Source organism: Bradyrhizobium sp. UFLA05-108 (genome assembly GCF_059803455.1).
Genome location: NZ_JBANAZ010000044.1, coordinates 1 through 56,131, shown reverse-complemented (window position 1 = coordinate 56,131; position 56,131 = coordinate 1). Strand labels below are relative to the sequence as shown.

The 56,131-nt window shown below is 64.5% G+C and carries 52 protein-coding genes (1 of these 52 cut by a window edge); 23 read left to right on the top strand and 29 right to left on the bottom strand.

The annotated features are described in order from the left end of the window. Positions 1 to 542, bottom strand: the 5' portion of a protein-coding gene (locus tag SO140_RS28490) for a 2-keto-4-pentenoate hydratase (protein ID WP_449377070.1). Its footprint begins 238 nt before the window's first position; only the first 542 of its 780 coding nucleotides appear in the window; its start codon is at positions 540 to 542; the stop codon falls past the left edge of the window. An 88-nt stretch (positions 543 to 630) separates the two neighbouring features. Next, complete coding sequence (locus tag SO140_RS28485; RefSeq protein WP_449377069.1) at positions 631 to 1,659, bottom strand: SDR family oxidoreductase; 1,029 nt, start codon at positions 1,657 to 1,659, stop codon at positions 631 to 633. 94 nt (positions 1,660 to 1,753) lie between these two features. Here SO140_RS28485 and SO140_RS28480 point away from each other — a divergent pair, with 94 nt between their 5' ends. Beyond that, positions 1,754 to 2,155: a winged helix-turn-helix transcriptional regulator gene (locus SO140_RS28480; RefSeq protein WP_449377068.1), complete on the top strand. Its 402-nt coding sequence runs from the start codon at positions 1,754 to 1,756 to the stop codon at positions 2,153 to 2,155. 280 nt (positions 2,156 to 2,435) lie between these two features. Here SO140_RS28480 and dksA read toward each other — a convergent pair whose 3' ends face one another. Together dksA and SO140_RS28470 are read right to left on the bottom strand one after the other, a co-directional pair. Next, a complete protein-coding gene (gene dksA, locus SO140_RS28475) occupies positions 2,436 to 2,801 on the bottom strand; it encodes an RNA polymerase-binding protein DksA (protein ID WP_085966600.1) in 366 nt (121 codons plus the stop codon). A gap of 214 nt (positions 2,802 to 3,015) precedes the next feature. Further along, positions 3,016 to 3,627 carry an NAD(P)-dependent oxidoreductase gene (locus tag SO140_RS28470; RefSeq protein ID WP_449377067.1) on the bottom strand — a complete coding sequence of 204 codons (612 nt, stop codon included), beginning with the start codon at positions 3,625 to 3,627 and terminating at the stop codon, positions 3,016 to 3,018. A gap of 130 nt (positions 3,628 to 3,757) precedes the next feature. Here SO140_RS28470 and SO140_RS28465 point away from each other — a divergent pair, with 130 nt between their 5' ends. Then, complete coding sequence (locus SO140_RS28465) at positions 3,758 to 4,129, top strand: winged helix-turn-helix transcriptional regulator (RefSeq protein WP_027526331.1); 372 nt, start codon at positions 3,758 to 3,760, stop codon at positions 4,127 to 4,129. Between the two features lie 185 nt (positions 4,130 to 4,314). Here the strand turns inward: SO140_RS28465 and SO140_RS28460 are convergent, their stop codons facing one another. Further along, positions 4,315 to 4,728: a flagellar assembly protein FliX gene (locus SO140_RS28460; RefSeq protein ID WP_449377066.1), complete on the bottom strand. Its 414-nt coding sequence runs from the start codon at positions 4,726 to 4,728 to the stop codon at positions 4,315 to 4,317. Positions 4,729 to 4,998: 270 nt separating this feature from the next. Between SO140_RS28460 and SO140_RS28455 the strand changes: the two genes are divergently transcribed. The 4 genes from SO140_RS28455 (at position 4,999) to SO140_RS28440 (ending at position 7,554) form a co-directional block, all read left to right on the top strand. Then, positions 4,999 to 6,123: a flagellar basal body P-ring protein FlgI gene (locus SO140_RS28455; protein WP_449377065.1), complete on the top strand. Its 1,125-nt coding sequence runs from the start codon at positions 4,999 to 5,001 to the stop codon at positions 6,121 to 6,123. Next, on the top strand, positions 6,123 to 6,488 hold the full coding sequence (gene flgJ / locus SO140_RS28450; protein WP_449377064.1) for a flagellar assembly peptidoglycan hydrolase FlgJ: 366 nt from the start codon (positions 6,123 to 6,125) through the stop codon (positions 6,486 to 6,488). Before SO140_RS28455 ends, flgJ begins: the two co-directional genes overlap by 1 nt. A gap of 12 nt (positions 6,489 to 6,500) precedes the next feature. Beyond that, a complete protein-coding gene (locus tag SO140_RS28445) occupies positions 6,501 to 7,034 on the top strand; it encodes a hypothetical protein (RefSeq protein WP_449377063.1) in 534 nt (177 codons plus the stop codon). A gap of 157 nt (positions 7,035 to 7,191) precedes the next feature. Continuing rightward, complete coding sequence (locus SO140_RS28440; protein WP_449377062.1) at positions 7,192 to 7,554, top strand: hypothetical protein; 363 nt, start codon at positions 7,192 to 7,194, stop codon at positions 7,552 to 7,554. Here the strand turns inward: SO140_RS28440 and SO140_RS28435 are convergent. The 4 genes from SO140_RS28435 to SO140_RS28420 all read right to left on the bottom strand — a co-directional run bounded on the left by SO140_RS28435 (position 7,551) and on the right by SO140_RS28420 (position 12,049). Beyond that, a complete protein-coding gene (locus tag SO140_RS28435) occupies positions 7,551 to 7,916 on the bottom strand; it encodes a hypothetical protein (protein WP_449377061.1) in 366 nt (121 codons plus the stop codon). The genes SO140_RS28440 and SO140_RS28435 overlap by 4 nt on opposite strands. A 9-nt stretch (positions 7,917 to 7,925) precedes the next feature. Continuing rightward, entirely contained in the window at positions 7,926 to 8,294 is a 369-nt protein-coding gene (gene flaF, locus SO140_RS28430; RefSeq protein ID WP_449377060.1) for a flagellar biosynthesis regulator FlaF, read from the bottom strand. Positions 8,295 to 8,584: 290 nt separating this feature from the next. Then, positions 8,585 to 10,195 (bottom strand): flagellin N-terminal helical domain-containing protein, encoded by a 1,611-nt coding sequence (locus SO140_RS28425; protein WP_449377059.1) that lies wholly within the window; start codon positions 10,193 to 10,195, stop codon positions 8,585 to 8,587. Between the two features lie 246 nt (positions 10,196 to 10,441). After that, the gene (locus tag SO140_RS28420; protein ID WP_449377058.1) at positions 10,442 to 12,049 is read right to left on the bottom strand and encodes a DUF1522 domain-containing protein; all 1,608 of its coding nucleotides are present in this window, start codon (positions 12,047 to 12,049) and stop codon (positions 10,442 to 10,444) included. A 327-nt stretch (positions 12,050 to 12,376) separates the two neighbouring features. On the opposite strand from SO140_RS28420, the gene flbT reads away from it, so the two are divergent. Next, a complete protein-coding gene (gene flbT / locus SO140_RS28415) occupies positions 12,377 to 12,802 on the top strand; it encodes a flagellar biosynthesis repressor FlbT (protein WP_449377057.1) in 426 nt (141 codons plus the stop codon). 75 nt (positions 12,803 to 12,877) lie between these two features. Here flbT and SO140_RS28410 read toward each other — a convergent pair whose 3' ends face one another. From SO140_RS28410 to SO140_RS28370, 9 genes are all read right to left on the bottom strand, one after another. Further along, positions 12,878 to 14,380 carry a pyridoxal phosphate-dependent decarboxylase family protein gene (locus SO140_RS28410; RefSeq protein ID WP_449377056.1) on the bottom strand — a complete coding sequence of 501 codons (1,503 nt, stop codon included), beginning with the start codon at positions 14,378 to 14,380 and terminating at the stop codon, positions 12,878 to 12,880. Beyond that, positions 14,377 to 15,627, bottom strand: coding sequence for an ATP-grasp domain-containing protein (locus SO140_RS28405; RefSeq protein WP_449377055.1), 1,251 nt, complete (start codon positions 15,625 to 15,627; stop codon positions 14,377 to 14,379). Before SO140_RS28405 ends, SO140_RS28410 begins: the two co-directional genes overlap by 4 nt. 1 nt (position 15,628) lies before the next feature. Further along, entirely contained in the window at positions 15,629 to 17,209 is a 1,581-nt protein-coding gene (locus SO140_RS28400) for a hypothetical protein (RefSeq protein WP_449377054.1), read from the bottom strand. Positions 17,210 to 17,218: 9 nt separating this feature from the next. Further along, positions 17,219 to 17,998 carry a hypothetical protein gene (locus SO140_RS28395; RefSeq protein WP_449377053.1) on the bottom strand — a complete coding sequence of 260 codons (780 nt, stop codon included), beginning with the start codon at positions 17,996 to 17,998 and terminating at the stop codon, positions 17,219 to 17,221. A 71-nt stretch (positions 17,999 to 18,069) separates the two neighbouring features. Next, a complete protein-coding gene (locus SO140_RS28390; protein ID WP_449377052.1) occupies positions 18,070 to 19,953 on the bottom strand; it encodes a flagellin in 1,884 nt (627 codons plus the stop codon). A gap of 20 nt (positions 19,954 to 19,973) precedes the next feature. Then, positions 19,974 to 21,842 carry a flagellar hook-associated protein FlgK gene (gene flgK / locus SO140_RS28385; protein WP_449377051.1) on the bottom strand — a complete coding sequence of 623 codons (1,869 nt, stop codon included), beginning with the start codon at positions 21,840 to 21,842 and terminating at the stop codon, positions 19,974 to 19,976. 38 nt (positions 21,843 to 21,880) lie between these two features. Beyond that, a complete protein-coding gene (locus tag SO140_RS28380) occupies positions 21,881 to 23,659 on the bottom strand; it encodes a flagellar hook-basal body complex protein (RefSeq protein ID WP_449377050.1) in 1,779 nt (592 codons plus the stop codon). Positions 23,660 to 23,838: 179 nt separating this feature from the next. Beyond that, a complete protein-coding gene (msrB, locus tag SO140_RS28375; RefSeq protein ID WP_449377049.1) occupies positions 23,839 to 24,351 on the bottom strand; it encodes a peptide-methionine (R)-S-oxide reductase MsrB in 513 nt (170 codons plus the stop codon). A 97-nt stretch (positions 24,352 to 24,448) separates the two neighbouring features. Next, positions 24,449 to 25,906, bottom strand: a complete 1,458-nt coding sequence (locus tag SO140_RS28370) for an NAD(P)/FAD-dependent oxidoreductase (protein WP_449377048.1) — start codon at positions 25,904 to 25,906, stop codon at positions 24,449 to 24,451. A gap of 92 nt (positions 25,907 to 25,998) precedes the next feature. Between SO140_RS28370 and SO140_RS28365 the strand changes: the two genes are divergently transcribed. From SO140_RS28365 to SO140_RS28355, 3 genes are read left to right on the top strand one after another with little or no spacing between them, the layout of a single operon-like run. Next, the gene (locus SO140_RS28365) at positions 25,999 to 26,538 is read left to right on the top strand and encodes a SixA phosphatase family protein (protein ID WP_449377047.1); all 540 of its coding nucleotides are present in this window, start codon (positions 25,999 to 26,001) and stop codon (positions 26,536 to 26,538) included. A 47-nt stretch (positions 26,539 to 26,585) separates the two neighbouring features. Next, a complete protein-coding gene (locus SO140_RS28360) occupies positions 26,586 to 27,011 on the top strand; it encodes a universal stress protein (protein ID WP_027528656.1) in 426 nt (141 codons plus the stop codon). Between the two features lie 33 nt (positions 27,012 to 27,044). Next, positions 27,045 to 27,506: a hypothetical protein gene (locus SO140_RS28355; RefSeq protein WP_449377046.1), complete on the top strand. Its 462-nt coding sequence runs from the start codon at positions 27,045 to 27,047 to the stop codon at positions 27,504 to 27,506. A 12-nt stretch (positions 27,507 to 27,518) separates the two neighbouring features. Here SO140_RS28355 and SO140_RS28350 read toward each other — a convergent pair whose 3' ends face one another. Next, positions 27,519 to 27,755, bottom strand: coding sequence for a DUF1127 domain-containing protein (locus SO140_RS28350; RefSeq protein WP_449377045.1), 237 nt, complete (start codon positions 27,753 to 27,755; stop codon positions 27,519 to 27,521). Positions 27,756 to 27,940: 185 nt separating this feature from the next. Here SO140_RS28350 and SO140_RS28345 point away from each other — a divergent pair, with 185 nt between their 5' ends. Next, entirely contained in the window at positions 27,941 to 29,284 is a 1,344-nt protein-coding gene (locus SO140_RS28345) for an aminotransferase-like domain-containing protein (RefSeq protein WP_449377044.1), read from the top strand. Between the two features lie 12 nt (positions 29,285 to 29,296). On the opposite strand, the gene SO140_RS28340 is transcribed toward SO140_RS28345, so the two are convergent. Continuing rightward, entirely contained in the window at positions 29,297 to 29,869 is a 573-nt protein-coding gene (locus tag SO140_RS28340; protein ID WP_449377043.1) for a YdcF family protein, read from the bottom strand. Between the two features lie 87 nt (positions 29,870 to 29,956). Beyond that, entirely contained in the window at positions 29,957 to 30,556 is a 600-nt protein-coding gene (locus tag SO140_RS28335) for a hypothetical protein (RefSeq protein ID WP_449377042.1), read from the bottom strand. Between the two features lie 75 nt (positions 30,557 to 30,631). Here SO140_RS28335 and SO140_RS28330 point away from each other — a divergent pair, with 75 nt between their 5' ends. Next, the gene (locus SO140_RS28330; protein ID WP_449377041.1) at positions 30,632 to 31,066 is read left to right on the top strand and encodes a hypothetical protein; all 435 of its coding nucleotides are present in this window, start codon (positions 30,632 to 30,634) and stop codon (positions 31,064 to 31,066) included. A 3-nt stretch (positions 31,067 to 31,069) separates the two neighbouring features. Here the strand turns inward: SO140_RS28330 and SO140_RS28325 are convergent, their stop codons facing one another. The 3 genes from SO140_RS28325 to SO140_RS28315 all read right to left on the bottom strand — a co-directional run bounded on the left by SO140_RS28325 (position 31,070) and on the right by SO140_RS28315 (position 35,794). After that, the gene (locus SO140_RS28325) at positions 31,070 to 33,466 is read right to left on the bottom strand and encodes a putative bifunctional diguanylate cyclase/phosphodiesterase (RefSeq protein WP_449377040.1); all 2,397 of its coding nucleotides are present in this window, start codon (positions 33,464 to 33,466) and stop codon (positions 31,070 to 31,072) included. A gap of 121 nt (positions 33,467 to 33,587) precedes the next feature. Next, positions 33,588 to 34,988 (bottom strand): MFS transporter, encoded by a 1,401-nt coding sequence (locus tag SO140_RS28320; protein WP_449377039.1) that lies wholly within the window; start codon positions 34,986 to 34,988, stop codon positions 33,588 to 33,590. Between the two features lie 299 nt (positions 34,989 to 35,287). Further along, positions 35,288 to 35,794, bottom strand: a complete 507-nt coding sequence (locus SO140_RS28315; protein ID WP_449377038.1) for a YciE/YciF ferroxidase family protein — start codon at positions 35,792 to 35,794, stop codon at positions 35,288 to 35,290. 425 nt (positions 35,795 to 36,219) lie between these two features. Between SO140_RS28315 and SO140_RS28310 the strand changes: the two genes are divergently transcribed. The 9 genes from SO140_RS28310 (at position 36,220) to SO140_RS28270 (ending at position 49,003) form a co-directional block, all read left to right on the top strand. Further along, entirely contained in the window at positions 36,220 to 37,302 is a 1,083-nt protein-coding gene (locus tag SO140_RS28310) for a lysylphosphatidylglycerol synthase transmembrane domain-containing protein (RefSeq protein WP_449377037.1), read from the top strand. A gap of 112 nt (positions 37,303 to 37,414) precedes the next feature. After that, a complete protein-coding gene (locus SO140_RS28305) occupies positions 37,415 to 39,361 on the top strand; it encodes an SGNH/GDSL hydrolase family protein (RefSeq protein WP_449377036.1) in 1,947 nt (648 codons plus the stop codon). Positions 39,362 to 39,664: 303 nt separating this feature from the next. Further along, positions 39,665 to 41,017 (top strand): MFS transporter, encoded by a 1,353-nt coding sequence (locus SO140_RS28300; RefSeq protein ID WP_449377035.1) that lies wholly within the window; start codon positions 39,665 to 39,667, stop codon positions 41,015 to 41,017. A 125-nt stretch (positions 41,018 to 41,142) separates the two neighbouring features. Then, the gene (locus SO140_RS28295; protein ID WP_449377034.1) at positions 41,143 to 42,048 is read left to right on the top strand and encodes a LysR family transcriptional regulator; all 906 of its coding nucleotides are present in this window, start codon (positions 41,143 to 41,145) and stop codon (positions 42,046 to 42,048) included. A gap of 188 nt (positions 42,049 to 42,236) precedes the next feature. Then, positions 42,237 to 43,181, top strand: coding sequence for a 5-dehydro-4-deoxyglucarate dehydratase (gene kdgD, locus SO140_RS28290; protein ID WP_449377033.1), 945 nt, complete (start codon positions 42,237 to 42,239; stop codon positions 43,179 to 43,181). 26 nt (positions 43,182 to 43,207) lie between these two features. Next, positions 43,208 to 44,551 carry a glucarate dehydratase gene (gene gudD / locus SO140_RS28285; RefSeq protein WP_449377032.1) on the top strand — a complete coding sequence of 448 codons (1,344 nt, stop codon included), beginning with the start codon at positions 43,208 to 43,210 and terminating at the stop codon, positions 44,549 to 44,551. A gap of 78 nt (positions 44,552 to 44,629) precedes the next feature. Then, positions 44,630 to 46,078, top strand: coding sequence for an aldehyde dehydrogenase family protein (locus SO140_RS28280; protein WP_449377031.1), 1,449 nt, complete (start codon positions 44,630 to 44,632; stop codon positions 46,076 to 46,078). A gap of 126 nt (positions 46,079 to 46,204) precedes the next feature. Continuing rightward, on the top strand, positions 46,205 to 47,746 hold the full coding sequence (gene garD, locus SO140_RS28275) for a galactarate dehydratase (protein ID WP_449377245.1): 1,542 nt from the start codon (positions 46,205 to 46,207) through the stop codon (positions 47,744 to 47,746). A 51-nt stretch (positions 47,747 to 47,797) separates the two neighbouring features. Then, a complete protein-coding gene (locus tag SO140_RS28270; RefSeq protein ID WP_498541598.1) occupies positions 47,798 to 49,003 on the top strand; it encodes a mandelate racemase/muconate lactonizing enzyme family protein in 1,206 nt (401 codons plus the stop codon). A gap of 57 nt (positions 49,004 to 49,060) precedes the next feature. Here SO140_RS28270 and SO140_RS28265 read toward each other — a convergent pair whose 3' ends face one another. The 4 genes from SO140_RS28265 to SO140_RS28250 all read right to left on the bottom strand — a co-directional run bounded on the left by SO140_RS28265 (position 49,061) and on the right by SO140_RS28250 (position 53,443). Further along, positions 49,061 to 49,282: a hypothetical protein gene (locus SO140_RS28265; protein WP_449377029.1), complete on the bottom strand. Its 222-nt coding sequence runs from the start codon at positions 49,280 to 49,282 to the stop codon at positions 49,061 to 49,063. Further along, positions 49,279 to 50,796 (bottom strand): CYTH and CHAD domain-containing protein, encoded by a 1,518-nt coding sequence (locus tag SO140_RS28260; protein WP_449377028.1) that lies wholly within the window; start codon positions 50,794 to 50,796, stop codon positions 49,279 to 49,281. Before SO140_RS28260 ends, SO140_RS28265 begins: the two co-directional genes overlap by 4 nt. Positions 50,797 to 51,018: 222 nt before the next feature. Then, positions 51,019 to 51,732 carry an outer membrane protein gene (locus tag SO140_RS28255; protein WP_449377027.1) on the bottom strand — a complete coding sequence of 238 codons (714 nt, stop codon included), beginning with the start codon at positions 51,730 to 51,732 and terminating at the stop codon, positions 51,019 to 51,021. A gap of 22 nt (positions 51,733 to 51,754) precedes the next feature. After that, the gene (locus SO140_RS28250) at positions 51,755 to 53,443 is read right to left on the bottom strand and encodes a hypothetical protein (RefSeq protein ID WP_449377026.1); all 1,689 of its coding nucleotides are present in this window, start codon (positions 53,441 to 53,443) and stop codon (positions 51,755 to 51,757) included. 247 nt (positions 53,444 to 53,690) lie between these two features. Between SO140_RS28250 and SO140_RS28245 the strand changes: the two genes are divergently transcribed. Next, a complete protein-coding gene (locus SO140_RS28245) occupies positions 53,691 to 54,674 on the top strand; it encodes an AraC family transcriptional regulator (RefSeq protein WP_449377025.1) in 984 nt (327 codons plus the stop codon). Between the two features lie 280 nt (positions 54,675 to 54,954). After that, positions 54,955 to 55,224, top strand: coding sequence for a hypothetical protein (locus tag SO140_RS28240; RefSeq protein ID WP_449377024.1), 270 nt, complete (start codon positions 54,955 to 54,957; stop codon positions 55,222 to 55,224). A gap of 122 nt (positions 55,225 to 55,346) precedes the next feature. On the opposite strand, the gene SO140_RS28235 is transcribed toward SO140_RS28240, so the two are convergent. Continuing rightward, a complete protein-coding gene (locus SO140_RS28235; RefSeq protein WP_449377023.1) occupies positions 55,347 to 55,697 on the bottom strand; it encodes a hypothetical protein in 351 nt (116 codons plus the stop codon). Positions 55,698 to 56,131 lie beyond the last annotated feature (434 nt).

The following is a 56,131-nucleotide window of genomic DNA, read 5'->3' as shown; positions in this document are numbered from 1 at the left end:
GCGACTGCCCGCAGATCGGGTACATTGGCACGGTCGAGTGTGGCGCCAAGCACGCAGCCGGCGGCGAAGAAATCATCCGCGATCAGCGTCGGCGCGCCCATGGTCTCCCACTTCACGTAGCGGTCGTCGACGATCTCGATTGCGGGAGCGTAGGCATCGACCGCCTCTCCCACCCATTCGGCGGTGAACGGCGCCTCGCTAGGGGCAAGGTCGCGCTTGAGCCGCACGGCGATCTCGCATTCGACGCCGACGCGCACATAGTCGGAAGCGGCCAGTTTTGCGCGGCTGTCATATACGACCTTTTCGAACACGCCACCGGCGCAGGGATGGTCGATCTGCATGTAGTCCTGCATGACCTGGCTGGTGCAGCCGATCTTGTAGCCGACCAGCGCGCCGACATGGGGCAGCAGCAGGTCGTGCAGCGCGCCCTGGATCTTGTAACCCTCCGCCTCATCCCTGGGTGGAACCTCGAGCGGCGCGAGCGGAGCGTGGTTGCGGCGCGCTAGCGCGATCTCCTTCGCGGCTGCGAGAATTCTGTCCATCGGCGCCGACTCCCACGCTACGCAACTCGAGGCAGCACTTCAGCATCCCCGCCCCCGCCTGACAAGCGCTGCGGCTGCGCCCGGCCGGTCACGCCTTGACGAGGCCAAGCCGGATCAGGCTCTCGGCCGAGCTCAGGATCGCCTCGTCGTTGGAGCGCGCCTGCCAACCGAGCAGCCGCACCGCCTTGGCGCTGGTCGACCGCCGCACCTTGCCAAGCATCGGCAAGGTGTAGCGCAGCATGGGAACGCCGGTCGCCGCGAGGCGCACCAGCCAGTCCGGCGCCTGGAAACGTGGAACCCGGCGCGCCGCCGGCCCCAGCTCCCGCCTCAGCACATTGGCGATGTCCAGGAGCGACAGCGTCTCGCCAGCGACCGCGATGAAACGCTCGCCCTTGGCCTCGGGCGCGCTCATTGCCCGCAGATGCAGGTCGACCACGTCACGTACGTCGACCAGACCAAAATAGATCCGCGGCACCGCCGGCATGGCGCCGTTGAGCAGCAATTTGACGATCTCGATCGAGCCGGAGAAATCCGGCCCCAGCACCGGACCGAAAATGCCGGTGGGATTGACGACGGCGAGCTCCAGTCCGCCTCCCTCGTGGGCGACGAAATCCCAGGCCGCCCGCTCGGCCAACGTCTTGGATTTGACGTAGGGCTGGACGTCGTCGCCGTCGAGATTGGTCCAGTCGCTCTCGTCGAATGGCGTGGTGCGCGGCGGATGGCCGTAGCCGATCGCGCCCAGCGACGAGGTGATGACCACGCGCTTGACGCCCGCCTCGCGCGCGGCATGCAGCACCCGCAGCGTCCCGTCGCGGGCCGGGATGATCATCTCGTTCTCGTCCCTGGGGACCGTGGTCGAAAGCGGCGAGGCCACGTGCAGGACGTAGTCGCAGCCTACAACCGCCTCACGCCAGCCCTCGTCGCTGGTCAGGTCGGCGGTGAAGAAGGTGAGCCGCTCGGCCGGATCGACACCGCCCTCGCGCAGCATCGCCAGCACATCAGCCTGCCGGTCCGGTCGGCGGACCGTGGTCCGCACCTCGTGGCCTGCGGCCAGCAATTGCAGGACGGCATGGATGCCGACGAAACCCGATCCACCCGTGACCAGAACAGTGCTCATGTCGCAAACCCTTCGCTCGCGGGCCGGCAAATTTGTCCGACCGGACCCTGCTGCCGGCCGCATCTGGTCACTATCTGCGGAACGCACAAGTAGAATGAAATTCGAGACCGGTATGGAAAACCCGACCACCTCGCTTTGCGACGGCGATTGCGACTGCGCCCCCGATCCCATCCTGCTCGGCGACTTCAAGCGCGCGATCCATGCGGTCGGCGGCAAATGGAAGCTCGAGATCCTGTTCGCGCTGATGAACGGGAGCATGCGCTTCGGCGCCTTGCGGCGGTCGGTCGCCGGCATCACCCAGCACATGCTGACCACGCAGCTGCGCGAGCTCGAGCGAGACGGCCTCGTCTCGCGGACCGCCTTTGCCGAAAAGCCGTTGCGGGTGGAGTATGAGCTGACCGATGCGGCCTATGGCCTGCTGCCTGCCTTCAAGGAGTTGTTGAGCTGGTCCAGGCTCTATGGCGGCGCGCGCCCCGCGCTCGCGCAGGATGCGTGATGACGGCGATGTTTCGTGCCGCCGGTCGCATCTTTAGCAGTCGAGTCGATCCCGTTGCTCCGACTCGCAAAAACATCCTCACCCGAAGTGAAGGCTCTTTCGCATGCGAGCTCACGTGAGCCGGAAGGAGTTGCGTCTAGCCCCTTGATCGCGATTCATTTTTCGCGATTGTCACCGCGGGCTTCGGTGCGCGCCCTGATCGGCGCAAAAACTCAAGCACGGCGCGACGCTACGCGCCAGATGCATCGTTCATGAGGAACCGCGGATTGCGGCTCAACTCCTATTCGTCGCGATAGACCTTCTCGCGCTTCTCGTGGCGCTCCTGCGCTTCCACCGACAGCGTTGCGATCGGGCGGGCTTCCAACCGCTTCAACGAGATCGGCTCGCCGGTCTCTTCGCAATAGCCGTAGGTGTTGTCCTCGATGCGCTGGAGCGCGGCGTCGATCTTGGCGATCAACTTGCGCTGGCGGTCGCGGGCGCGGAGTTCGATGGCACGGTCGGTTTCGGACGAAGCCCGATCAGCGAGATCGGGGTGGTTCACGTTCTCCTCCTGCAGGGCTTGCAGGGTGAGCTTGGACTCTTTGAGGATCTCATCCTTCCAGGCGAGGAGCTTCAAACGGAAGTACTCCTTCTGCCGGTCGTTCATGAAAGGCTCTTTTTCGGTCGGTCGGTAATTTTTCAACTTTTCCAAGGGCGGCCTATTCTTTTTTAAGCAACGACTCGCAACGGACAGGGTCCGTTGAGCCGGGCTTATATAGCGGCCTCCTGTGACAGACAATATTTCCCTGATCTTGGCGTTACCGCCCCCAAGTCCTTGCACCGGCAGCTTTATCGGCAAGCGCCTGGGGGCGGTTATCCACTCAATAACCGACCGTGAAACGCTTCCGCAGGTGCGAAGGCCGATCGATCTCGTCGGCCAGCGCAATGGCGTAATCGGCGAATGTGATCCAGCTCTTTCCGCTCGCATCTGCGAGAAGCTGGTCGGTCCCAAGCCGGAACTTGCCGGTCCGCTCACCCTCCACGAACAGGGCCGAGGGCGAGATGAAGGTCCAGTTCAGCTCCTTGTCCTGCCGCAGCAGGTCGAGGAACGCGGAACCTTTCTCCGCTTCGGCCTTGTATTGGGCGGGAAAACCGGGGGTTGTGACCAGTTTCACGCCGGGGGCGACTTCGAGGCTGCCGGCACCGCCAACCACGAGGTAGCGGCCAACCTTCGAGTCCTTGGCGGCGCCGATCAGCTTGTGCGGGTCGCTGGCGAGAAAGTGAACGGAACTGATGGCGACGTCATGCCCGGCCCAGAGCTTGGCGAGCCCGGCTTGGTCGAGGACATCGCCCTTGGTCGGGGTGACGTTCGGCAGTTGAGCGATCTTCTCCGGGTTCCGGGCAATGGCGGTGACGGCGTAGCCGCGGCGGGACAGCTCCTTGGTGATCTCCGAACCGGCCCGGCCCGAGGCCCCAGTGACTGCGATTTTCATGGAAGGCTCCTTTGCTTCTGTGGTAACTAGTGGTGACTAGATATCGCAAAGAATGCTGGTGTTAAGAGAGCACTTTCGGCTTACCTGCTTACGCAGGAGTAACCGGAACAGATCGCGAGGAACGAAGACAATGAAGCCCGATGTCTACGCAGCCAATTGCCCTACACGCCAGATCCTCGATCGCGTCGGCGACAAATGGGCGGTGCTGATCCTGTTGCTGCTGCGTGAGGATGCGATGCGTTTCAATCAGTTGCGCCGGACGATTGAAGGCATTTCGCAGAAGATGTTGAGCCAGGTTCTCAAATCACTCGAACGCGACGGATTGATCAAGCGCCGCGCCATCGCAACCGTTCCGGTGACGGTCGAGTATTCGATCACGCAGCTCGGGCTGACGTTAGCGGCCGCCGTCGATCCCCTGCGCGACTGGGCCGAGCAGAACCTGAAGGACGTCCTCGCTGCACAGCGCCGCTACGACGCGCAGCAGAAGCAGGAGGCGGCCTAACTACCGTTCAAGGTGCGTAAGCAGCCGCCGCAAAACTCTGCTGTCATGCCCCGCGAAGGAAAGCGGGGCATCCAGTATTTTAGAGGCAGCGAGATACGTAACAAGGGCCACGGCGTACTGGGTCGCCCGGTCAAGCCGGGCGACGACGCGAGGAGAGAGTCTTCACAGCGGCTGAGAACCGCGGCTCAGCCCTGCCCGGCCTTTGCGAGCTCGACCTCGACGCGCAGCTCGATCTCGGAGAGCACGGCATCCAGGCCGGGATCGCCGGATGACGATTTGAGGTTCGCTGCCGCATCGCGCAGGCGCATCACCGTCGAGGCGTCGAGGTTGCCCGACAGCAGTCCCATCTTGAGATCGTCGAGCACGTCGAGTGCGGTCTTGCCGCGGGCGACCGAGCGCTTGCGCCGCTCGACCGGGTCCTCCTCGATGCCCTGCAGCGCAAGCAGCGCATCGATGTTGGCGGCGGCCTTCGGCGCGGACGCGGACTTGGTCTCCTGCGTCGAGGAGGTGTCGGGCAGCACAAAGCTGCCGGAGCTCGTCCGCCTGGCCTGGCTGGCGGGCGCTCCAAGCGTGGTGCCGTTCGGTCCGTAGATGCGCATCGCAGGAATCCGCGTGATCGTTGACCGCAGCTTCGCCGCATTATGGTTAATGAGGCGTAAACAGCCCGGCAAAATCTGCCGACAGGCGGCAGTTTCGCTCCGTAAGGCGAACATCGGCTGGCGCCGATGCAGTTCAATTTAATCAACCTATTCAATCAACTAGCTTCATCGCACCACGCTGGCACAGCGCTCGCATAGAGAGGTTCGGACCAGCTCGTCATGGGAGTGTCGAACAGGTCCGAGATCCAAAGGAGCCTCGGGGAGCAGAGGATGCCAGGCGTGCGTTGGGCAAGGTTATTGGGGGTGGCATGTGCCGCGCTGTCAGCGCTGGCCCTCACGGCCGCGCCTGCAAGCGCGACCTCGCGCATCAAGGACCTCGCCAATATCGAAGGCGTCCGGCAGAACCAGCTCATCGGCTATGGCCTCGTCGTCGGCCTCAACGGCACCGGCGATACGCTCAACAACATCCCCTTCACCAAGCAGTCGCTGCAGGCGATGCTGGAACGCATGGGCGTCAACATCCGCGGCGCCACCATCCGCACCGGCAACGTCGCCGCCGTCATGGTGACCGGCAATCTGCCGGCCTTCGCGACGCAGGGCACGCGCATGGACGTCACCGTGTCCGCGCTCGGCGATGCCAAGAACTTGCAGGGCGGCACACTGCTCGTCACCCCCCTGCTCGGTGCAGACGGCAACGTCTATGCGGTCGCCCAGGGCTCGCTCGCGATCTCCGGCTTCCAGGCTGAGGGCGAAGCTGCAAAAATCGTCCGCGGCGTGCCGACGGTCGGGCGCATCGCCAACGGCGCCATCATCGAGCGCGAGATCGAGTTCGCGCTGAACCGCCTGCCGAACGTCCGGCTGGCACTGCGCAACGCCGACTTCACCACGGCAAAGCGCATCGCGGCCGCCATCAACGACTATCTCGGCGTCAAGAGCGCCGAGCCGATCGATCCCTCCACCGTGCAGCTCTCGATCCCGACGGAGTTCAAGGGCAACGTCGTCGCCTTCCTCACCGAGATCGAGCAGCTTCAGGTCGATCCTGATCTCGCCGCCAAGATCATCATCGACGAACGAAGCGGCATCATCGTGATGGGCCGCGACGTCCGTGTCGCGACCGTTGCGGTGGCGCAAGGAAACCTTACCGTCACGATCTCCGAGAGCCCGCAGGTCAGCCAGCCCAATCCGCTGTCGCGCGGCCGCACCGTGGTCACCCCACGCACCGGCGTCAGCGTCACCGAGGACGGCAAGAAGTTCGCGGTCGTCAAGGACGGCGTCTCGCTCCAGCAGCTCGTCGACGGCCTCAACGGCCTCGGCATCGGCCCGCGCGACCTCATCAGCATCCTCCAGGCGATCAAGGCCGCCGGCGCGATCGAAGCCGACATCGAGGTGATGTGATGCAGACCGGCGCGATCAGCACGCCCACCATCGCCTCCTCTGCCTTCTCGGTGCAGAGCCGCAACGGCCGGCCCGACTTCGAGCTCGCGAGCGCCCTGCAAAAGGTCTCGCCACAGCAGCAGGCCAAGGCCCAGAAGACCGCGACCGACTTCGAGGGCATGTTCCTCAACGCGATGTTCTCGCAGATGACGTCGGGCCTGAAGGGTGAAGGCCCGTTCGGCGACACGGTCGGCACCGGCGTGTGGCGCTCGATGCTGACCGAGCAGTACGCGAAGAATTTCGCCAATGCCGGCGGCGTCGGCGTGGCCAGCGAAGTCTACCGCACCCTCATCCTGCAGCAGGCGAAAACCGTCCGCACGGCATAAGGTCCAAACGACATGAACCACTTCAACGCGTCACGTCAGCCGGTGCCCGCCCCTCGCGCTGCCGCTGCACCCGGCAGCGCGAGCGCACCGGGCAGCGCGAGCGCACCGGGCAGCGCCGAGGCCCGCAAGCTCGCCGAGGACCTGATGGACGCGATGAGCGCGCTGCTCGGGCTGATCGAGCGGGAGACCGAGCTGGTGCGTGCCGGCCGCCTGCGCGAAGCGCTGGCATTTGAATCGAAGAAGCAGGAATTGTCCCGCCGCTACGTCGGCGCCGTCAGCCAGCTCAAGGCGAACCAGACCCAGCTTGCGAAATCCGCGCCCGAGCTGCTCTCGACGTTGCATCGCCATCACGATGCCTTCCGCGCCATGCTTCAGGTCAACCTCACCGTGCTCGCAACCGCGCACGCAGTGTCCGAAAGCGTGATCCGCGGCGTCAACGCCGAGATCCAGAAGCGTAACGTGCCGAACACCTACACCGCCGCCGGCCGGCGCGCGGCACCGGGTCCGCGCCACATCACGCCGCTCTCGGTCAGCCGCTCGCTCTGAGAACGCGTCCCGATAGGGCCGATTTGATGAAAATCCGCGCCGCGAATCAGGCGCGCCGTTAGCCATGTTCCGTAACCGGACCTTTAATAGTAGTTCCCCATAGTTGCGCGATTGGACGGGGTGGGATTTGACTCGGGGGCAAGGCCAGGAGGCTGCCGTGAGTACAGATTTCAGTATCAGGCCGGTGGGGATACCGGCCGCTACGTTGCCTATATCGACGTCGAGCGCGGCGGCGAACGATGCCGTGCAAACTGATTTGCCGGCAAGCCAGACGGTGGCCGCAAGCGATGCGAGCGCGGCCGCGCGCAATGATTTGCAGGGCAATGAGAACGTCTCGCGCCAGGTCGTGTTCAACCAGGCCGCGGCCTCGTTCGTCTTTCAGGTCGTCAATGAAAAGACCGACGCGGTGGTAACGCAATTTCCAGACGACGCGATGCTGCGCCGTCGCGCCTATTTCCACGCCCTCGATCTGAGCAAGTCCGAGCTCTCGCGTCCGGTCTCGACCGACCGCAGCGCCTAGGTGCTCAGCGTGGCCTGGGCCGTATCCAGATAGGTCGAGTTGGTCACGGGATCGGTGACGACGTTCTTGATCTGCGCCGTGCCGGTTCCGCTCAGCGTGAACTTCGTATTGCCAAAGCGAAACGAAGAGTCCTTGATCAGGACCTGCTGATACTGCGTCGTGCCGCCGCTCTGATACTTGACCTGGGCGCGGAAGCCGCTGACCTCTGAAATGGTGAGCGAGAACTTCTTGCCGTCGGAATATGTGCCAGACCAGGTGCCCTGATAGAGTGTCGCGTCGACCGGCACATACTTGGTCTTGCTCGGAACCGACATGCCGGCCGCTTTGTACGAGCTCGACAGGATGCTCATCACGTCGGCCACCAGGACCTCCTACGGCCGGCCAGACAGACCGGCAGCGATGTTACGGTTGATCTCGATCAGCGGACGGAAGTGATCGAACTGCGGGCTGGCCTGCAGCGCAGCGGTCTGGCTCAGCACGAACACGCTGATATTGGCGATCTTCTGCCGGACCTCGAGCGGCTGCGGATTGTTGTCGCGCATCGCTTCGCTGAGGAAGATGGTCCAGAGCTTGCGGTTGAACATCAGCGCCTGCATCGTCTGCTCGCTGAGCGGATCGGCGTTATTGATCGCGTCCTGCAGCTTGTTCGCGGCCTTCAGCAGTGTCTGCGCCTCGACGTCGCGAGGAGATGCAGTGGTCGTGGCGACACGCGCGTAGGCCGAAGCAGCAGAACTCGACATTGATCACCCTGGAGGCTTCCCCGCCCGTTTAAAGGCTTAAGGATTTGTTTCCCAACCCTAGGCAGCACCGCTTAAGATTTGCTTACGTGAGAGTGTGGAAGCACTCCGGACAAGTACGGGTCGCGGGTTCTTCCTTCACGTCAAAGCTAAATGCGAGCGCATGCGCTGTAAATGACAGCACTTATCATACATCGATCTCAGCTAATCGAGTCTTAGCGATCTCATTCAAATAGAACGGCGAGGCACCAGCCTCGCCGCGAAATCTCAAACCAAGCCCGTCAGCTCCGGGACTACCTGAGCAGTTGCAGTACGCTCTGCTGCGACTGGTTGGCCAGCGACAAAGCGGAGACCGCAATCGACTGCCGCGTCGACAGCGCCTGGCTATTCGCCGCCTCCTCGTTCGTATCGGCGAGGGTCAGGCTGGAGGAACCGGTCTGCAGCACGTTGATCAGGTTCTTGCTGAAATCCTGGCGAATCTGCACGATCGACAGGTTCGAACCGAGCGTCGATGCTTCTGCACGAAGCGTCGTACTGGCCGAATTGAGCGACGTAAGGACGGCGTTCGCCGAATTGGTGTCGAGGAAATCAACACTCTGGGTCAGTGGCGCAAGGCTGAGGCCGGCATAGTTGAACGTTACGCCCTGAATGGTCAGGGTGGATCTTCCAGTTTCGTTGAACACGAGCTTCAGCGTGTCGCCATTCAGCAGGTTCACACCATTGTAGGAGGAGTCCTGCGCAGTCGTATTGATCTGTGCCAGCACGTTGTTGTACTGCGCGACGAGATTCGCACGGGTGGCCTGAGAATCCGGGTCGGCGACAGGGGCTGGCGCGGTCAGGCCGTAGAAGGGCTGACCGCTCGCCGCAGCCGTGCCGCCGATCGTGCCGATCGTCGAGGAAGCCGCATCGTTGGATGTCACGATGTTGAGGTGCCCCGTCGTGTCGATCGTTGCCTGCAGGTTGTTCGCCGCCAGCGCCGCATTGAGCTGATTGAGCGTCGAGATCTGCCCGGTGCCGGTGCCGAAGGTGATGCTCGTCGCGGTGCCGCCGCCGGTTGCACCGATCGTCAGCGTCTCGCCGCTCAGCGGGGGCGGGACGCGGGCGGTGGTGCCGGCGGCGAGGCCGAGCGCCGTGAGCACGTTGCCTGAGCCGGAGATCGTCAGATCCTGCGTCGTGCCGGTGCTCAGCACCAGCTGGCCGCTGCCGTTGACGGTCGAGGCCGTCGCGGCACCGGTGATGCTGTCGATCGCGGACAGCACGGTCTGCACCGTCAAGTTGCTGCCGGAGCCGATGCCGATGGTGACGTTGCCAAAGGAATCGGTGGTCGAGGTGGTCTGCGAGGTCGAGAAGGTGATGGTCTTGTTGTCGACGGTCAGAACCGAGCCGTTGGTGATTGCGGTTCCGAGGTCGTTGGAACCCGCGCCGGCGGTGCCGATCAGCTTGGTCGCCGCGGTGATCGGCTGCGCGCCGCTCGTGTTGTCGTTGTTGACGGCGGTGCCGGTGACCGTGTTGTTGGTATAGGCCGTGCCGAGCAGATTGTTGGGGGTCGCACCGGTAATCACGGCTGACGTGACGTTGGATTTGGGCGAATAGCCCGTCGGGCTTTGCAGCACCTGGCTCGCGATCGACTTGGCGCTGTCGACCAGCTTCTGCAGCGAGGTGATGCCGGTGTTGGCGGCCTGCAGCACCTGAACGCCATTGCTGATGCCGTCGAGGAGATTGCTGATGTCGCTGGCGCGATTGTCGAGCCCCTGGGCAGTGAAGAAGTTGGTGGGGTTGTCGAGCGCGGTATTCACCTTCTTTCCGGTCGCAAGGCGCTCCTGCGTCGTCGCGAGCAGGTCTGCCGTCGACTGAAGCGACAACAGGTTCTGGCGAACCGATGCCGAAAGAACGATGTTGGACATTGGCGGATCTTCCTGTTGAGACGCGAAACCGGGTACGAATCGGGGCTCGCCGATCTGGAGAACTGGCTTTTGTCCAGTTTTAGGGGGTGTCCTTTAAATTAAGGTTAATGGCGGCTTAAGCGGCAGGGTTAACGATTGGTTAATTCCGCGACCCGCCCCTTGCCAGGCAGTCGTATCGCGAGACGAAAAAAAGCGGCGGGGCAAATGCCCCGCCGCGATGGTTTGGCTAGCGATTTTCGCCGCGTATCAGCGCAGAAGCTGCAACACGCTCTGCTGCGACTGGTTGGCCAGCGACAGCGCGGACACTGCGATCGACTGGCGGGTCGACAGCGCCTGGCTGTTGGCCGCTTCCTCGTTGGTGTCGGCCAGCGTCAGGTTGGACGAGCCGGTCTGCAGGACGTTGATCAGGTTCTTGTTGAAGTCCTGGCGGATCTGCACGACCGACAGGTTCGAACCCAGCGTCGATGCTTCCGAGCGCAGCGTGGTGCTGGCCGCATTGAGCACGGTCAGCGCCTTGTTGGCCGAAGCGTTGTCCAGGAAGTCGGTGCCCGAGGTGAGGCTCGAGATGCCGAGACCGGCGGTGTTGAAGGTCACACCGGTGATGCTCAGCGTCGACTTGCCGGTTTCGTTGAACGTCAGCTTCAGCGTGTCGCCGTTCAGCAGGTTCACGCCGTTGAAGGACGCATCCTGCGCCGTCGTGTTGATCTGCGCGAGCACGTTGTTGTACTGCGCAACCAGGCTCGCACGCTGGGCCTGCGAGGTCGGATCGGCGACCGGAGCCGACACGGTGGCGCTGTGGAACGGACCGGCGCTGGTGATGGCCGAGCCGCCGACCGTGCCGATCGTCGAGGACGCCGCGTCGTTGGTGGTCGTGATGGAGATCACGCCCGTGGAGTCGATCGAGGCCTGCAGGTTGTTCGCCGCGAGCGCCGAATTGAGCCCGTTCAGCGTCGAGACCTGGCCGGTACCGGTGCCGAAGGTGATGCTGGTGGCAGTGCCGCCGCCGGTGGCGGCGATCGTCAGCGTCTGGCCCGAGATGGCGGGCGGGACGCGAGCGGTCGTGCCGGCGGAGAGACCGAGCGCGGCGAGCGCGTTGCCCGAACCCGAGATCGTGAGATCAGAGGTCGTGCCGGTGCTCAGAGTGACCTTGCCACTCGCGACGGTCGAAGCCGTGCCGGTCCCGGTGATGGTATCGATCGCGGAAAGCACGGTTCCCACCGTCAAGGTGCTGCCCGACTTGATGCCGATGGTGAAGTTGCCGGCGGCGTCCTGGGTCGAGGTGGTCACGGTGTTGTCGAACGTGATGGTCTTGCCGTTGACCGTCAGGACCGAACCGTTGGTGATGGCGGTGCTAAGGTCGTCGGATGACGCACCCGCGGTGCCAACCAGCTGGGTGGCTGCTGTGATATTGACCGCAGTGCCGGTGTTGTCGTTCAGCACGGCAGTGCCGGCGACCGTGTTGTTGGTGTAGGCGGTGCCCAGCAGGTTGCTGGCGGTTGCACCCGTGATCGCGGTCGAGGTCACGGTCGACTTCGTGGAGTAGCCCGTCGGGCTCTGCAGAACCTGGTTGGCGATCGACTTCGCGCTGTCGACCAGCTTCTGCAACGAGGTGATACCGGTGTTGGCGGCCTGCAGCACTTGCACGCCGTTGCCGATACCGTCGAGCAGGTTGCCGATGTCGCTGGCGCGGTTATCGAGGCCCTGGGCGGTGAAGAAGTTGGTCGGATTGTCGAGAGCCGAGTTCACCTTCCGGCCAGTCGACAGACGGGACTGGGTGGTGGCGAGGAGGTCGGCGGTGGACTGGAGGGAGAGCAGGTTCTGACGAACCGATGCGGAGAGAACGATACCGGACATACTGTTACCTTTCTGGTATTAGCTACGCGTCCTGTTTGACCGAGATTGATCAAACGACCGCCGGACGGTGCGTCCAAGCTTCTAACAATCCGTGAAATGAAACCCCCGCTTTTGTCCCCGTCGGGCCGAAACGGCCTCCCGCAACGGCCCAAGTCAGGCCCTTGTCCGTCGTCAGCCAATTGAAATCATTCGCTTTTCGGCAACGTCCGTCGGCGTTTACGGCGCGTTAACCACATTCGGCAAGGATCAGGCCCAATCAGAGCCGACAGCCGTCATTGATTGGGCGCGCCAGTCGCTCATTTACAAAAGCGTTGATGGAGAACAGGCATGGCTCTCAAAGTCGAGCTCAGACCGCACGAACGCATCATCGTCGGCAACTGCGTGATCACCAACACCGACCAGCGCGCCCGCCTTTTGATCGACGGCGAGAACGTGCCGATCCTGCGCGAGCGCGACATCCTCACGCCCGAGACCGCCAACACGCCGGCCAGGCTCGTCTATCTGGCGGTGCAGCTGATGTACATCTCGCCGGATCCGCAGAGCCAGCACGGCACCTATTTCAACCTGGTGCGCGACATCGTCACCGCCGTGCCGAGCGCCTGGCCGATCATCGAGGGCATCAACAACAACATCATGACCGGCGATCTCTACCGGGCGCTCAAGGATGCCCGCAAGCTGATCGCCTACGAGGACAAGCTGCGGGAGCAGTTCGAAGCCACGCATCCGAAGAGCGATGTCAGCTCCGCCGCCTAGACTAGGCGCTTCGCAGATCTCAAAACGAAACCGCCCCGGACCAGGTCCGGGGCGGTTTCGGGCGCTCTTGAGCGATTACTGCGCCGCAAGCGGCGGTGCGTCGATCTCGATCAAGCCGTCGCCCGATCGTCGCGCGCCGAAATCCAGCAAGGCGGCAATGAGCGCATCGATGTCCGTTAGATCCGTGCGGTGATTGACGATCGCCGCGCGGATCGCAAACTTGCCGCCCAGCGTCGTGCTCGAGGGCGCGGCAATGCCCGATACCTGGATGTCGGCAACGATCTCGCGATTGACCTCGTCGTCGGAACGATAGCGGAAGCAGACGATGTTGAGATTGACGGGCGCCAACAATTCGAGCCGAGGCTCGGCGATGATCCGAGCCTCCAGATATTTGGCAAGCGCACAGGTGCGCGCGATCATGGCGCCCAGCCGGTCGGTACCGAAAGTCTTCAGCGTGAACCAGGTCTTGAGCGCACGAAAACCTCGCGACAGATCAGGACCGAAATCACACGGCCAATGCGACCCCGCAGCCAGCCCCCTCGCCTCGCGCCGCAAGTACGCCGCAGGCTGCGCAAAGGCCTGTCGATGCTTCTCACCGTCGCGGACCATGAGGAAGCCGGCATCATAGGGCACCTGCCCCCATTTGTGGAAATCGAGCGCGATGGAATCGGCAAGCTCGATGCCGGCAAGGCGCGGCGCAAGTTCGGGTGAAAGAATTGCCAGCGCACCGAACGCACCGTCCACGTGGAACCAGATTCCCTCCTCGCGGCACAATTGGGCGAGAGCGGCGAGATCATCGATGGCGCCGATATCGACGGTGCCGGCCGAGGCAACGACGAGGAACGGCTTGAAACCGACCTCGCGATCGACGGCGATCTGCGCGCGCAGTGCCGCGACGTCGATGCGGTGCTCGGCGTCGACATCGATCTGGCGTAGCGCATCGATGCCGAGCCCCGCGATGTCCATCGCCCTGCCGATGCAGCCATGCGCGGCCTTTGACGTGTAGGCTGTGAGCAGCGCGCCGTCATTGCCGATGCCGTGCTGACGCGCAAGCGAACCCAGCGCGCTCGTGCGCGCCACCAGCACCGCCATCAGGTTGGCCATCGACGTTCCCGTGACGAAGATGCCGCTGGCACCTTGGGGAAAGCCGAACAGCTCGCGCATCCATGCGGTGATCTGGCGCTCGACCTCGATCGGCATGTGATCGCGACCACCGAGATTGGCGTTGAGCCCGGCCGCCAGCATCTCCGCGAGCATGCCGACCGCGGTGCCGCCGCCATGCACCCACCCCATGAAACCGGGATGGACGTTGCCGGTCGCGTAAGGCGCGATCACATCGGAGAACTCGCGATAGACATCGCCAAGATCGGTTGCCGCGCGCGGCACATCCGCCTTCAGTTGCGCGCGAACGCTATCCGGCGCAGGCTGCCACACCGGCCGTTCACGCACATTGGCAATGGAGTCGATCGTTTCGTCCAGCATACGGTGAGCGAGCGCGCGAAACGCATTCCAGTCCTGCGGATCGAGCGACGTGTTTCCAGATGCGCCCTGGATATCGCCCCGTATGATCTCGTTCATGCAACGCTCCCGTCCGCCTTCGCATGTCGCGACAGCATCGCCGTGAATGCGGCAAAGATCTTGCGCATCTGCGGCTGCTTGTACGGAAACACGTCCGACGAATCCATGTTGTGCACCACGGCCGTGTTGTCAGCCTCGAAGATCAGAAGCTCGCCGCGTCTGTTCTCGGCACAGTCGATGGTGAAATAGTCGAGTCCCACGCGAGCGATCATCTTGTCGAGCGCCGCGCGATGACGGCTCGCGAAGGCTGCGTCGAAGTCGCGCATGAAGACGGCTTCCTCCGCGCGCTTCTCTTCGCTGAAGGCCATGTAGGCGTTGAGGTACCAGATATCCCAGCGATCTGCGATCGCCATGTGGCAGGCGTACGGCCTGCCGTCGACGACGGCGAGGCGATATTTGCGGAACAATCCGTCAGCGCTGGAATAGTCGACGAAGCGCGCGACGAAGAACTCCTGCTCCTGCCGCGCGGCCAGATAATCCGCAAGCGCTGCGGCATCATCGACCTTCGCCAGTCCCACGCCCGCATGCGTGCCGCGCGGCCGCACGATCATCGGGAAGTGCAATTCGCTCGTGATGTCCTCGCACCGGATCCGCGCCTGCGACAGTTCCGACAATTGCGCGCGCGTCGCGCAGACCGTCGTGGGGATGTCGAGGCCCGCCGTTCCTGCGAGCAGGCGATGCAGCTTGTCGCGGTCGAGATTGGCGATGCGGTCCGGACGGTTGAGAAGCGGCCGCGGCCAGCGCGAGGCGGCATTGTCGATCGCAGCCAACGCCTCGCGACATTCCTCGGAATCGGATGCGACGACGATGGCGACGTCGTGATCCGGAAGCGGCTCCGGCAGGCCGACACCCTTGACGACGTAGAGCGTCAACAACTCGATGTCCGAGCTTTCGAGCAGGAATTCGATCGGGGTGTTGCCACCCATGTCGATCGCCGCAGCAAGCGCGAGCACGCGCAGCGCGGGCTTTGCAACGGCGCAAGGCGAGCGGAACAATTGGTGGAAGGCGAGCACCTCGGCCTGGATCGCAAGACCCGCCTCCTTGTCACCGAGAAGCTGCGCGATCAACGACAGGTCGAGCCCCTCGCCGGCCTGCGCGGTGCCGTCGGCGATCTTGCTCACGAGCTGATCGCGTAGCGGTCGCAGATCGACGCCGACGAATGCCTGGTGCGTCAACCGCGCAAAGCCGATACGATCGGCAACTTGCGGCGCGCTCACGCCGGGCGGATGCGAAACTTCGGACTGCATGTCAGGCTCCGGATGTAGATGCCGCACTGTTCGTGCGGCCGAGCAGCAGCTCGATCTTGATCAGCACCTGGGCGATGCGATCGAGAATCTGCTGAAGATTCTTTTGCGCTTGCGCTGCATCCGCCGACCAGGCGTCGGTCACGAGCTGCGCGCTGATGCAGAGCCGCAGCGGCGCGGCCTGGGTGCCGTCCGGCCGCTCCAGCCGCACTGGCTGGCCGACGAGACAACGCTGCGCCACCACCTGCCGGTCCGCGGCACTGCCGACGCCATCGTCGTTCAGGTCGCGCGCAAGCGCACGATAGACCGCGTTGGTGTCGGCGATCGATACCGGCCGGCCATCGCGCAGAAGCATGATGGGAAAAATCGTCTCGTGCACGAACTCCTCGTCGTCCACGCCACTTCGGTGCGCGGTGGACGCGATCGCGCCGAGCGAGGGCGTCAAGGCTATCATGTCGTCGATGCCGGCCTTGAACTCACCGAGCGCTTTGGCACGGAAGGCACCGGGCAGCGCGTAGTAGCGGGCGATCTCTGCCAGCGCCGCCTCCCAGCGCAGCCACTGACCGAAATTCGGCCGGCGCTCGAAACGTGATCGCAGGCCGTTCCAGCCCCTCGGCCAATCGAAGAAGCTGGCGTAATCAAGGAAGCCCGGTGCAATCTCATTCAAGCGACCGAGCGCGCGCGCAAATCCCTTGGGCACCAGGAGCGCGCCACTGAAGGCCGGCCCGCCGAAGAATTTCGAGCCGGTGACCAGCACCAGGTAGCCGCGATCGAGATAGAAGCGCAGCCGTCGCCGCCCCAGCCGCATCTGGCAGGCATCCACCGCGATCTGAACCCTGCCCGGCCAACGTTTTGCGATCTCGTCGAGACAGTCCTCGCTCGGCGCACGCCAGCCGAGCTTCGAAGAGTCCATGATCTGAAGCAGCACGGGCGCGCCTTGCGCGACCACCGTCTGGATTGCGCGAAGCACCGCGGAATCGGCGTCCGCCTCAGCCATCAGCGGCAGCGCGATACTGTCGCCGCCAAGACCTGCGATCGGACTGTCCTTGCGGACCGACACACCGCTCGCCGTCGCCGAGCTGAAATGGCGCCCGCGCGCGGTGAGCGCGGTTCCGCTTCCCGTCTGGTCGGAGCCGACGACGATGGTGACCGGCGGCGCGCCGAGCACGGCACGCGCCAGGAACAGCGCGTGAAGCTGCGCATCCGTGCCGGAAGGCGAGAACACGACATCCACCCGCGGCGACAGCTGGAGATGGCCGCGCAATTCGTCGCGCATGTCCTCGAGGCGGGCGTCGAAGGCGATCTCCACCTCGTCGAACAACGATTTGTGCACGAGCTCCTCGCGCGCGAGCGCGGCGCGGTCATAGGCCACTTGCGAGATCGAGGACGCGGTCGAGGATGCGAAATTCCAGATCTCGGGCGTCGGCTGCGGCGCGCAGGCGTAGGCGTTGAGACCGTCCCGCGGATCGAGCGCCAGGCGCTGGTCGCCACCGGAGGCCAGCAGCGTCTCCAGCGGCGTGAAGAGGTCGCGCAGCCCGTATCGCGGGCCGTCTTCAGTTCGAAGGCGGGGTACGCCGGCGCTCATCCGGAAAGCTCACGCGGCGTCTGCGGCGGCGGATGCCGGCGCGAATTGCGAGGTGATGTCGCCGTGGAACACTGACGGTCCCACGTGATCAAGCGAACTCTGGATATCGGCCCAGATCTCGCCGCCGATATCGGTCCAGCGCTTGCAGAAGGCGAAGTCCTCAGAGAGATAGGTGCCGGTCGCAGGATCGATCATGCATTCAAACAGCGCGAAGCGGTTCTGGCTCGTAGCCAGCGTGTCGTGCGAATGCTCGCGGAAGAACTGCAGGCCCGCGTAATTCGGATGCCGACACATCGCTTCCAGCGCGTGACGGCGGATCATCAGGAAGCCGGTCCCCGCGTAACGCACGCGGGTAAATCCGTTGACGACGACGATGCGGTCGGCATCCTCGATCTCGAGCACGTAGTCGAGCGAAGCCGCCGGCACGTCGGCCCTGCCGGCCTGGATCGCCCGCTTGGCCTTGTCCCAGTTGATCCGCTTGATCGGATAGCAGCCGGCGACGACGTCGGCCCCGCATTCGATCAGCCGGAACACCTGCTCGGGCGCAAAGCCGATGTCGGCGTCGACGAACAGGAAATGCGTCGCCTTGGGATCGTCGAGGAACATTGCGACCAGATTGGCCCGCGCGCGGGTGATCAGCGCGTCGCCGTCGCGCAAGAGCACCTTGAGCTCGAGATTGGACATGCCGTGCACGGCGCGCTGGAGCGCGAAGACCGAGCTCGCATAGATGCTCGACACCTGCCCGCCGAAACACGGCGTTGCCACCACAAGCTGCATCCGATCCGACATCGATGGCCCCGCGTGCCCCAAGTCCTCACCAAGAGGTAAACAGGCATGGTTAATGGAGCCTTAACGCTCCCTTACAGGAACTTGACGAGTGAGAGCTGCGCCAGGTTTGCCGTGGTCTGGTAGGACGCCTGGAGCGCGTTCTGGAGCGCCAGGATCTCGCTCGCAACCTGGTCGGGAGACGCCGACTCTGCCTGGTCGATGATGGTCTGAAGCTGCGCCTTGGCCTGGGTCTGACGCGTGGTCGCGTCCTTCATCGTGTTCTGGGCCATCGCGATATCGGTCTGGATATCCTCGATCTTCTGTTGCCCAGGTTGCGGCGTCAGCGCCTGCGTTGTGCGCAGGCTCAGGGCCGCGACCTGCGCCCCGGAATATTGGCCGGTCGGCGAAGTCGAGAACGTGCCGAACACGGCAATCGCCTGCAACTGACTGCGGATCGCATCCTCATCGGCCTGCGCGCCGTATTGCACCGTGACGGAATCGTCGACCCGCGCCACCGCGGTCGAGCGCGGCGAACCGGGCCCGTCATTGCCCTGGTACCATTTCACGGTGTTGGCGGAGCCGTTCACCAGCGTGGTGGCCGAGCTCGCGGGCGAGGAGCCGACGCGCAGCGGCGGCTGCGTGGCTGTGATCGGCGACGAGCTGAAACCCAGCGCGCCCAGTGCCGCCACCGCGCCCGGAGTCGAGCCCGATATGCTCAGGCTCGCCGCATCGTCGGTGTTGATCGTGATCGCGCCACCATGGACGGTCGACGGCTTCGAGGTCCCCGTGATCTGGTCGATCTTGGTAAGCAAGGTCTGGATGCTGTCGGTGACGTTGAGCTGGTTGCCGGTCGCGCCCGATGCAACAAAGCTGAGCGTGGTCCCGTTGACGGTCATGGTGTCGCCGGCGGTGAAGCCCGGCGAGATCGAGTCCGAGGGAGCCGTGCCGGACAATGCCGTCGTCCCGCTGATCGGTGCGGGTGGCGCCGCCTGGTTGGTCTTGGCAGCGCCGATCGCCGAGCTCGCGGTGTTGAAGAAGTTGTCGCCGGCGGCCACGGCGGATGCCGCCACCAGCGAGGTGTTGGCGAGCTTCTGGATCGCGGTGTTCAGCGCGGTGTTGAGATTCGTGGCGGTGTTGCCCGGGGTTGTCGTATCGATCGCAAAGCTGCCGGCCGGCGTCGGCGTGGCGGTCGAGGCGGTCAGGTCGATCTGCTCGGTCGAGCCGTCCGGTAGCGTGAACTGGACGCTAAGCTTGTCGCCATTGTTCGGATTGGTGCCGTTGAGGTCCACCGAAAACGACACCGGCGAGCCGCTCGGACCCGTGACTGTCGCGCCTGTCAGCGTCGAGGAGACGGCAGCGATCTTCAACCCGAACGGCGATCCCGCGACGTCCTCGGACACCTGCACAGAGCTCGGCGTCGGCTGCGTCTGCACCAGCCGACCCATGCCGTTGGCGCCGAGGTCGGCCGCCTGGCGTTCTGCCATGATGGTCTTCAGGCCCGCCTGTGTCGTGGTGCCGTTGATGATGGTGCCAGCGTCCGCGACCGACTGCGTGTTGAAGGCGGTCCCGGAGAACAGATAGCGGTTGCCCGACTGCGTGTTGAGGACGCCGACCATCGAGGCGAACTGGGCAGCGGCGGTGTTCTGCGCAATGGTCTGTCCGTTGACGTTGAGATCCTGGGCGGTGCTGGCGGAGCCCGTCTGCACCGTGTTGCGGATCGTCGTCAGCGACTGGAGCGCGGTGTTGGCGAGGTTGATGTTGACGTTGACGTTGGTGATCGTGTCGGTATAGGCGGCGATGTTCGAAAGCTGCGCGCGCGAGGCGATCGCAAAGCCTTCGTTGGTCCCCATGCCGGAATAATTCTGCGAGAGCTTGCCGGTAGAGAGCTGCGTCGACAGGTCGGTGAGCTGCTGATTGATGTTGCGGATCTGCGCGCCGAGGACCGACGAGGAATAGTTGATGCTGCTGATCGACATGTTTCAGAGCCCTGTACTAGTTACGTCTGAGCCTGGAGCAACGTGTTCATCATGCTCTGCACCACCGACATCACGTGAGCGTTGGCGGCATACGCATTCTGGAGCTGGATCAAATTCGACATCTCCGAGTCGATGTTGACGCTGGATGTCGAGTTGAACTTTGCCTGGAGCGTCGAGACCACGACGCTCTGGCCCTGCTGCAACGCTGTCGCCTGGGTCGAGGCATTGCTCTGGATGCTCAGGAACTGCTGCAGATAACTCGAGACCGTGCCGCTGAACGGTTGGCTCGACGAGCCCAGCCCCGTCGTCGGCGAGTACGAGAACACCGAGCTGGTGAGCTGCGTGTAGAGGAAGTCCGAGCGCGTGGTATCGCCGGCGGGCGTCACCGGCGTGGTGTTGTAGACCGAGAGCTTGCTCGGGTCGGTCACTACCGCCGCGTTCACGCCGATGCGTCCCGCAAGTCCGGTCATCTGCGATCCCGATGAGGTGATCGCGCCGGTGTATAGCGCGCTGCCGTCGGTGAATAACGGCAATTGCGCATTGCCCGACTGGAGCGCGGAGATCGTCTTGGTCACCGAGGCCGACTTGACCGTGCTCGAACCGGTACCGTCGTCCGTGATCTGGAGCGTCGTGCCGGAGCCTGCAAACGACAGATGTGCGCTGCCGGCGAGCGCGGTGTTGAGCGTGGACAGGATCGTGGCCATCGGCGCGGAGAAGTCGACGCCGACTTTGAGCGGATTGGCATTGGTGGCATTTTGCAACGGCAGCGCCGCCGGATCGGTCACGTTGACGATCGTGATCTGGCGCTGGGTGTTGGTCGCGGTGTCGGTGTAGGTCAGGTTGACCGAATTGCCAGGCGCCGTATTGGAAATGTCGACCGTGAAGCCGGACGGCGGGCCGGCGACGGCCGTGCCGGCCGTGGTCTTGTCGGACATGGCGCTCGCCATCGTCGCAGCGAGCTGGTCGACCTGGGTCTGCGCCTGCACCAGCGTCTGGTCGCGCAGCTTGAGATCGGCGGCGATCTGTCCCGACGACACCACGTTGTTGGCGACGACGTCGATCGACGAGCCATTCGGCAGCGAGATGTTGAACGCGCCGACGCCGGATTTGGCCGGATTGCTGTCATAGAGCGAGTTCGCCGTCAGCGCGCCCGCGGACGAGAAGGTGAACTTCGAGGCCAGCCCCGCGCCGACGAGCTGGATACCGGTGTTGGTGTAGACGTTGGCCTGGTTCGATCCGTCGGTGACGACGCGGACGTCGACATATTTCGACAGGGTGTTGATCGCCTGGTCGCGCTGATCCATCAGCGTCGCGGCCGACGGATCGCTCGAGCTCAGGCCTTGCAGCTTGGTATTGATGTCGGCGATCTGCTGCATCGCCGCGTTGGCCTGCTGCGCCGAGGTGCCGAGATCCTGCTCGGCATTGCTGCGCAGCGACTGGATGCCCTTGGTCGTGAGATTGAGCTGCTGCGCCAGCGACTGCGCGGCGGCAACCGCGACGGTCTGCGCCGACGACGCGCCTGCGCTCGTCGACAACGCCTGCAGCGAGCTCGTGAAATCGTTCAGCGCGGTCTCGAGCGTGCCGCTGCCGCCGGGGTTGCCGTAGACATTCTGAAGCTGCTTCAGGATGTTGGCCATCTGGTCGGCATAGCCGCCGCCGCCGGTCTCGGTGCGGAGCTGGCCCTGCACGTAGGCATCGAGGTCGCGGCTGACGCCGGTGGTCGTCACCGTCGAGCCGAAATTGCCGGTGGTGACCTCGATCTGATTCGGAGACTGGGCGACGTAACCCGGCGTCTGCGAATTGGCGACGTTCGAGGAGACGATCGAAAGCGCGGCCTGGTTGGCACGCAGGCCGCTCATTGCGCTGGCGAGGGATGAACTCAAACCCATGTTACTGCCCGCCTCTGGTTACGCTGCGTCAGCGCTGATCAGCGCAACACGTTCAGGAGATCCTGCACCATCGAGTTCGCCGTCGTGATGACCTTGGTGTTGGCCGAATAGGCCTGCTGGGTCACGATCAGCTTGGTGAATTCGTCGGCGATGTCGGTGTTCGATCCCTCGAGCGACGAGCCGCTGATGCTGCCGGAAGCGCCATCGATCGCCGGGCCCGACTGGTCGGTGACGGCGTAGGCGCCGCCGTCCATCGCCTTCAGGTAGTTGGTGCCGTTGAAGTGCGACAACGTCACCGCGGCGAGATCGAGGTTCTGGCCGTTGGAGAAGGTGCCGACCACGATGCCGTTGTTGTTGACGGCGACTGAGCGGAGCTGGCCGGCGGCGTAGCCGTTCTGCGTGATGGTGTTGATGGTGACGGCGCCGCTGGTGCTGGCATATTGCGTCAGTCCGCCGGAGGAGATGTTGAAGGCGACCGAGCCCAGCGACTGGCCGCCGACGGTGACGTTGGGGATGGTGATGCCCGAACCGCTCGGGGAGGTGAGCGAGCCGTCGCTGGCAAAGGTGAAATTGGTGCCGGTGTTGATCCATGCCGTCTGCGTGCCGGTCGCATTGGCGTCCGACTGATAGAACAGGTTCCAAGTGTCGGTGTGCCCGGCGCCGAGTGAGGCGCTGTCGACCTTGCCCCATCGCAATTGCAGGTTCACCGGCGTGCCGGAAGCATTGTACGCGGTCACCGCGCCGCCGCTGATGGACTCCTTGGTGAAGGTCGCAACGTCGTTGCTAGTCACGACGCTGTTGCCGGTGCCGCGGGCCTGCGATACCGAGCTGAAACCGAGCGCGGAAAGGTCGGCCGACGGCGTGCTCGTGACGGTGAGGTCCAGCATGGCGCCGGTGTGAAGCGTGATGGCGCCGCCGCTGATCGTCGGTGCCACGCCGGTGATCCCGCCGATCGCCGAGAGCAGATCACCGACGGTATCGTCCGCGCGGACGTGGGTCGAATCCTGCAGGCCAGTGCCGGCCGCGGTAATGGTGATCGTGGTGCCGTCGACCACGATAGTGTCGCCAGCGGCGAAGTCCGTCGTCAAGGAGTCGCTACCCGCGGCGCCCGACAGCTTCGTTGCGGAGGTGATGGGAGCAGCAGCCTTGTTGTTGACGGCCGTGCCGGAGATCGTCGCATCGACATAGGGCAACGGGCTCGACACGAAGTCGGACGGATTGAGGCCACCATAGGCCACGAGGGAGCCGCTCGTCGCCGTCGAGCTCGCCAAGGTGTTCGGCTGGGTTGGCAGGTTCGCTGCATATTGGATTGAGGTGGTTGCCTGCGCCGGGACGAAGTTGTTCTGGAATTGCAGCACCGTCGGCACGTTGCCGAGCGCGTTGCCGGTCTTCGGGTCGACCGCGACGCCCATCAGGTAGTAGCCGGCACCGTTGACGAGATTGCCGTTGGCATTGACCTGGAAGTCACCGCGGCGAGTATAGTAGTTGACGCCGTCGAACACCGGCACGTTGTCGACGACGCCGCTCGCCTTCTGCACCGAGAAGAAACCGTCGCCGGTGATCGCCATGTTGGTGGCGACGCTGGACGAGGAGATCGTGCCCTGCGTCGTGATGGTCGCCTGCGCGTGCGCGGTGACGCCGCCCGCGACCTGCTTGCTGGGCACCTCGGCGTCGGGAATGAGATCCTCGAAGCTGGTTCCGATGCCCTTGTAGCCAGTGGTGGATGAGTTCGCGATGTTGCCGGAAATGTTCTGAAGCGCGTAGGACTGCGCCTGCAGGCCACCCACCGAGGTGTTCATTGCATCGAAGATACCCATAACTTTGTCTCCAAAATCGATCTCGGCGGCCGGCCGACCCTTGGCCGCAATCGAATGGAGACGTCGCAAGGCCTATGCCAATGCGGGTATCTGAATAAAATCAATGCCTTAAATACACATGCCCCGGCCGTGAGACCGGGGCACAATTGCCGGGGCGGCAACAATTGCCGGCCTTACCCTTACGTCGCGGACGCTGCCGCGGGGTGGAAAACGAGCCCAAAACCGTCGATGCAGTAGCGCAATCCGGTCGGCTTTGGGCCATCGTCGAAGACGTGGCCGAGATGGCCGCCGCAGCGACGGCAATGCACCTCGGTGCGAACCATGCCGAAGGTCCGGTCCTCGGTCTTGCCGACATTGCCCTCGATCGGCTGGTAGAAGCTTGGCCAGCCGGTGCCGCTCTCGAACTTGGTGTCGGAGGCGAACAACGGCAGGTCGCAGCCGGCGCAGGCGAAGACGCCCTTGCGATGTTCCTTCAGCAGCGGGCTGGAACCGGGCCGTTCGGTGCCCTGGTTACGCAGAATCTCATATTGCTGCGGCGTGAGCTGGGCACGCCACTCGGCCTCCGTCTTCTCGATCTCGAATTTCTCCGCGGCCTTCTCTCCAGCCTTGGCCGGGGTCGCTCTCAGCCAGCGGAACGCCGTCAGGCCGAACAGGCCGGCGACGAACGTCAACAGGATGCGGCGGTCAAACATCTCTTTCTCCGTGCGAGGGAACTGTTCATCTGTCCACGCGCTGAGATACGGGCTTGAACGCGCGACGTTACACCGTCAGGCGGAGTTTTTTCTCAAATTATTGCGAGACGCCCTGCTCCTGCGGCTCGGCTTCCTCGGCATGCGGCACCGGTTCCGGCCGTGGCGAGGGCCGAACCGGGCGCACCGCGCCGGGCGGCGGGCGCCGCGGGCCCGTGCCGGCGGCCCGGTTGGCCCGAGCCAGCTTCGCCTCGCGTTCCCGCTCCTTGACCCGCCCTCGCTCGCGGTAACGGGCGAGCGAGCCGGCCGCGGCCGAGCTCGCCCTGCCCCAGAGCCCGATCAATTGGCCGGCCGCCCGCCCCGTGATCCCACCCGCCCAGACCAGATCGAAGGGCGAGAACAGGCGCCAGCGCTCGTCGCCCCGGAGGATGCTGCGGACAATGATCTGACCGGCCATGGCCGAGGTATTCATGCCTTGGCGGCCGAAGCCGCTTGCCACCCACAGGCCTTTGCGGAGCTGCCCGATCTGCGGCATGCCGTGCACGGTCTGGCCGGTTGCCCCGCCAAACATCTCGGCGATCTCGACCTCGCCGAGATCAGGAAAGATCGTGCGGATCCGGCGCTTGATGGCGCCGGCGAAGCGTTGCGGACTCGCGGCCCATGTCGTTTCCGGACTTTCCCACATCAAGCGGTCGCCATCGACGACGCGGAAATGATCGATGCCGTCGGTATCCATCACCGATCCCTTGAAGGCGAGGATTTCGGAGAGGCGCTCGCCGAGCGGTGCGGTGATTCCGGCATAGCGCCAGACCGGCAGCAGCGTGTCTGACAGGCGCTTCAGCGGCGCGCCGAGATGGATGTTGCCAGCGAGCACGATATGCGTGGCGCGCAGGCGCGCCGACGGCGTCACGATGCGCTTGCGGATGCCGGAATGATCGATGCTGACGACCGGCGTTTCCTCGAAGATGCGCGCGCCGGCCCGCCGCGCCAAGGCCGCGAGCCCGTGGACATATTTTCGACCATCGACCTGGAACGCCCTCGGATAATAGACACCGTGGAAATAGCGGTCGGTGCTGAGCACCGCGCGCACGCGGTTAGCCTGCCAGCCCTCGGCCTCGGTGTCGAAATCCTCGTTCAGCATCTGGAGCCGGCTGATCAGCCGGTCGCCGGCATCGACATTGGAGACCTCGAGCACGCCGCCGGTCACGCCGATCCCTGGCATCGCCGCTTCGGTGGCGTTGGCGCGCACGAACTCGGCGCCCTCCTTCGACAGCGCCCAGAGCTCGCGCGCGTCCTCGAAACCAACGCGCTCGATCAGGTCGGCGAGCGGCAGCGCAAAACCCGGCATCACGGTGCCGAGCTGGTTGCCGGAGGCGTTCCAGCCGACATGCCGCCCCTCCAGCACCGCCACGCTGGCCCCGAGCCGAGCCGCCTCCAGTGCGACCGTGAGCCCGGCGAGCCCCGCGCCGATGACGCAGATATCGGCGTCGAGATCGAACGTCAGCCGCTCGCGAAAGCCGGCTTCTTGCTGGGACATGCTTGTGTAAGTCTCGCTCATGTCGTTTTCTTAAGGCACCGGTCAGGCGCTTGTCACCTTGTCCTGAACCATTGCCTGTAGATTAAATAAGACCGAAATGATTCGAGAATGCCATGCGCCGTTTGATGCTGCTGCGTCACGCCAAGACCGAGACTGACGCACCGAGCGGCCGTGACCAGGACCGCCGCCTCGACGACCGCGGCCATCGGGATGCAGCCCATATGGGCGACTGGATTGCCCATCATCCGCCGTTCCCCAATACCGTGCTGGTGTCACCGGCCGTCCGGGCCAGGCAGACCTGGGACGTCGCCTGGGAGAGCATGAAAAACCGTGTCGCGGAGCCCCAGGTCGAATTGCTGCCGGAACTCTATGGCGCCGACCCTGCACAACTCCTGGAAACCATTCGCACCGCAACCATTCCCGCCTCGCCGAAAAACCTGATGCTGGTCGGTCACAATCCCGGCATGCATGAAGTTGCGTTGATGCTGATGGGCAGCGGCGGCGACGAGGCCGGCCGCAAGGCGCTCGCCCACAACCTGCCGACGGCGGGGCTTGCGGTCTTCGACTTTGACGTCAAGGATTGGGGTGACGTAGCGTACCGCCGCGGGAAGCTGGTGCTGTTCGTCAGCCCCAAGTTGCTGAAGCAGGCTTAGGGGCGACAGGGCGCCGTCCCGGGTCGTTGAAAGACAGGGAGGCGCAGATGTTCAAGTCCATTCTCGTGCCCATCGATCTCGCCGACACCGACCTCGCAAAACCTGCGATCGCGACGGCTGCCACGCTGTCGCAGACCTGGAACGGCACGGTGCGCCTACTCAACGTGCTGCCGATGACGCCGGTGATGCTGGCCGAATACGTGCCGGCCGATTTCGACGAGCAGCAGCGCCAGACCTCCGAGGAAGCACTCGCCATCGTCGCACGCGAGTCCGGCATCGACGCCCCGCGTATCTCCAGCGTGGTACGCCAGGGCGGTATCTATCACGAGATCCTGGAGGAAGCGGCGCACATGAAGGCCGACCTCATCGTCATGACTTCGCACCGTCCGGCGATGCGGACCTATTTCCTTGGCTCAAATGCCGGGCACGTCGTGCGTTACGCCAAATGCTCGGTGCTGGTGGTCCGGCACTAGCTTCTGCTCAGATAAACACCTCGGAGCAATTGCATGCGGGACTGGTGGCGCAAATGGAGTTACGAAGTCCCGCTCGCGATCGGCGATGCGCTCTGGGAGGTGCTGGTCGTGCAATTGGCCGCGGCTCTGGACAGGCTGACAGTGCGGCAGGTGATCGCCTTTATCCCCGTCGTCATTCTGGTTCTGGCCTACTACCACAGGATCCCGATCCCGCCCGAGCTGATGCTGGTCGGCGATCTCCTCGCTTATCTCGACGTCTTCTCGGTGCTGTTCCTGCTTGGCGTGCTGAGCCGAGTCACGACGATCCTGTTCGTCGTCAAGCAGGCGTCAGCACGGATCGCGGCACTCGTCGACAAGGTCGCCACGCACATGCGACGTCTCGACCGTCGACACCGGCGCGCACACGGCGCCTCAACGAGGCCACGCCGCAAGCCCGACCGTTCCGAGGACGATCGAGCTTTTGGCGGAGCATGGGGACGGGCCGCAGTCGCCTGACCCCGCAGTTGGTTACAGGTAGCGCGCCAGCTCGGCTTTCACCTGCCCGTAAACCGCATCCTCGATCTGCGAGCGCGTGATCCCGATGTCGCGCAACGCGCGGTCGTCGAGTTCGTTCAGCGTCTTGACGGCGGCGCGACGCTCCAGGAAGTCGAGCAGCGCAGCGGCGCCGTTGACGAGGGAGCGGAAGAATCCGCGTGACGAGGGTGGGCTCAGAGGCTGCCCGGCAGTTTGCGAGATGGTGGTCATGTTTCTTCTCCGGCAATCGTCCCGTGCGGCGAAAGCGATGCCGCTGGCACAGACGCCGGTCGGCGCCTGCTCCTTCATTGCCCTCGGATTGCTCGCGCAGCCGGGGTTCAATCGCGGGACTTGATGGAACCAAAATGCTCCAGTACAATTCTCGGTGCAAGTGAAACATTGCTCTCGGTGCAATAATGTCGAAGTTCGAGTACGTGAAGCTGGCCGATGCCGTTGCCGCCGACATCACTAACGGGACGTTAAAGCCGGGCGACCGCCTGCCGCCGCAGCGCAATTTCGCCTATGAGCGTGGCATTGCGGTCTCGACCGCTAGCCGTGTTTATACGGAGCTGCTGCGTCGCGGGCTCGTCGTCGGCGAGGTCGGCCGCGGCACGTTCATCTCCGGCGAGGCGCGGCGCGGCGTCGCAGCTCCCGCCGAGCCGCGCGGCGCGCGGATCGACTTCGAGTTCAACTATCCGTTGCTGCCGCAGCAATCGGCGATGATCGCAAAGAGCCTCGCCGGTCTCGAGCGCCCCGAGGCGCTCGAGGTCGCGCTGCGGCCTGCGACCAGCACCGGCACGCAGGCAGCTCGGAGCATTTCCGCATCATACCTCGCACGCAAGGGCTGGGCGCCGAACGCCGACCATCTCGTCTTCACCTCGAACGGACGGCAATGCATTGCCGCCGCGCTTGCCGCACTCGTGCCTGCGGGCGGACGCTGCGGCGTCGAGGCGCTGACCTATCCCTTCATCAAGGGCATCGCCGCACGCCTCGGCATCACGCTGGTGCCGCTCGCGATGGACGAGCACGGCGTGCGTCCGGACGCGATCCAGAAAGCGCATCGCGAGGCGAATCTTGCCGCGCTCTATCTGCAGCCGACGATGCAGAACCCGCTCGGCATCACCATGCCGCTCGGCCGCCGCAACGACGTGCTGCGCGCCGCCGAGAAGCTCGACCTGCCAATCATCGAGGACACCGTCTACAGCTTCCTCGCCGACGAGGTGCCGCTCGCCGCGCTCGCGCCGGACCGTTGCCTCGTGCTCGACAGCCTGTCGAAGAAGGTCGCGCCGGGGCTAGCGCTCGGCTTCATCGTCGCCCCCCCGCATTTGCGTGAAAGCGTGCTGGCCTCGGTGCGCTCGGGCGGCTGGACCGCATCCGGCTATGCCTTCGCGGCCGGGCAGCGGCTGATGGCCGACGGCACCGCGGCCGAATTGTCGCGCCTCAAACGCATCGATGCGGGCAAACGCCAGCACCTGGCGGCGCAGCGCCTCGCCGGCTTCGATATCCAGGCCGATCCGAAGGCCTATCATCTGTGGCTGTCGCTGCCGTCGCATTGGCGCTCGCAGACGCTGGTCGCCGCGGCCGGCCGCCGCGACATCGCGCTGACGCCGTCCACAACGTTCGCGATCGCCAACGGGCATGCCCCCAACGCTGTCCGCCTGGCGCTTGGCGCACCAAGTTTCGAGCAGCTCGACGCGGGCCTGCGCACGCTCTCGGCGATGCTGCGCTCGAAGGAAGAGGACTTTGATTCGACGGAGTAGCGCGCCGGCCTCTCACGTCACCGGCCACTCCGCAATGAACCCCTTCGCCTTGTACGGTTCGATCTTGTCCCATTCATGCAGGACGCGGCGGCGCAACTCGGCATCGGTGTGCCAGAGCCCGCGCGGCGTCGCAAAACTATCGACCGTCAGAAGCATCTTCGTCACCTCCGGCCAGTGCCGATGCAGCGTCATGGGATAGCGACGCGCCGTCCAGGTGTTGCCGAGGCAGATCACGCTGCGAATATTTTGCAGCCCGAGCGCAGCATCGATGACCGGCAGCGAGAAGACGACGTTCTCCCCCGTATTCATCGCCCGGTGCTCTTCGAGGATGCGGCCCGCCGGAATGCCGGCTTCGACCATCGCGGCCTTGATGAGCTTGCACTCGGATTGCTCCGAGCCCGGCGTCACTCCTCCGCTGACGATCGACCAGCGGAAATAGCCGTCGCGCCAAAGCCGGGCCGCGGTGCCGGCGCGCAGCGCGACGTCCTCGCGGGTGCCGAACAGGAACAGCAGGTCGGCTGGCCGAAGCGGCGTCTCGATCAGATGCGTGGCATTGATTGCGGCGATCTCGTCCGCTGTCGGCATTCGGCTGCTGCGGTCCATGACGATGAGAATGCGACATGGGCCCGATTCCGCGAAGTCACGTTTGATGACCGGCGATTGCAGCCGCCGCTACGGCAGCAGCGCCTCCGGCAACCGGTCAAAGCCGTAGCTGCGCGGCTGGTTGCGGCGGATGAAGCCGCCGATCTGCCAGGTGAACAGCGCGGCGAAGCCGACGATGAACAGCGCGCCCGTCCATTCGCCGGTCGCGATCGCGCGGATGAGAAGCCCGGCCATCGCCACCGCCAGCATCGCCAGAAGCGCGAGCGCCGCCGTGTAGGCGGTGCGCCCGAGGCCCGCGGTCAGCTTGGCGCGGCTACCCGCTTTTGCCATGTGCGCGTGCAGCGCGACGATGAAATCGCGAAAGCCGTGATCCTGCGCCGCCATCAGCGCCGCGGTCTGCCAGGTCGTCGACAGGATCGCGATGCGGCCGCCATCTGCATGGCGGAGATCGGCGCGAAACCGGTGCTGCTGCATCGAGACGGGTCGGTACGACAGCCGGATCGCCGAGATCTCGCCATAGCGCCACAGGCCGGAGCGGCCGGCGATCTGCCACGACAGGCCCTCATCCGTCAGCTCGAAGCGGTGCGCCGAGCCGATCAGCGACGCCTTGTAGGCGTAGCTCGTGACTTGCTCGCTCACGACTTGCGCGACGGCCTGTAGCTCGGACATCTCGTCGACCTTTATCAACTCTGCGCTCGGCCTGATCGGCTTGCACGCCCCCCTCGCCCATTCTACAAACCAGGCATGGCTGAGACGATCTTTTTTCCCCGTCACCTGATTCTCGGCGGCGCGATGATCTCGGGCGTGCTGCTCGCGCTCGCGGTGCATATGCTGGGCGCGCGCTACGGGCTCGACCTCGGCGGGCTCTGGCGCTCGGACACGCATGAGTTCATGCCCGCGGGTGCGGCGATCGCGTGGTGGCTGATCGCCACCGTCGGCTTTTCGGGCGGCTACTTCACCGCGACACTGATGCAGAGCGCCGTTTCGGGCCAGATCCCGCAAAGGATGCGGCAGTTCCTGATCGCGGTCGGCGTGCTCTTGCTCGCCGGCGCCGGACAGGCGGCCTCCGCACCCAGCCCGATCCCGACCATCTCCGGCGTGCTTGCAGGCCTTGCCGCACTGTGCCTCGGCGCAGTGATGGCGTTCTGCGGCGCGCATTTCGCGCTCCGCAAGGCCTGACGTTCAGGCTGAGGCACGCAGGCGGGGCTTCGCCAGCATCATCGCAACCTCGGACGCCGGCCGCGGCGCGCTGAACAGATAGCCTTGCGCCTGGGTACAGCCCTCGCGCCGCAGGAGCTCGAGCTGCGCATCGTTCTCGACGCCCTCCGCCGTGGTCGCGATCCCGAGGCTGCGCCCGAGGCCGGTGACGGCACGGACGATTGCCATGGAATCCTCGCGCGTCGAGAGCTCGGACACGAAGGAGCGGTCGATCTTGATCTTGTCGAAAGGGAAGCTGCGCAAGTAGCTGAGCGAGGAATAGCCGGTGCCGAAATCGTCGAGCGAGATCCGCACGCCCTGCGCGCGTAGTTCATGCAGGATCGCAAGCGTTGCCTCGCTGTTCTGGAGCAGCACGGATTCAGTGATCTCGAGCTCGAGGCGCCCGGCAGCAAGCCCCGAGGCGGTCAGCGCCTCGGTCACCGAAGCGACCAGGTTCGGGTTCTTGAACTGCACCGGCGACAGGTTGACGGCGACGCAGATTTCCTCGGGCCAGGTGGCCGCATCGGCGCAGGCGTTGCGCAGCACCTGCTCGCCGAGTTGCACGATCAGGCCGGTCTCTTCCGCGAGCGGAATGAAGGCGGCCGGCGAGATCAGGCCGCGCTGCGGGTGATTCCATCGGCTCAGTGCCTCGAAGGCCACGACGCGGTCCCTGGCAACGTCGCGGATCGGCTGGTAGTGGACCTCGAACTCGTTCCTGCTTAGCGCCGCCCGCAAATCCATTTCGAGCAGCCGCCGCGCCTGCGCGCGGGCATCCATGCCGGTCTCGAAGAAGCGATAGGTACCGCGGCCATCGGCCTTGGCGCGGTACAGCGCGAGGTCGGCGTTCTTCAACAGCTCGTCCGGATTGCTGCCGTCCTGTGGCGACAGCGAGATGCCGATCGACACGCCGATGATGATCTGATGGTCGGCGATCTCATAGGGCGCGGAAATCACCTCGACCAGGCGTCCGGCGAGCGCGGTCGCCGCCGCCTCCTCCTTACCGAGCTGGACCACGGCGAACTCGTCACCGCCGAGCCGCGCCACGGTGTCTCTCTCGCCGGCGCAGGCAGCTAACCTGCGGCCGACCTCCTTGAGCAGCGCGTCACCGATCGGATGCCCGAGTGAATCGTTGATGTCCTTGAAGTGATCGAGGTCGAGACAAAGCACCGCGAGCTGGTCGCCGGGCCTGGCGAGGCGCAGGCCCTGCTCGAGCTGCTCGTGGAACAGCACGCGGTTCGGCAGATTGGTCAGCGCGTCGTGGCGCGCCATGTGGGAGATCTTCTCCTGCGCCGCCAGCCATTCGGTGATATCCTCGAAGGTCGCGACCCAGCCGCCGCCCTGCATCGGCTGGTTGACGACGCGGATCGAGCGGCCAAAGCGATTGACGATCATGGTGGTGCCGCGGCTTTCGCGGGCGTCGGCGACCAGCCGGCCGAAAAACTCCTCCGGGTTGCCCTCCCACTTGCCCATCGCCCTCTGTTCCACGAGGACCTCGAGCAGCGTACGCCCGATCAACGTCATGCCGGTCCGGCCCATCATCGAGGCATAATGCTCGTTGAATAGCAGGATCCTGCCGTCCCCGTCGAACATGCACAGCCCCTGCGACATGTTCTCGAGCGCGGTGTCGAGCACGACCTGCTGGCGCCCCAATTGGCCCTTGGCGCGGCGATCGAGGATCGCGGCGACGAGTGCGATGGCGATGATGGCGGCCGCGGCGCTCGCGGTGAGCAAGGAGAGCGTCGCCGGCGCAATCGACAACCCGCTGGTGGCGAGCGTCGGATCCGGCGTCAGCTCGACGGCGCCCATCGCCGTGAAGTGATGCGAGACGATGGCGAGCGTGAGCAAGCCGGTGGCGCTCAGAGCATGCGAGAGGTCATCGCGCCGCGCCGCGACATAGATGGCAGCCGCGCCGAACACGATTCCGAACAGAATCGAGGCGGTCACCGTGCCGCTCACCCAGCCGACGTGCGCGGGCATCTCCAGCGCCGCCATGCCAGTATAGTGCATGGCCGCGACGCCGCCGCCGACGATGGCACCGCCGAGAAGTATCCATGGCGTGCGCGTCGATGACGCCGCGATGCTCAGGCCCACGAAGGTCACGGAGATCGCGAAGATCAGCGACAGGACCGTCACGGGAATGTTGTAGGCCGCACCGGCGCCCGGCCCGTAGGCCAGCATCGCGATGAAATGCGTTGCCCAGATGCCGCAACCGCTGACGATGGCGTCGAGCGCAAGCCAGACCAGACGCGCAGAGCCCTGTGTGGCGCGCGCCCGATGAAACAGGCTGATCGCCGCCGCGCTGGCGAGCAAGCAGACCGCGCCGCCCAGCGCGACCAGGCCCCAGTCATGCTGATCCGTCAGACAGTAAAGAACTTGGTACATATCGCAGGTCCATTTTCGGCACCTGCATTAAAGAGACGAGAGATGGACAGTCGGTAACCGGCTACATGCCGGTTCGGCTCATGGTGAACGAAAGCTGTGAGCGCAGGCAGCATACTCAGGGTTAACCATCGGCTGCCGCGCTATGCCATATCGCCGTCGCGGCCAGCAGCAGGACAGTTGCCGCAATGATCAGCGAAGCGTGCAGGCCGGTCATGAAGTTCCCCGCAACCAGTGAGCCGAACAGCGCAACGCCGAGCACGCTGCCGGTCTGCCGGGTCGCATTGAGCACGCCGGCCGCGATGCCCGAGCGGGCCTTCTCAACGCTGCCGAGCAGCGTCGAGGTCAGGGGTGGCACCAAAAGGCCGAGGCCGCCGCTGATCGCGATCATCTGCACGGCGATCGCCCAATAGCTGGTGTCGGGAGTCATGCCGAGCATGCCGAGGCAGCCCAGCGCCGAGACGCCCGCGCCCACGATCATGGTCCTGCAGGCTCCGATGCGCTCGGAAATGCGCGGCGCCAGCAGATTCACCGGCAGCACCGCGCCCATCATCGGGACGAAGGCAAGCCCGGTCCACCAGGCCGACAGTCCGTTGACCTCCTGGAAGTAGAGGCTGAGCACGAAGATCAGGCCGTAGATCGCGACGTTCACGAGCAGGCCCACGAGTGAGGTCAGCGCGAACATGCGGTTGCCAAACAGCGACAGCGGCAGCATCGGCTGCGCCGTGCGCTGCTCGCGCCAGACGAACAGCACGGCCAGGACGGCGGCCGCGACGAAGGCCGCGATCACGGCAGGATGCGACCAGCCCTTCGCGCCGCCTTCGATGATCGCGCCGGCGAGCGCGCCTAACGCGCCGATTGCCGCGCACTGGCCGGGCAGATCGATCTCGCGCGCGAGCGAGCGCGTGGTCTCATCGGTGTAGCGCCAGGTCAGCCAGAGGCCGACCAGCCCGATCGGCAGGTTGACCAGGAAGATCGCCCGCCAGCCGACCAGCGTGATCAGGCCGCCGCCGACGAACGGCCCTGCGGTTAAGGCAAGGCTGGCGCCTGCGGCCCAGACCGCGACGGCGCGGCCGCGCTGCTTCTCGTCCGGATAAGCGTGGTTGAGCAGGGCTAGCGAATTCGGCACCAAGATCGCCGCCGCCAATCCCTGGATCAGCCGCGCGCCGATCAGGACGATGGCATTCGGCGACAGCGCGCAGGCGAGCGAGGCCGCGGTGAAGAGGGCGAAACCCGCCATGAAGACGCGCTTGGCGCCGACGCGATCGCCGAGCGCGCCGGCGGTCAGGATGAAGGCGGCAAAGGCGATGGTGTAGGCGCTCACCACCCATTGCAGCTCGGCGACCCCGCCGCCAAGCGCGGTACCCATGGCATGAAGCGCGGTGTTGACGATGGTGACGTCGAGCTGCACCACGCCATAGCCAAGACTCATAGCCGCGAGTGTCAGCGAGGTGGCAAGGCGCGAGCGCTGCGTGTTTCCCGAGGACGCGTAGTCGATATTGGTATGGGCTATATTGGTCCGCATGCTGCCATCCCGATTGCAGCCCCATGCGAAGGATACAGGTCTAGCCCCAAGCATGATTCGATACAGGTCGAATTATGAATGCTGAGTTATTCGCTTGAGGAACGAATTCGCCACCTCTCGGTGTCATCGCCCGCCTTTATGCGCGCTTGCGCACTGGGGCGGGCGATCCGGTATTCCAGAGGCGGTGCGGTATACTGAGGCGCCGCGGCATACTGGATCCCCCGCCCTCGCCCTCGCGGGGAGACATCTCGCGAAAACGCCGCGCTCGACTTCTGCGGCGCTGTCGCGACGACGTGGGCCTAGCTCGCCGCGCGCAGGTTCACCTTGGTCTCGGCGATCATGGTCAGCTTCTTGTCGGTCGCCTTCTCTTCCTCCAGCGTCTTGGCGAGCACCGCCGCGCAGTCATTGCGGCCGAGCTGCTTGGCCCAGGCGATCAGGCTGCCGTAGCGGACGATCTCGTAGTGCTCGGCGGCCTGCGCGGCATTGATGAGGGCCGCATCCAGCACCGCCTTGTCTGCGACCTCGCCGGCGGTGTCATTGGCTTCCTCGATGATGCCGTCGATCGCCGGGCAATCGATCGCCTTCACCTCGACGCCATGCATCTTGAACACCTCTTCCAGCCGCTTCACATGCTGCTTGGTTTCATCGAGGTGCGTCAAAAAGCCCTGCTTCAACTGCGGATCGGTCGCCTTATTTGCCATTTTCGGCAGCGCCTTGGTGAGCTGCTGCTCGGCGTAATAGATGTCCTGCAATTGATGCACGAACAGGTCGTTCATGCTCTTGATGTCCTTGGTGAACAGTCCCATCGTTCCAATCCTTGCGCTTCGGGAACAGAGCGGCGCCCGCCTGCGTGCGTACAGGCCGCCATCGCGCCGTGTTCGGTTGTTGATACGGCGCTAACCGAGACACACGAGGGACGTTCCGAAGGGATTGAAAACCTTGAGCTGGAACAAGGCGAACCGCGCTGCGGTTTGGCAAAATGCTGGCAACGATACGGCAATGTCGCGACTCGTAATCCTTAACGCGCGGCAATGTGTAGGACGTATGACAAAAAGGGCTATCCCAGCGCAGAAGCTTCCGTTGTCAAGGGCTGCACAAAGCGCTGTTTTTGCCTTAAGGAACTAGGATATGCCTTGCGATCAGTGCCAACCTTCGGGCGCGATCGCACTCGATCAGCTCCCAGCTCGATTGGGTAGGCTTTATGGTTAAGTGTGCCCCGCCGGGAGGATGAATGCAGGACGTGCTGCCCGCGATGAAACGCGGCTTCAAGAGATGGATCGGTTGGCGTCGGCTCGGCATTGCCGCGAGCGTCATGATCATCGCCTTCGCGATCACCACGCTGGTGCGCACCCTCAAGGGCATCGACACCGGCGTCATCCTGACCGCGTTAACCGAGATCCCCCGCGGCAACATCGGCCTTGCGGCGCTCTGCGTCTTTTTCGCTTTCTGTACGCTGACCTTCTACGACTTCTTCGCACTGCGAACGATCGGCAAGAAGCACGTCCCCTACCGCATCGCAGCGCTGTCCAGCTTCACCTCCTATTCGATCGGCCACAACATCGGCGCGACCGTCTTCACCGGTGGGGCGATCCGCTTCCGGATCTATTCGGACTACGGGCTGAATGCGATCGACGTTGCAAAGATCTGCTTCCTCTCCGGACTCACCTTCTGGCTCGGTAACATCTTCGTGCTGTCGATCGGCATGGCGATCCACCCCGATGCCGCGTCCGCGATGGACCAGCTCCCCTCCGCGATCAACCGCCTGATCGCCTTTGGCGGCCTCGCCTCGATCACCGCTTACCTCGTATGGCTGTCGATGGGGGAGAAGCGCCGCGAGCTCGGTCAGAAGGGCTGGAAGGTGGTGCTGCCGTCGGCGCCGCTGACGCTCGTGCAGATCCTGATTGGCGTGGTCGATCTCGGCTTCTGCGCCATGGCGATGTACCTCCTGGTGCCGTCCACCCCGCCGATCGATTTCATGTCGCTCGCGGTGGTGTTCATCCTGGCGACGCTGCTGGGCTTTGCCAGCCACGCCCCCGGCAGCATCGGCGTATTCGACGCCGCCATGCTGGTAGCGCTCCCCGAATTCGGCCGCGAGCAGTTGCTCGCGACCCTCCTGGTCTTCCGCATCCTCTATTTCATGATCCCGTTCGGCCTCGCCATTTCCATCATGGGAGCGCGCGAACTCTGGATGAACGTCGTGGAGCCGTGGCAGGAGCGCCGGCGGCTGGCTGAGGCCTGCGCGCAGGCCAACCTGCCCAAGCAGGTGACGCAGATGGAGCGCGAACGGTCGCTGCGGCAGGCCAGCAAGCGCTAGACGGAGGCAAAACCCTGGACGGCAAGAGCTAAACCGGTCAGACAAACGTCGAAGGCGGGGCGAGGAAGCCTCTCTTATTTCCGCCTCAACTTTGACGTTGAAAGCGCGGGCTATGATCCGAGCCAACCTCCGCACCTTCCTCGCCGGCGCCCTGCTTGCCGGGATGTTAGGCGCTTTGCCGCCTGAACGCGCTGCCGCGCAGGACGGCAGCCTCCAGATCACCTGGGAGGTGCGCAACCGCTTCCGCCTGTTCCGGGAGGAGCGCGACTTCCTTCTCCACGTCGAGAACGCCCGCAACCGCAGCATCCTCGCCGCCGAGCAGTCGCTGGAGATGCAAAGCGAGGGCCGCGGCTGGGCCCGCAACATGGTCAACCGCCTCTGCATCGACCTCCAGGGCAGGGTCAACCAGCCCTGCACCCGCGACAACGTCAAAGAGAACTACATCACCCCGATCGACCACCCGGTGACCGTGCGCCTGACCGGCGCCGTGCCGGTCGGCGCCACCTGCGCCTGGTCGTTCGACGACGGCGACGGGCCGCAGGCCTCGACCTTCGACTGCGCCGAGCCGGTGAACCTGCGCGTCCGCTACGGCAAGCAGACGGTGGCGACCGTCGACGTCTCCTCGGGCTCCGACCCGACCCAACGCATCCAGACCGAGATCCAGGTCCGCGACATCTTCGTTGCGGGCTTAGGCGACAGCATCGCCTCCGGCGAGGGTAATCCGGACCGCCCCATCGCGCTGTCCGACGACGGTTTCTGCTTCCGCTCCTATCTCGGCACCTCCGGCGGACAGTACTACCGGCCGAGCCGCGCCGGCTTCAAGGGCGGGCGAGCCTGCGAGGCGCCGGACACGCTCGCCAACTGGCAGCGCTACGGCGCACTCTGGTTCAACGCCGCCTGCCATCGCTCGCTCTACAGCTACCAGAGCCGCACCGCGCTCGCGCTTGCGGTCCGCTATCCCCACATCGCCGTGACCTATCTGCCGCTCGCCTGCACCGGCGCGAGCATCAGCGACGGGCTCTTGGGCTCGCAGCGTGCGCGCGAATGCCCGCCCGGCAAGAGCGGCACCTGCCAAACCAGCGTCAATGCGCAAGTGGCCGAGTTGCGCGAGGCACTCACTGCGGCGAGGAAACGCCAGCCGGACCGCAGGCTTGACCTCGTGCTGCTCTCGATCGGCGCCAACGACGTCTATTTCTCCGGCCTCGTCGCCGACGTGATCGTGGACACCGCGACGGAACGCGCGCTGTTCACGCGCTCCGGCGTGATGGCTGGTGTCGACGATTCACGCGATGCGCTCGCGCGCGAGCTGCCCAGGAATTTCGTCAAGCTGCGCGAGGCCCTGAAGCCGCTGGTCGACGGCGACCTCTCGCACGTCGTCTATGTCTCCTACGCCAATCCGGCGCTCGCGGACGGCGGCGTGCCGTGCCGTGGCGGCCGCGCCGGCTTCGACATCCATCCGGCCTTCAACGCCGATCCGCAGCGGCTCGCCCGGGTCTCGACCTATGTCGACACCGAATTCCTGCCGCAGCTCAAGGGACTCGCGACCTGCACGCAAGGCGCGCTGTGCCGCGATCCCGAATCCGATCGCATGACCTTCGTCGATACGCACCAAGGTTTGTTCGCCGACCATGGCTTCTGCGCGCATTCAGGCTCCGACCCCGAATTCGACCGCGCCTGTTTTGCCGAGAACGGCCAGAGCTTTAACCCTGACATCGTCACCGCTGCGAGCCAGCCGATGCTGTGCGGCCGCGGCGCCTCCGAATATCGCGCCTACCTGCCGCGCGCCCGCTGGATCCGCGACGCCAATGACAGCTACTTCGCCGCAATGACCTATCCGCAAGGCCTGCCCGCCGCGAGCCAGCCGAACGACATTCACGACGCCGCCTGGGGCGTGCTCTCCGCCGTCTATGGCGGCGCGGTGCATCCGTCCGCAGAGGGCCACGCCGCGATGGCGGACGCGGCCCTGCCTGCCGCAAGCACCGTGCTCGGCCTCGACGCCGTGCCTCCCGGCTTCACCCGCGGCCTGCTGGCGCCGTTGCTGCCAGGCCTGCAGCGGTAGGCGCACTGCAAGCACACTCTCGGTGTCATCGTCCGCCTTTGTGCGCACTTGCGCACTGGGGCGGACGATCCAGTATTCCAGAGGCCGTGACGAACGCGGATAAGCCGAGGCGTAGCTTTCGCCGGGAATGACAGCAGTGCGTGTGGCTACGATCTCTCGCCCGCGACGCCTTCGTTTCCGCGGCCCTGCCGTTCGATCAATCCAAAAACGGTATCAATCGATACTCCCTTCAACTTGGCACTTTCGTGGGCGCCACTCTAGGAATCCTCTCGAGGAAACATTCAAATTCGAGGAGGCGCGCGCATGAGCGCAGTGGTGTCCGCAGCGGACGTGAAGAGGTCCCGCGTCAGGCTGTTCATCGTGACCATGTTGTTCCTGGTCACCACCGTCAATTATGCCGACCGCGCGACGCTGTCGATCGCAGGTCCCGCACTCTCCAAGGAGCTCCATCTCGATCCCGTCGCCATGGGCTACATCTTCTCGGCCTTCGGCTGGTCCTATGTGATCGCGCAGGTGCCGGGCGGCTGGCTACTCGATCGCTACGGCTCGCGCATCGTCTATGCCTTCAGCATCATCGTCTGGTCGCTGTTCACGCTGATGCAGGGCTGGGTCGGCTTCCTCGGCGCTGGAACCGCGGTCGCCATGCTGTTCGCGCTACGCTTTCTGGTCGGCATCGCGGAGGCGCCCTCCTTCCCTGCCAACGCCCGCATCGTGGCGGCCTGGTTCCCGGGCAATGAGCGCGGCACCGCATCGGCCTTCTTCAATTCCGGGCAGTATTTCGCAACCGTGATCTTCGCGCCTCTGATGGGCTGGATCGCCCATGATTACGGCTGGCGCTACGTGTTCTTCGTGATGGGCGCGCTCGGCGTCGTCATGGGCCTGGTCTGGATCAAGACCATCTACGGCCCGAAGGAGCACCCTTCCATCAACGAGGCCGAGTTCGACTACATCAGGGAAGGCGGCGCGCTGGTCGATCTCGACGCGCCCAAGGACGATCTGAAAGACGAGCGCGCACCGGACTCGGGCCCGAAATGGGACCACATCCGCCAGCTTCTCTCCAACCGCATGATGCTCGGCGTCTATCTCGGCCAGTACTGCATCAACACGCTGACCTATTTCTTCCTGACCTGGTTCCCGGTGTACCTCGTCAAGGAGCGTGGGCTGTCGATCCTGCAGGCGGGATTCGTCGCGACGCTGCCGGCCTTGTGTGGCTTCATCGGCGGCGTGCTCGGCGGCATCATCTCGGATGCGATCCTGCGCAAGACGGGCTCGCTGACCATGGCGCGCAAGATCCCGATCGTCGGCGGCATGCTGCTGTCGATGGCGATCATCGGCTGCAACTATGTCGATGGCCAGGCGCTGGTGATCGGCTTCATGGCGCTCGCCTTCTTCGGCAAGGGCATCGGCGCACTCGGCTGGGCGGTCGTCTCCGACACCTCGCCCAAGGAAGCCGGCGGCGTTTCCGGCGGCCTGTTCAACACCTTCGGCAACCTCTCCTCGATCACCACCCCGATCGTGATCGGCTACATCGTGGCCGCAACCGGCTCGTTCAACGGCGCCCTCGTCTTCGTCGGCGTCAACGCGCTGGTCGCAGCGTTCGCCTATCTCGTGGTCGTCGGCCAGATCCAGCGGGTCGTGCTCAAGCGTTCCTCCTGAGCGCTCCGGCAAAAGCGGAGCAGACCAGGCAACTTACGGCGGCTTCACGGCCGCCGTCTTTGTTTCGGAGGTCATCGATGCTAGAAGTGCCGGGGAAACGCCTTATCCATCTAAGGCCAGTATCGATGTTCGACCTCAACCAACTCCGCTGCTTCGTCACCGTGGCGGAGGAATTGCATTTCGGCCGCGCCGCCGCGCGGCTCAACATGACCCAGCCGCCGCTGTCGCGGCAGATCCAGGTGCTCGAGCACATCATCGACGCACCGCTCCTGGAGCGCACCAGCCGCTCGGTGCGCCTGACGCCGGCCGGACGCAGCTTCCTGCCTGAAGCGCGGCGTATTCTGAAGCTCGCGGAGAGCGCCTCGCAGGTCGCCCGCCGCATCGCGCTCGGCAAGACCGGCTCGGTGAAGATCGGTTTCACGGCCGCGGCCGCCTACGGCTTCCTGCCCGAGCTCGTCGCCGCCTGCCGCGCAAAACTCCCCGAAGTCGACTTCTCGCTGAAGGAGATGGTCTCGGGCGACCAGTTCGAGGCGCTGGCTTCGGGCCAGATCGATGCCGGCCTGCTCCGGCCGCCGATCGCGCGGCCGGAGCTTGCGAGCCGCCGCGTCGTCGCCGAGCCCCTGCTCGCCGCGATCCCGAAGAAGCACCCGCTGGCGAATGCCGAAAGCGTCACCATCAAGGACTTCGACGACCAGCCCTTCGTGATGTATTCGCCCTATGAGAGCCGCTATTTCCACGACCTGCTGGTCGCGCTCTTCACCCGCGCCGACGTGCTGCCACGCTATGTCCAGCACTTGAGCCAGATCCACTCGATCCTCGCCATGGTGCGCGCGGGGCTCGGGCTTGCCATCGTGCCGGCGGCGGCCGCGAGCCTGAAGATCTCCGACGTCCGCCTGCGGCCGCTCAAACTCCGCACGCGCATTCCGGTCGAGCTCTTCATGGTCTGGCGGCGCGATGACGAGAACCCGCTGCTGTCGGCACTGGTGAAAATCGCAGGCGAATTGGCCGCGTCGGAGACCATGGAAGATTGATGCTGAATTTGTATCATTCGATATAGGATTTGGCTTGGACGCGCATCGAACGGTCTCTTAAGTAACGGCCCATGGACGCGCGTCTACAGCGCGACCTCCGAGACATCGGACGCCACACCGCGCGTCCTCCAAAACATCCGGCGCGCAGGTCCGCGCGCCGCCTTCAAAACCCAGAGGGAGCAGCGCCCATGAGCAAGATGACCCCGCAGGAGATGGCCCAGAAGATCGGCTCCGGCCTCCTGTCCTTCCCCGTCACGCCGTTCAAGGCGGACTACTCCTTCGACGAGGCGACGTACCGCGCCAACATGGACTGGCTGTGCGGCTATGACGTCGCTGGCCTGTTCGCCGCCGGCGGCACCGGCGAGTTCTTCTCGCTGACGCCGGCCGAGGTTCCGCAGGTGGTCAAGGTCGCCGTCGACGAGACCAAGGGCCGCGTGCCCGTGCTCGCCGGCACCGGCTACGGCACCGCAACCGCGCGCGAGATCGCGATCGGCGCGGAAAAGGCCGGCGCCGACGGCCTGTTGCTGCTGCCGCCCTATCTCACCCATTCCGAGCAGGACGGCCTCGCCGCCCATGTCGAGGCGGTCTGCGCTTCCGTGAAGATCGGCGTCATCGTCTACAACCGCGACAATGCCATCCTCCAGCCCGACACGCTCGCCCGCCTCGCCGAGCGCTGCCCGAACCTCGTCGGCTACAAGGACGGCATCGGCGACATCGAGCTGATGACCCGCGTCTACACCAAGCTCGGCGACCGCCTGACCTATGTCGGCGGCCTGCCGACAGCCGAGACCTTCGCCCTGCCCTATCTCGACATGGGCGTCACCACCTATTCATCGGCCGTGTTCAACTTCGTGCCGGAGTTTGCGACCAAGTTCTACGCAGCCGTGCGCAAGCGCGATCACGAGACGATCAATGCAGGCCTGAAGAACTTCATCCTGCCGCTGATCGCGATCCGCAACCGCAAGAAGGGCTATGCGGTCTCGATCATCAAGGCCGGCATGAAGGTGATCGGCCGCGACTCCGGTCCGGTCCGTCCGCCGCTCACTGATCTCAACGAGCAGGAGATGGCGGAACTCACCGCGCTCGTGCAAAACCTGCCCGCCGCGCAATCGGCACAACAGGCAGCAGAATAACGAAAGACAAAAGGGAGGAGCAGAAGATGGTCGAGAGCGGAATTTCCGGCGCGCCAATCGTCACGTCGATGCAGGTGATCCCGGTCGCCGGCCGCGACGGCATGCTCCTCAATCTGAGCGGCGCGCATGCGCCGTTCTTCACCCGCAACATCGTCATCCTCACCGACAACTCCGGACATACCGGCGTCGGCGAGGTGCCGGGCGGCGAAAAGATCCGCAAGACGCTGGAAGACGCCCGCGATCTCGTGGTTGGAAAGACGGTCGGCGCCCTCAACAACATCCTCGCCGACATCCGCACCGCCTTTGCGGACCGTGACGCCGGCGGCCGCGGCAAGCAGACCTTTGACCTGCGCGTGATGATCCACGCCGTGACAGCGGTGGAATCCGCGCTGCTCGACCTGCTCGGCCAACATCTGGGCCTGCCAGTCGCAGCGCTGCTCGGCGAGGGTGAGCAGCGCAAGAGCGTCGAGACGCTCGGCTATCTCTTCTTCGTCGGCGACCGCCGCAAGACGAGCCTCGCCTATGTCGAAGGCGAGAGCGGCAAGCCGGATTGGTTCAACCTGCGCCATCAGGAAGCGATGACGCCCGAGACAATCGTGCGGCTCGCGGAAGCGACCCACGATCACTATGGCTTTGCCGATTTCAAGCTGAAGGGCGGCGTCTTGCGCGGCGAGCAGGAGATCGAGGCCGTCACCGCGATCGCCAAGCGTTTTCCCAATGCGCGCGTCACGCTTGATCCGAACGGCGCCTGGTCGCTCGATGAGGCGGTCAGCCTCTGCAAGAACATGCACGGCATCCTTGCCTATGCCGAGGACCCCTGCGGCGCCGAAGCCGGCTTCTCCGGCCGCGAGATCATGGCCGAGTTCCGCCGTGCCACCGGACTGCCGACGGCAACCAACATGATCGCCACCGACTGGCGCCAGCTGTCTCACGCATTGAGACTCGGCGCGGTTGATATCCCGCTGGCCGACCCCCATTTCTGGACCATGCAAGGCTCGGTGCGCGTTGCCCAGACCTGCCGCGACAACGGACTGACCTGGGGCTCGCACTCCAACAACCATTTTGACATCTCGCTCGCCATGTTCACCCATGTCGGCGCCGCCGCGCCCGGCAAGGTCACCGCCATCGACACCCACTGGATCTGGCAAGACGGCCAGGCGCTCACCAGGGAGCCGCTCCAGATCAAGGGCGGCAAGATCGCCATTCCCGACAAACCGGGCCTGGGCATCGAAATCGACCGGGCAGCCATCGAAGCCGCGCATGGCCTCTACAAGCAGCATGGACTCGGTGCCCGGGATGACGCTATTGCCATGCAGTACCTGATCCCCGGCTGGACGTTCGACGACAAGCGTCCTTGCCTCGTGCGCTAAAAACTTCAGGCATGATCCCGGAAAAGTGGACACCGGTTTTCCGATGAGGATCATGCCCCTTAAGTATGGAGGAAAAAGATGACTGCGATCCTGAAGAATTTCATTGGCGGTGAATGGGTCGACGGCTCCGGCATCACCAAAAACATCAACCCCTCCAACACCAACGACGTCGTCGGCGAATATGCCAAGGCCGACAAGGCGCAGACCGAGAAAGCGATTGCGGCTGCCAAGGCCGCCTTCCCGGCCTGGGCGCGCTCGACGCCGCAGGAGCGCTATGACGCGCTGACCAAGATCTCGACCGAAATCCTCGCCCGCAAGGAAGAACTCGGCCGCCTGCTCGCCCGCGAGGAAGGCAAGACCCTGCCCGAAGGCATCGGCGAGGTCGCCCGCGCCGGCCAGATCTTCGCGTTCTTCGCCGGTGAAGCGCTGCGCCTGATCGGCGAGAAAGGCGCTTCTGTCCGTCCCGGCCTCGAGGTCGAGATCACCCGCGAGCCCGTCGGCGTCATCGGCATGATCACGCCCTGGAACTTCCCGATCGCGATCCCCGCCTGGAAGATCGCGCCCGCGCTCTGCTACGGCAACACGGTCGTGTTCAAGCCCGCTGAACTCGTGCCGGGCTCCGGCCATGCGTTGTCCGAGATCATCACCCGCTCCGGCATTCCGGCAGGCGTGTTCAACCTCGTCGTCGGCTCCGGCTCCGTGGTCGGCCAGACGCTGCTCGATCATCCGGACGTCGCCGCGATCTCCTTCACCGGCTCGGTGCAGACGGGACGCAAGATCGCGCAGGCCTGCGTGCTCTCCAACCCCATGAAGAAATTCCAGCTCGAGATGGGCGGCAAGAATCCGCTGGTCGTGCTCGACGACGCCGACCTCAAGACCGCCGTCGAGGTCGCCGTCAACGGCGCCTATTTCTCGACCGGCCAGCGCTGCACGGCCTCCTCGCGCCTGATCGTCACCGAAGGCATCCACGACCGCTTCGTCGCGGCGGTGGCCGAGCGCCTGAACGGCCTGTCGGTAGACGACGCACTCAAGGCTGGTGTCCATATCGGCCCGGTGGTCGATCAGAGCCAGCTCGATCAGGACCTGCGCTATATCAAGATCGGCCAGGACGAAGGCGCCAAGCTCGCCTGGGGCGGCGAGCTGCTCAAGCGCGAGACCCCGGGCCATTATCTCCAGCCGGCGCTGTTCACCGAGGCCAACAACAACATGCGCATCGCGCGTGAGGAGATCTTCGGCCCCGTCGCCGCCGTCATCCGCGCCAAGAACTACGAGGAGGCGCTGGCGATCTCCAACGACACCGAGTTCGGCCTTGCCTCCGGCATCTGCACCACCAGCCTGAAATACGCCACGCATTACAAGCGCAACAGCGAGTCCGGCATGGTGATGGTCAACCTGCCGACCGCCGGCGTCGACTATCACGTGCCGTTCGGCGGCCGGAAGGGCTCGAGCTACGGCGCGCGCGAGCAGGGTTCGTACGCCCGCGAGTTCTACACCACGGTGAAGACCGGCTACACGTTCCCTGGCTGATAGGCCATCGTCGCAGGGTGGGCAAAGCGAAGCTTGCCCACCGCTTATGTTCGGGGTGAAGCATGGTGGGCACGGCGCGTCGCGCCTTTGCCCACCCTACGATTTCAGTTCATGAGGCAAGAGCAGATGGACCAGTCAGTCGCAGCGAAAGAACAGCCTCTCTACGTCAAGCTCAACGAGCGCGACAATGTCGCGATCGTGGTCAATGATTTCGGGCTCCCCGCCGGCTCCCGCTTTGCCTGCGGGCTGACGCTGCGCGCCTTCGTGCCGCAAGGCCACAAGACGGCGCTGGTCGATATCGCGCAAGACGCGCCAATCGTCCGCTATGGCGAGGTGATCGGCTACGCTCTCTCGCCGATATCAGCCGGCGAATGGGTCGATGAGGCGCGCATCCGCATGCCGGAAGCCCCTGCGCTCGACAAGCTGGAAATCTCGACCGCCGTCCCCGCTCCGCTTCCCCCGCTCGAAGGCTATACCTTCGAAGGCTATCGCAATCCGGACGGATCGGTTGGCACCAAGAACATTCTGGGCATCTCCTCCTCCGTGCAATGCGTCAAGGGCACGATGGAATATGCGGTGAAGCGCATCCGCGCCGAGCTGTTGCCCAAATACCCAAACGTCGACGACGTCGTTCCCCTCACCCACGCCTATGGCTGCGGTGTCGCCATCGCCGCGCCGGACGCTGTCGTGCCGATCCGCACGCTGCAAAACCTCGCGCTGAACCCGAATTTCGGCGGCGAGATTCTCGTTATTAGCCTGGGTTGCGAGAAGCTTGCGCCCGAGCGGCTGGTGCCAGAGGGCGTAAACGACGCCATCGTGCGCATGCAGGATGAAGCCTTCGACGGCTTCGGTGCGATCGTCGGTGCGATCATGACGCAGGCCGAGGCGCGCCTGAAAATCCTCAACACCCGCAAGCGCGAGACGTGCCCCGCCTCCGATCTCGTCATCGGCCTGCAATGCGGCGGCAGCGACGCATTCTCCGGCGTCACCGCCAATCCTGCCGTCGGCTACGCCGCGGATCTGTTGGTGCGCGCCGGCGCCACCGTGATGTTCTCGGAAGTCACCGAGGTGCGCGACGCCATCCAGCTCCTCACCCGCCGCGCCATCAACGAGGACGTCGGCCGCGCGCTGGTGCGCGAGATGGCCTGGTACGACTCTTACCTCGCCCGCGGCGGCGCCGACCGCAGCGCCAACACCTCGCCCGGCAATAAAAAGGGCGGCCTTGCCAACATCGTCGAGAAGGCACTCGGCTCGGTCGTCAAGTCCGGTTCGAGTGCAATCGCAGGCGTGCTCTCGCCCGGCGAGAAGGCGACGCAGAAGGGCATGCTGTTCGCGGCAACGCCCGCCTCCGACTTCATCTGCGGCACGCTTCAGCTCGCCTCCGGCATGACCCTGCAGGTTTTCACCACCGGCCGCGGCACGCCCTACGGCCTCGCCGCCGCCCCCGTGATCAAGGTCGCGACGCGCAGCGAGCTTGCGCGGCGCTGGAAGGATCTGATCGACTTCGACGCCGGTCGCATCGCCACCGGCGAGAAGACCATCGAGGAAACCGGCTGGGACCTGTTCCGCCTGATCCTCGACGTCGCCAGCGGCCGCACGAAGCCGTGGTCGGATCGCTGGGGCATCCACAACGACCTGACGCTGTTCAATCCCGCGCCCGTGACGTGACACCGCCGCGTCGCGCCGGCGACAGGACAGCAACAATCAAGAGGACTCTCAATGTCCCGTATCACCGCCTTGCGCACCATCCGCATCGACGAGCGGCCGAACTTGATCTGGGTCGAGGTCGAGACCGACGAAGGGCTTACCGGCCTCGGTGAGAGCTTTCGCGGAGCGCAGGCGGTCGAGGCAGCCGTGCATGAGCTTGCGGCGCCCCTGGTGCTCGGCCAAGACTCCCGGCGGATCGAGGCGATCTCCCGCCAGTTGCTAACGCCCTATCTCGGCTTTCACAGCGTCAGCGCAGAGGTCCGCGCGGCGAGCGCCATCGACATCGCGCTGTGGGATATCAAGGGCCAGCGCCACGGCATTCCCGTGCACGAAGCGCTCGGCGGCGCGAGCCGGCTGGAGATTCGCGCCTACAACACCTGCGCGGGTTATGCCTACAATACCAAGAGCGCGAAACGCCGCGAGATCGGCGCTGACGATGCCGCACTCGGCCCCTATGACGACCAGATTGCCTTCATGCGCGACGCCGGCGCGCTCGCCGAGAGCCTCGTGAGTGAAGGCTACGGCGCGATGAAGATCTGGCCATTCGATCCCTTCGCCGCCAATGGTGGCCACTCGATCACGCTGACCGATCTCAAGACCGGCCTCGAGCCGTTCCGCAAGATCCGCGCTGCCGTCGGCAACCGCATCGACATCATGTGCGAGCTGCACAGCCTGTGGGGTGCCCACACCGCCGAACGCATCTGCCGCGCGCTCGAAGATTACGGCGTGTTCTGGGTTGAGGATCCGCTCTGCAAGATGGACGACGCGCAGGGCCTCGCCGATCTCAGGCGCCGGGTGAAGACGCCGATATGCGGCAGCGAGACGCTTGCGGGTGCCGCAAGCTTCCGCAACCTGCTTGCGTCGGAAGCGCTCGACGTGGTGATGCTCGACATCGCCTGGTGCGGGGGCCTGAGCGAGGCGCGCAAGATCGCGGCACTTGCAGAGGCCTACAACAAGCCGGTCGCGCCGCACGATTGCACCGGCCCGGTTGCGCTGATGGCGGGCCTGCATCTCGCCCTCCATGCGCCAACCGCGATCTTCCAGGAGGTCGTCCGCGCGACCCTCTCCACCTGGTATCGCGATCTCGTGACGGAGCTTCCCGTCGTCCGCAACGGCATGGTGTCGGCGCCGCGCGGTCCCGGCCTCGGGCTCGCGCTCAATCCCGACTTGCGCGAGAGGCCGGACGCGACGGTACGCGAGTCCAAACTCGGCGCGTGATCGGCTCGCGACCGTACCTCTGTCCGAGGCGCAGTCAGGATGCGCGATGGCGTCGTCTCAGTATTTCGCCACCACCGGCGTGTTGAAATGATAGTTCAGCCCGGAGCGGAAGATGTGCTCCTGGAGCTGGCTGGTGTGGGCAAACACGAACAGACCGAAATTGTTGGTGTCGACAAGGGTGGTCCTGACATTGCCGTAGGCGACACCGCCGGTCAGGTAGACCAGCGAGGAGCCAACCGAATAGCCGACGCGCGCCCGCGAAGTGCCGAACCAGTTCATCCGCTGATCGGCTCCAACCCCCGCACTTCCCTTTCCGCAACCTTCACCAGCGGCTTGACCGCCTGATCCTCCCGGCCGAGTACCACGCCCGAAGCAAATGCACGCGCGCGCCCCTCATGGCGTGGCGCCCGCGCCTTGAGCGCTGCGTCGACAGCCAAGTCGCGATGCGCGACGAAATCGTTGAGCGAGCCAAGCGCGTTTTGAATCTTCTTCAGATGCCTGGACAGCCCTGCCATCTGCTTCCGTTCGCGCCTGGACTGAAAAAGACTTTCGAAGAACTCGAGCGCATATCTGATCTTCTTGGCCCTGATGCGCAGCTTGTGCCGTTCCCGGGCAGACATCTCGTCGAGATGCCGACCCTGCTTGCGCAGCTTCCTGATGCGGCGATGCAGCAGGTTGCCGGCGAATTTGCCGATCGGCGCCTTGGCATCTTTTGTCGCAATCGTTTGGTCGGCCTCGATCCATTGCAGCGTATCGACCAGCAGGGACCGGTAGCGCGGCGCATTGACGGCTTCTCTTGCGCGCGCGAAGGCGCGCTCGCGCCTGGCACGGAACTCTTTCTTGATGGCCTTGCCGCCCCTGCGCAGCAACAGATCGCGCGTGGCAGGCTCGATATTCTCCGTCACGAAGACATCGAGCTCACGCGCGGGCGCGAGTTCGTTGGTCAGCCACTTCAGTTCCTGCTTGATCCTGTTCGTGCCCGTCCCGGACAGGATGTTCGAGAACAATGAGATGGCCGCGCGCAGGCGGCGCAATCCCACTCGCATCTGGTGGATTCCTTCCGGATCGCCATTGCGGACAGCGTCGGCATTGCCCGAGAAATGGCGTGCCGTCGCGCGACCGATGGTCCGGAAGGCTTCGCCGGCCCTCAGGTCGGCATTCAAGGCGATACTTTCGGCGGACAGAACCGGATGTTCCTCGCCGCGCGCCAGAGCATAACCGCGATCCGATTTCGATCGCAGATCGAGTTCGGCTTGCGATTTCCGTTCGATCGACCTTGCGACGCGGAACAAATCAACGAGCCGGCCGCTCTTGAGTTCCAGTTCAAGCTCCTCGACCGGGCTGGAGCGCTGCGCAGCGACAATATGTCCGCGATCAATGGCGAGTTCGATCTCACTTCTCCTGGTACGAAGCGGCAACGTGATGCGGTGCACCGATGTCTCGAACACGGGCTTCAGCTTGCGACGCAACTTCCCGGATGCAAACGGCTCGAGCGGAGTGCCCTGCACCTTGTCGAGGTTCGGCGCACCGTTTTTGATCTCCGTCTCCCATTCGCCGCGGCCGAACTGCGCACCGTTGGCCGATTTGACGGTCTGGATGTGCTTATCACCGTCATCACGCACGCGAAGCGTGAGGCCATGCCGTTTCAGCTTGTATTTTCTGGTATCAAAGTAGGTCGACACCAGATCGTTCTCGGATCGCGGTCCGATCTTGCCGCCAGCCATGCGCCCGTTCGCCAATGCCTTGCAATGGCGCACCGGCACGCGGAATTTCAGTTCCGTCTCGACAGCCATCCTGTTCGGACCCGTACGCTGCGACAGGTAACGGACGACAAGCGGTTAAGTCCCGCTCGAAATGCGCGGCCATGCAGGCACGCACAAAAAATTGCCGCAAGTCGGATAATCGAGCCGGTCCGAATCTGTTCCGTCTCGGACGATTGCTCAATCGAGCGAAATGCCGGCAGCAAGATTTTGCTACCGGCATTTCAATACGAGTCAGGCCTGCGCGTCTTGCAATCAGTATCGCGCCGTCACTGGTCCGTCCGAGCCGAAATGGTAGTTCACGCCGAACCGCACCAGGCTGACATTGCGTTCGGTCAGCGTGCCGTACAAATCCGACGGCGTCGTCGTCGTGAACGAGGGGATGAAGAGATACTCCGCCTTCGCCGACCATTGCGGCAGGAACATCCATTCCAGGCCGCCGCCGACCACCGCGCCCCGCACACCATCCGTCTGGGAGTTCTCTGCGACAGAATTGTTGGCCTTGAGTCCGGCGAACGCAATGCCGCCGGTGATGTAGGGCATGAACTGGCCGAATGCCACACCCACACGGCCGCGGCCCGTGTGCAGCCACGTGATTCTCGTCCGGCACGGAATTGGACCTGCGCAACCACCTTTCGACGTATTGCCGTCGATGTCGGCCGCCGAGAGGTCACCCTCGACGCCCACGACGAATGAGCCGAACTGCCAATCGTATCCAACCGTGGCACCGGCGATCCACCCGGTCTGACCGAAATCCCCGGAATCACCAAAGCCGCCGCCGAACGTGAAGTTTGTCTGCTCATGGCGCGAGGTTCCGCGACCCCAGCCGCCGGCGACGCCGACATGGAATCCGGTCCGTGGTGCGACAGTCGCGACCTGCGCATAGGGCACCGCCGCGAGATCGGCCGCCGCGGCTTGGCCGGCGATCAGGCCCAACAGCGAAGCGAGGGCAATTACATGCTTGATCATTGGTCTCATCCTCGTATTTCGCCTAATTGCCGGGGAGTTGGTAGCGCAGCTCGGTGAAGAACAGGTGCGTATGCGCCTCAGGCGGCGCGCCGTTGGCTACGAACCAGGGCTCACGCCGCAGATAGGAGTATTGCGCAAGGCCCGTGATAGCGCCGTATTGCGGGTCAGCCCAGAAGGTGTGCTTGAGATCAAGCGTCCACTGTTCGATCTGCTTGTTGGCGGCATTCGACGATTGCGGATAGCCGAAGCCGGCATAGCGATTGGGCGACGGGTTGGTGGGATCCAGGAAGTAGTTGTTCTCGAAGAACGCCTGACCGTAATAGGCCGACAGGACTGTTGGCTGCAGCACGCGCCACTCGAAGCCAGCAAGATAGCCGTACGAGCGAACCGTCGAAAGCGCGGCAGAGTACGTCGCCGGGCCGCTACCGGTCACTGTCGGCACGAGGTCAGGGCCGAGCGCTCCAAGGTAACGGCCACCGCCATCGCTCCAGAACGCGTTGCCCACGAGTGCAAAGGTCTTGAAGAATTCGAGATTGCCCGCAACCGTTGCCGCCCAGCCATTCGTATCGTGCCAGACCCAATTTGAGATACTCTGCTCCAGGCTGTTCGCCCGGAAATGCCGCCACATGCCGGCTGCCTCGAGATGCAGCCGCGTCCCGGACCATACGTCGCTGTCGTAGGCTGCCTTGGCGACCACATCCGGCATCCGGTTCGGCGTGCCGGGAATTGCGCCGGTGTCGAACTGATTGCCGAGTTGCGCATTGAAAGCGAACGGGTAGACCACCTCGTTGCTACCAACGTACTGCTGCGGATTTTCGATACCGGCACCGATGGTGAAATTCGGTGTCGCGTGCCACGCGAAGTGCGCCGCCGCCTGGCGCGCCCAGGGTAGGCCGACCTGGAAACTCTGGTCGATATTGTTGGTCAGGAAAATGTCCGAGGGATCGGGACCCATGCCGTGGCGGTTCGGCGTCAGCCAGCTATAGGTCTGGCCAAAACTCGTCTCGAACTGGCCCGCCTTCACGTCGGCATAGGCTAGCCGCATCCGAAAGGTGTGGCTGTTCGAATTGACGAACGTGTTCGCCGGGTCGTTGCCGTTGAAATCGCCCTCGAAATAGCCGGTGAGATCGACACCCCTGATGTTGCCGTGCGCGCGCAGACCGAGCACGGTGTTCTGCGCCGACAGCCGCGTCTCGGTGTTGTTGCCGCTGACGGTGTTGTTGAACGGAATCGCGCCGAAATTGGTCGTGGTCGCATTGCCGGTATTTGTATTGCGGCTGACGCCCGTCAAAGCGAGGTAGCCGACGGGCGCGATCTCGAAGCCGCCGACCTCGAACGCCGCCGCCTTGCGCGGCATCGGCGCAGAGCCGGCAGGCGTCGCGGCCGGCGGCGGCACGACGGACGCCGCGGCTGGGCGGGCGTCCGTTGCGGCCACGCTCACCGGCCGCGTCCTCGATTTCAGCGCCTGCATGTCGCCGTCGGCAAGCACCCCCTTCTTGCGCAGGATTGCCACCAGGCGATCGCCCTGCTCGGCAGGTGGCGCGGAGGTAACCGCCCTCGCCTCGCTCGATGAGATCACGCCCTTGCTGGCAAGCAGCGAGAGCAGGGCCTCGGTATCGCCGGCCATGACGGATGTGTCGCCACACGCAGCAAACGCGGCGACCGCCGTCGTCGTCAGCAGCGCCTTGCGAATCCCGAGCCCCAACCTCATTCCAACTCCTCCAGAATCAGCTTCGATCGCGTCAACGTCGACGCGAGAGCGAACAGCTATCCGCACGAGGCCGTCACGTGCTCGGACTGGAGAGAACTGGTTGGGACTGATGCGAACTCATCTGACGCTTTGGTGACAAACGATGTATTGCGGCCACACTGACCATCGCGATTGAAATGGCGCCGGAATTCGTTATCAACGCGGCCAAGCCATCGAACTGCCGGACGGTAGATCACGACTACGCAGCATGACCTCGCCTCCTCCGTCCTTCTCTCCCGTTCAGGCATCGACTGATGCATTTCCGGCCCGCCAGCGTCTTTCGATGTGGCGCGAGATATACGGCCGCAACATCGCCAACGTCGACATCGAGACCATCAGCGACCAACCATTTCATGCCAGCGTGACGTTCCAGGGCCTACCCGGCGTCGGGTTGGTCTCGGGATCGCGATCGCCTGCGCATTATCACGTCACGCGGCAACACCTTGCCCGTGCGAGGGACGGCTTCGCATTGTCCATGCTGATGAGTGGAGCCGCCACGACACAGCAACTCGGTCGCGAAATCATCGGCCGGCCCGGCAGCGCTTCGGTGATATCGGGTACTGATCCATCCGCGAACACGATGCACAGCTTCGGCAGCTTTATCACCATCGTGCTGCCACGGCCGGAGGTCTCGGCCCTGGTCCCGGATCTCGGCGCGGCCTATGCGCGACAGATCCCCGCCGAGAACGGCGCGCTACTGCTCCTGATCCGCTACGTGCAGACCTTGTATGAGAATGGCCCGCTCGACGATGTCGGACTGGCGAAGGTCGCAGCGAACCACATCGTCGATCTCGCTGCGCTTGCGATCGGCGCCAATGCCGATGCGGCGCATGAGGCGCAGCAACGCGGTGTTGCAGCCGCGCGGCTGCAATCGATCAAGGCGGAGATCCGCAAGCATCTCGGCGACGGCGATCTCTCGGTTGCGGCGCTGGCCTTGCGGCACGGCGTGACACCGCGCTACGTCCAGAAGCTGTTCGAGCGCGACGGCACCACGTTCTCGGAATTCCTGCTCGCTCGCCGGCTCGAGCGCGGATTGCAGATGCTGCGCGATCCTGCATTTGCGTCACATACGATCAGCGCGATCGCCTTCGAGTGCGGCTTCTCCGACATCTCCTATTTCAACCGGACCTTCCGACGCGCCTTTGGAGCGACGCCGTCCGACATCCGCATGGCGGCGTTGCGGGGACGCTGATGCGAGACTTCCCGTGAGGGATTGCGATGACCTCATGCCGACATGACGGTGCGAAAAGTAGAGACTTGGCGCGGAACGCATGATGAAGCCGAAGCCTGTTCGCTCGCGAGCGGCTTCACGAAACAGTCCTGAAACATAACAGCGGAGCGTTTCCGAATCGCTTCGTCGCGCTTCGTATGCGCAACCAAATATCTTGGCTCACGTTTGGCAGATCTGCGAACCTGCACCGGTGTCATCGCGACCAATCCTCCGATTGGTTATCTTCCCAAGGAGAATGGGTATGCGGATTCTTTCGATGATTGCCGTTGCCGGCATGACGATCGCCAGCACCGCCGGAGCATTTGCCGGCGAGCTTCCCTCCTACGAAGTGAAGTCATTTCCGATTTCGGCCACGCAGGTCCAGGTGCTCGGCGCCGCCGACGTTCAGGAGCAGACCTCCACGCCGACGCTAACCGTCCAAGGCATGCCCGCCTCGCCTGCGCAGATCGCCGTGCTGTCGCCGCGCGTCAAGGTGCTCGCGAGCGCGACCGCGACGAGCGAGCAGCGCTAACTCACACGCTTTCATTCCGCGGCTCGCGAATCGCGATCCCGACTCTCACCTCACTTCTCCGGATTCCGGGGTCCGCGTTCCCGCGTCACCCCGGAAACGACGCATCACCGCGCGTTCCATGCTCAGGTCATGCTGCCCGGCATGAAGCAGCGGACGCGCGGATGGCCGTCGACATAGTGCTTCCACACCATGGTCCTGCCGATCTTGTTCGGCTCGGTGATGACGGCACCGTCAGGCACCACGACCCATTCGTCGTCGATGTGCACGCGATAATGGCCGTTGTCGGATTCCCAATCGACGTCGGCGATGACGTAGCCGTCGGCGTCCGAGCAGCATTGCCCGTATTGGCTGTGCAGGCTCTCGAACCAGGGCTTGAGCGGCGAATGGGCATAACGCCCGTCGTCGCGCGCGAACGCCGACGTGGCGAGCGTGATCACGCCAAGCACGAGTGCGGTACAATGTCTTGCAAACATTCCTTCGTCTCCGCGGGTCGGTGTCCGCCGCGGGGCGCAAGCGCCGCTATTCGTCCGCCACGAACCGCGGCAGACGTGGAGAAATAGCGATTCGCTCCCCCAGCAGCTTTCCCGACCACTATGCAAAACCGGCGCCAAAGCGCATTCCGGGGAACTACTGTTGGGGACATCGACGGCATGCGTCTTTGGACTCATGTGCCCGCAGTCAAACAGGACTGCATTCCCATCACGCGGCTAGGCCGCGAAAACGAGACTGCACGTCTGCGATTGGAAATGTAGATTGGAAGATGCGATGGCGGACCTTTCGCCGTCATTGCGAGCTCAGCGAAGCAATCCAGATTATCTCAACGGATGCATTTCTGGATTGCTCACATGGGGAGTTGGTGTGTCAAGGTGGTTGGTCAGCTCTTTGTTCGATTGCAGGCCAGCTCTTC

What these genes read in the sequence shown, in the direction of transcription:
- SO140_RS28335 (WP_449377042.1), bottom strand. Translation starts at nt 30,556, where the DNA reads ATGTCCGAGCTACAGGCCGTCGCGCAAGTCGTGAGCGAGCAAGTCACG.
- flbT (WP_449377057.1), top strand. Translation starts at nt 12,377, where the DNA reads ATGGCTCTCAAAGTCGAGCTCAGACCGCACGAACGCATCATCGTCGGC.
- msrB (WP_449377049.1), bottom strand. Translation starts at nt 24,351, where the DNA reads ATGTTTGACCGCCGCATCCTGTTGACGTTCGTCGCCGGCCTGTTCGGC.
- flaF (WP_449377060.1), bottom strand. Translation starts at nt 8,294, where the DNA reads ATGTCGAGTTCTGCTGCTTCGGCCTACGCGCGTGTCGCCACGACCACT.
- SO140_RS28360 (WP_027528656.1), top strand. Translation starts at nt 26,586, where the DNA reads ATGTTCAAGTCCATTCTCGTGCCCATCGATCTCGCCGACACCGACCTC.
- SO140_RS28400 (WP_449377054.1), bottom strand. Translation starts at nt 17,209, where the DNA reads ATGAGCGCCGGCGTACCCCGCCTTCGAACTGAAGACGGCCCGCGATAC.
- SO140_RS28390 (WP_449377052.1), bottom strand. Translation starts at nt 19,953, where the DNA reads ATGTCGATCAGCAGCATCAACTATTCCTCGTCGGTCCTCGGCGCGCAG.
- SO140_RS28485 (WP_449377069.1), bottom strand. Translation starts at nt 1,659, where the DNA reads ATGAGCACTGTTCTGGTCACGGGTGGATCGGGTTTCGTCGGCATCCAT.
- SO140_RS28350 (WP_449377045.1), bottom strand. Translation starts at nt 27,755, where the DNA reads ATGACCACCATCTCGCAAACTGCCGGGCAGCCTCTGAGCCCACCCTCG.
- SO140_RS28420 (WP_449377058.1), bottom strand. Translation starts at nt 12,049, where the DNA reads ATGTCCGGTATCGTTCTCTCCGCATCGGTTCGTCAGAACCTGCTCTCC.
- SO140_RS28325 (WP_449377040.1), bottom strand. Translation starts at nt 33,466, where the DNA reads ATGTACCAAGTTCTTTACTGTCTGACGGATCAGCATGACTGGGGCCTG.
- SO140_RS28295 (WP_449377034.1), top strand. Translation starts at nt 41,143, where the DNA reads ATGTTCGACCTCAACCAACTCCGCTGCTTCGTCACCGTGGCGGAGGAA.
- SO140_RS28340 (WP_449377043.1), bottom strand. Translation starts at nt 29,869, where the DNA reads ATGCCGACAGCGGACGAGATCGCCGCAATCAATGCCACGCATCTGATC.
- SO140_RS28470 (WP_449377067.1), bottom strand. Translation starts at nt 3,627, where the DNA reads ATGAAAATCGCAGTCACTGGGGCCTCGGGCCGGGCCGGTTCGGAGATC.
- SO140_RS28255 (WP_449377027.1), bottom strand. Translation starts at nt 51,732, where the DNA reads ATGATCAAGCATGTAATTGCCCTCGCTTCGCTGTTGGGCCTGATCGCC.
- SO140_RS28235 (WP_449377023.1), bottom strand. Translation starts at nt 55,697, where the DNA reads ATGTTTGCAAGACATTGTACCGCACTCGTGCTTGGCGTGATCACGCTC.
- gudD (WP_449377032.1), top strand. Translation starts at nt 43,208, where the DNA reads ATGGTCGAGAGCGGAATTTCCGGCGCGCCAATCGTCACGTCGATGCAG.
- flgJ (WP_449377064.1), top strand. Translation starts at nt 6,123, where the DNA reads ATGCAGACCGGCGCGATCAGCACGCCCACCATCGCCTCCTCTGCCTTC.
- kdgD (WP_449377033.1), top strand. Translation starts at nt 42,237, where the DNA reads ATGAGCAAGATGACCCCGCAGGAGATGGCCCAGAAGATCGGCTCCGGC.
- SO140_RS28425 (WP_449377059.1), bottom strand. Translation starts at nt 10,195, where the DNA reads ATGTCCAACATCGTTCTTTCGGCATCGGTTCGCCAGAACCTGTTGTCG.
- SO140_RS28380 (WP_449377050.1), bottom strand. Translation starts at nt 23,659, where the DNA reads ATGGGTATCTTCGATGCAATGAACACCTCGGTGGGTGGCCTGCAGGCG.
- SO140_RS28280 (WP_449377031.1), top strand. Translation starts at nt 44,630, where the DNA reads ATGACTGCGATCCTGAAGAATTTCATTGGCGGTGAATGGGTCGACGGC.
- SO140_RS28405 (WP_449377055.1), bottom strand. Translation starts at nt 15,627, where the DNA reads ATGCAGTCCGAAGTTTCGCATCCGCCCGGCGTGAGCGCGCCGCAAGTT.
- SO140_RS28305 (WP_449377036.1), top strand. Translation starts at nt 37,415, where the DNA reads ATGATCCGAGCCAACCTCCGCACCTTCCTCGCCGGCGCCCTGCTTGCC.
- flgK (WP_449377051.1), bottom strand. Translation starts at nt 21,842, where the DNA reads ATGGGTTTGAGTTCATCCCTCGCCAGCGCAATGAGCGGCCTGCGTGCC.
- SO140_RS28330 (WP_449377041.1), top strand. Translation starts at nt 30,632, where the DNA reads ATGGCTGAGACGATCTTTTTTCCCCGTCACCTGATTCTCGGCGGCGCG.
- SO140_RS28445 (WP_449377063.1), top strand. Translation starts at nt 6,501, where the DNA reads ATGAACCACTTCAACGCGTCACGTCAGCCGGTGCCCGCCCCTCGCGCT.
- SO140_RS28410 (WP_449377056.1), bottom strand. Translation starts at nt 14,380, where the DNA reads ATGAACGAGATCATACGGGGCGATATCCAGGGCGCATCTGGAAACACG.
- SO140_RS28455 (WP_449377065.1), top strand. Translation starts at nt 4,999, where the DNA reads ATGCCAGGCGTGCGTTGGGCAAGGTTATTGGGGGTGGCATGTGCCGCG.
- SO140_RS28320 (WP_449377039.1), bottom strand. Translation starts at nt 34,988, where the DNA reads ATGCGGACCAATATAGCCCATACCAATATCGACTACGCGTCCTCGGGA.
- SO140_RS28395 (WP_449377053.1), bottom strand. Translation starts at nt 17,998, where the DNA reads ATGTCGGATCGGATGCAGCTTGTGGTGGCAACGCCGTGTTTCGGCGGG.
- SO140_RS28265 (WP_449377029.1), bottom strand. Translation starts at nt 49,282, where the DNA reads ATGAACTGGTTCGGCACTTCGCGGGCGCGCGTCGGCTATTCGGTTGGC.
- SO140_RS28355 (WP_449377046.1), top strand. Translation starts at nt 27,045, where the DNA reads ATGCGGGACTGGTGGCGCAAATGGAGTTACGAAGTCCCGCTCGCGATC.
- SO140_RS28370 (WP_449377048.1), bottom strand. Translation starts at nt 25,906, where the DNA reads ATGAGCGAGACTTACACAAGCATGTCCCAGCAAGAAGCCGGCTTTCGC.
- SO140_RS28245 (WP_449377025.1), top strand. Translation starts at nt 53,691, where the DNA reads ATGACCTCGCCTCCTCCGTCCTTCTCTCCCGTTCAGGCATCGACTGAT.
- SO140_RS28315 (WP_449377038.1), bottom strand. Translation starts at nt 35,794, where the DNA reads ATGGGACTGTTCACCAAGGACATCAAGAGCATGAACGACCTGTTCGTG.
- SO140_RS28250 (WP_449377026.1), bottom strand. Translation starts at nt 53,443, where the DNA reads ATGAGGTTGGGGCTCGGGATTCGCAAGGCGCTGCTGACGACGACGGCG.
- SO140_RS28310 (WP_449377037.1), top strand. Translation starts at nt 36,220, where the DNA reads ATGCAGGACGTGCTGCCCGCGATGAAACGCGGCTTCAAGAGATGGATC.
- SO140_RS28240 (WP_449377024.1), top strand. Translation starts at nt 54,955, where the DNA reads ATGCGGATTCTTTCGATGATTGCCGTTGCCGGCATGACGATCGCCAGC.
- SO140_RS28260 (WP_449377028.1), bottom strand. Translation starts at nt 50,796, where the DNA reads ATGGCTGTCGAGACGGAACTGAAATTCCGCGTGCCGGTGCGCCATTGC.
- SO140_RS28460 (WP_449377066.1), bottom strand. Translation starts at nt 4,728, where the DNA reads ATGCGCATCTACGGACCGAACGGCACCACGCTTGGAGCGCCCGCCAGC.
- SO140_RS28345 (WP_449377044.1), top strand. Translation starts at nt 27,941, where the DNA reads ATGTCGAAGTTCGAGTACGTGAAGCTGGCCGATGCCGTTGCCGCCGAC.
- SO140_RS28480 (WP_449377068.1), top strand. Translation starts at nt 1,754, where the DNA reads ATGAAATTCGAGACCGGTATGGAAAACCCGACCACCTCGCTTTGCGAC.
- garD (WP_449377245.1), top strand. Translation starts at nt 46,205, where the DNA reads ATGGACCAGTCAGTCGCAGCGAAAGAACAGCCTCTCTACGTCAAGCTC.
- SO140_RS28270 (WP_498541598.1), top strand. Translation starts at nt 47,798, where the DNA reads ATGTCCCGTATCACCGCCTTGCGCACCATCCGCATCGACGAGCGGCCG.
- dksA (WP_085966600.1), bottom strand. Translation starts at nt 2,801, where the DNA reads ATGAACGACCGGCAGAAGGAGTACTTCCGTTTGAAGCTCCTCGCCTGG.
- SO140_RS28300 (WP_449377035.1), top strand. Translation starts at nt 39,665, where the DNA reads ATGAGCGCAGTGGTGTCCGCAGCGGACGTGAAGAGGTCCCGCGTCAGG.
- SO140_RS28465 (WP_027526331.1), top strand. Translation starts at nt 3,758, where the DNA reads ATGAAGCCCGATGTCTACGCAGCCAATTGCCCTACACGCCAGATCCTC.
- SO140_RS28365 (WP_449377047.1), top strand. Translation starts at nt 25,999, where the DNA reads ATGCGCCGTTTGATGCTGCTGCGTCACGCCAAGACCGAGACTGACGCA.